Source organism: Streptomyces sp. NRRL S-87 (assembly GCF_000719335.1).
Lineage (GTDB): Bacteria > Actinomycetota > Actinomycetes > Streptomycetales > Streptomycetaceae > Streptomyces.
In genome coordinates, this window is record NZ_JOGB01000044.1 from 1 (window position 1) to 56388 (window position 56388).

At 74.5% G+C, this 56388-nt stretch carries 52 protein-coding genes and 1 tRNA gene; 29 read left to right on the plus strand and 24 right to left on the minus strand.

The window, feature by feature from the left end:
* Positions 1-129: 129 nt before the first annotated feature.
* From IF43_RS0125220 to lgt, 8 genes are all read left to right on the plus strand, one after another.
* On the plus strand, positions 130-360 hold the full coding sequence (locus IF43_RS0125220) for an HGxxPAAW family protein (RefSeq protein ID WP_030204790.1): 231 nt from the start codon (positions 130-132) through the stop codon (positions 358-360).
* A gap of 128 nt (positions 361-488) precedes the next feature.
* On the plus strand, positions 489-932 hold the full coding sequence (locus IF43_RS0125225) for a DUF2752 domain-containing protein (RefSeq protein ID WP_063753393.1): 444 nt from the start codon (positions 489-491) through the stop codon (positions 930-932).
* Between the two features lie 133 nt (positions 933-1065).
* Positions 1066-1875: an indole-3-glycerol phosphate synthase TrpC gene (gene trpC / locus IF43_RS0125230; protein WP_030204792.1), complete on the plus strand. Its 810-nt coding sequence runs from the start codon at positions 1066-1068 to the stop codon at positions 1873-1875.
* A 62-nt stretch (positions 1876-1937) separates the two neighbouring features.
* Positions 1938-2108 (plus strand): tryptophan biosynthesis modulator TrpM, encoded by a 171-nt coding sequence (gene trpM / locus IF43_RS36880; protein WP_037889997.1) that lies wholly within the window; start codon positions 1938-1940, stop codon positions 2106-2108.
* 373 nt (positions 2109-2481) lie between these two features.
* On the plus strand, positions 2482-3732 hold the full coding sequence (gene trpB, locus IF43_RS0125240; protein ID WP_030204793.1) for a tryptophan synthase subunit beta: 1251 nt from the start codon (positions 2482-2484) through the stop codon (positions 3730-3732).
* Positions 3729-4556: a tryptophan synthase subunit alpha gene (gene trpA, locus IF43_RS0125245; protein ID WP_030204794.1), complete on the plus strand. Its 828-nt coding sequence runs from the start codon at positions 3729-3731 to the stop codon at positions 4554-4556. Before trpB ends, trpA begins: the two co-directional genes overlap by 4 nt.
* A gap of 100 nt (positions 4557-4656) precedes the next feature.
* Positions 4657-5439 (plus strand): thioredoxin domain-containing protein, encoded by a 783-nt coding sequence (locus tag IF43_RS0125250; protein ID WP_030204795.1) that lies wholly within the window; start codon positions 4657-4659, stop codon positions 5437-5439.
* Positions 5440-5624: 185 nt separating this feature from the next.
* A complete protein-coding gene (lgt, locus tag IF43_RS36885) occupies positions 5625-6731 on the plus strand; it encodes a prolipoprotein diacylglyceryl transferase (RefSeq protein ID WP_051796094.1) in 1107 nt (368 codons plus the stop codon).
* Positions 6732-6817: 86 nt separating this feature from the next.
* Here the strand turns inward: lgt and IF43_RS0125260 are convergent, their stop codons facing one another.
* The gene (locus tag IF43_RS0125260; protein WP_030204800.1) at positions 6818-7072 is read right to left on the minus strand and encodes a hypothetical protein; all 255 of its coding nucleotides are present in this window, start codon (positions 7070-7072) and stop codon (positions 6818-6820) included.
* A 207-nt stretch (positions 7073-7279) separates the two neighbouring features.
* On the opposite strand from IF43_RS0125260, the gene IF43_RS0125265 reads away from it, so the two are divergent.
* The gene (locus tag IF43_RS0125265) at positions 7280-9253 is read left to right on the plus strand and encodes a hypothetical protein (protein ID WP_030204802.1); all 1974 of its coding nucleotides are present in this window, start codon (positions 7280-7282) and stop codon (positions 9251-9253) included.
* 42 nt (positions 9254-9295) lie between these two features.
* Here IF43_RS0125265 and IF43_RS0125270 read toward each other — a convergent pair whose 3' ends face one another.
* The 7 genes from IF43_RS0125270 to IF43_RS0125305 all read right to left on the minus strand — a co-directional run bounded on the left by IF43_RS0125270 (position 9296) and on the right by IF43_RS0125305 (position 17733).
* The gene (locus IF43_RS0125270) at positions 9296-10198 is read right to left on the minus strand and encodes a CoA ester lyase (RefSeq protein WP_199922781.1); all 903 of its coding nucleotides are present in this window, start codon (positions 10196-10198) and stop codon (positions 9296-9298) included.
* A gap of 83 nt (positions 10199-10281) precedes the next feature.
* Positions 10282-11496: a CaiB/BaiF CoA-transferase family protein gene (locus IF43_RS0125275; protein ID WP_030204812.1), complete on the minus strand. Its 1215-nt coding sequence runs from the start codon at positions 11494-11496 to the stop codon at positions 10282-10284.
* Positions 11493-12362 carry a ribokinase gene (locus tag IF43_RS0125280; protein WP_051796106.1) on the minus strand — a complete coding sequence of 290 codons (870 nt, stop codon included), beginning with the start codon at positions 12360-12362 and terminating at the stop codon, positions 11493-11495. The genes IF43_RS0125275 and IF43_RS0125280 overlap by 4 nt, the downstream gene beginning before the upstream one ends.
* Before the next feature lie 194 nt (positions 12363-12556).
* Positions 12557-14089 carry an ADP-ribosylglycohydrolase family protein gene (locus IF43_RS0125290; RefSeq protein ID WP_051796109.1) on the minus strand — a complete coding sequence of 511 codons (1533 nt, stop codon included), beginning with the start codon at positions 14087-14089 and terminating at the stop codon, positions 12557-12559.
* Positions 14090-14190: 101 nt separating this feature from the next.
* Positions 14191-15336, minus strand: coding sequence for an ADP-ribosylglycohydrolase family protein (locus IF43_RS0125295; RefSeq protein WP_030204820.1), 1146 nt, complete (start codon positions 15334-15336; stop codon positions 14191-14193).
* A gap of 7 nt (positions 15337-15343) precedes the next feature.
* The gene (locus tag IF43_RS36890; RefSeq protein WP_030204821.1) at positions 15344-16750 is read right to left on the minus strand and encodes an ADP-ribosylglycohydrolase family protein; all 1407 of its coding nucleotides are present in this window, start codon (positions 16748-16750) and stop codon (positions 15344-15346) included.
* A complete protein-coding gene (locus IF43_RS0125305) occupies positions 16747-17733 on the minus strand; it encodes an ADP-ribosylglycohydrolase family protein (RefSeq protein WP_030204822.1) in 987 nt (328 codons plus the stop codon). Before IF43_RS0125305 ends, IF43_RS36890 begins: the two co-directional genes overlap by 4 nt.
* A 472-nt stretch (positions 17734-18205) precedes the next feature.
* On the opposite strand from IF43_RS0125305, the gene IF43_RS0125310 reads away from it, so the two are divergent.
* The 3 genes from IF43_RS0125310 (at position 18206) to IF43_RS0125320 (ending at position 25344) form a co-directional block, all read left to right on the plus strand.
* Complete coding sequence (locus IF43_RS0125310; protein ID WP_030204824.1) at positions 18206-18937, plus strand: VIT1/CCC1 transporter family protein; 732 nt, start codon at positions 18206-18208, stop codon at positions 18935-18937.
* A 403-nt stretch (positions 18938-19340) separates the two neighbouring features.
* On the plus strand, positions 19341-23888 hold the full coding sequence (gltB, locus tag IF43_RS0125315) for a glutamate synthase large subunit (protein ID WP_030204826.1): 4548 nt from the start codon (positions 19341-19343) through the stop codon (positions 23886-23888).
* On the plus strand, positions 23881-25344 hold the full coding sequence (locus tag IF43_RS0125320; protein WP_030204832.1) for a glutamate synthase subunit beta: 1464 nt from the start codon (positions 23881-23883) through the stop codon (positions 25342-25344). Before gltB ends, IF43_RS0125320 begins: the two co-directional genes overlap by 8 nt.
* 223 nt (positions 25345-25567) lie before the next feature.
* Here IF43_RS0125320 and IF43_RS0125325 read toward each other — a convergent pair whose 3' ends face one another.
* On the minus strand, positions 25568-26341 hold the full coding sequence (locus tag IF43_RS0125325; RefSeq protein WP_030204834.1) for a GntR family transcriptional regulator: 774 nt from the start codon (positions 26339-26341) through the stop codon (positions 25568-25570).
* A gap of 6 nt (positions 26342-26347) precedes the next feature.
* A complete protein-coding gene (locus tag IF43_RS0125330) occupies positions 26348-26890 on the minus strand; it encodes a GntR family transcriptional regulator (RefSeq protein WP_030204836.1) in 543 nt (180 codons plus the stop codon).
* A gap of 39 nt (positions 26891-26929) precedes the next feature.
* Between IF43_RS0125330 and IF43_RS0125335 the strand changes: the two genes are divergently transcribed.
* On the plus strand, positions 26930-27421 hold the full coding sequence (locus IF43_RS0125335; RefSeq protein WP_324605125.1) for an ATP-binding protein: 492 nt from the start codon (positions 26930-26932) through the stop codon (positions 27419-27421).
* 70 nt (positions 27422-27491) lie between these two features.
* Here the strand turns inward: IF43_RS0125335 and IF43_RS0125340 are convergent, their stop codons facing one another.
* Positions 27492-28022 (minus strand): pyridoxamine 5'-phosphate oxidase family protein, encoded by a 531-nt coding sequence (locus tag IF43_RS0125340; RefSeq protein ID WP_030204841.1) that lies wholly within the window; start codon positions 28020-28022, stop codon positions 27492-27494.
* 171 nt (positions 28023-28193) lie between these two features.
* Entirely contained in the window at positions 28194-29138 is a 945-nt protein-coding gene (locus tag IF43_RS0125345; RefSeq protein ID WP_051796100.1) for a LysR family transcriptional regulator ArgP, read from the minus strand.
* Positions 29139-29207: 69 nt separating this feature from the next.
* On the opposite strand from IF43_RS0125345, the gene IF43_RS0125350 reads away from it, so the two are divergent.
* From IF43_RS0125350 to IF43_RS0125365, 4 genes are all read left to right on the plus strand, one after another.
* On the plus strand, positions 29208-29831 hold the full coding sequence (locus IF43_RS0125350; protein ID WP_030204843.1) for a LysE/ArgO family amino acid transporter: 624 nt from the start codon (positions 29208-29210) through the stop codon (positions 29829-29831).
* 197 nt (positions 29832-30028) lie between these two features.
* Entirely contained in the window at positions 30029-30676 is a 648-nt protein-coding gene (locus IF43_RS0125355) for a DUF6232 family protein (RefSeq protein ID WP_234332533.1), read from the plus strand.
* Entirely contained in the window at positions 30673-31011 is a 339-nt protein-coding gene (locus tag IF43_RS0125360) for a hypothetical protein (protein WP_030204846.1), read from the plus strand. The genes IF43_RS0125355 and IF43_RS0125360 overlap by 4 nt, the downstream gene beginning before the upstream one ends.
* Positions 31012-31111: 100 nt before the next feature.
* Positions 31112-31885, plus strand: a complete 774-nt coding sequence (locus tag IF43_RS0125365; protein ID WP_030204847.1) for a maleylpyruvate isomerase family mycothiol-dependent enzyme — start codon at positions 31112-31114, stop codon at positions 31883-31885.
* 24 nt (positions 31886-31909) lie between these two features.
* Here the strand turns inward: IF43_RS0125365 and IF43_RS0125370 are convergent, their stop codons facing one another.
* The 4 genes from IF43_RS0125370 to IF43_RS0125390 all read right to left on the minus strand — a co-directional run bounded on the left by IF43_RS0125370 (position 31910) and on the right by IF43_RS0125390 (position 34683).
* The gene (locus IF43_RS0125370) at positions 31910-32668 is read right to left on the minus strand and encodes a class I SAM-dependent methyltransferase (RefSeq protein WP_030204849.1); all 759 of its coding nucleotides are present in this window, start codon (positions 32666-32668) and stop codon (positions 31910-31912) included.
* A 106-nt stretch (positions 32669-32774) separates the two neighbouring features.
* Positions 32775-33794: a phosphotransferase family protein gene (locus IF43_RS0125375; protein WP_030204851.1), complete on the minus strand. Its 1020-nt coding sequence runs from the start codon at positions 33792-33794 to the stop codon at positions 32775-32777.
* A 28-nt stretch (positions 33795-33822) separates the two neighbouring features.
* Positions 33823-33897, minus strand: a tRNA-Leu gene (locus IF43_RS0125380).
* Between the two features lie 207 nt (positions 33898-34104).
* The gene (locus IF43_RS0125390; protein ID WP_078910441.1) at positions 34105-34683 is read right to left on the minus strand and encodes a DUF664 domain-containing protein; all 579 of its coding nucleotides are present in this window, start codon (positions 34681-34683) and stop codon (positions 34105-34107) included.
* 98 nt (positions 34684-34781) lie between these two features.
* Here IF43_RS0125390 and IF43_RS0125395 point away from each other — a divergent pair, with 98 nt between their 5' ends.
* Positions 34782-35747 (plus strand): YafY family protein, encoded by a 966-nt coding sequence (locus IF43_RS0125395; RefSeq protein ID WP_030204854.1) that lies wholly within the window; start codon positions 34782-34784, stop codon positions 35745-35747.
* Positions 35748-35861: 114 nt separating this feature from the next.
* Positions 35862-36272 (plus strand): DUF3224 domain-containing protein, encoded by a 411-nt coding sequence (locus IF43_RS0125400; RefSeq protein ID WP_030204855.1) that lies wholly within the window; start codon positions 35862-35864, stop codon positions 36270-36272.
* 347 nt (positions 36273-36619) lie between these two features.
* On the opposite strand, the gene IF43_RS0125405 is transcribed toward IF43_RS0125400, so the two are convergent.
* Together IF43_RS0125405 and IF43_RS0125410 are read right to left on the minus strand one after the other, a co-directional pair.
* Positions 36620-37576: an acyl-CoA dehydrogenase family protein gene (locus IF43_RS0125405; RefSeq protein WP_030204861.1), complete on the minus strand. Its 957-nt coding sequence runs from the start codon at positions 37574-37576 to the stop codon at positions 36620-36622.
* Positions 37576-38721, minus strand: a complete 1146-nt coding sequence (locus IF43_RS0125410) for an acyl-CoA dehydrogenase family protein (protein WP_030204862.1) — start codon at positions 38719-38721, stop codon at positions 37576-37578. Before IF43_RS0125410 ends, IF43_RS0125405 begins: the two co-directional genes overlap by 1 nt.
* A gap of 82 nt (positions 38722-38803) precedes the next feature.
* On the opposite strand from IF43_RS0125410, the gene IF43_RS0125415 reads away from it, so the two are divergent.
* From IF43_RS0125415 to IF43_RS0125435, 5 genes are all read left to right on the plus strand, one after another.
* The gene (locus tag IF43_RS0125415; protein ID WP_030204864.1) at positions 38804-39628 is read left to right on the plus strand and encodes an SDR family oxidoreductase; all 825 of its coding nucleotides are present in this window, start codon (positions 38804-38806) and stop codon (positions 39626-39628) included.
* Between the two features lie 21 nt (positions 39629-39649).
* On the plus strand, positions 39650-40258 hold the full coding sequence (locus tag IF43_RS0125420; protein ID WP_030204866.1) for a TetR/AcrR family transcriptional regulator: 609 nt from the start codon (positions 39650-39652) through the stop codon (positions 40256-40258).
* A 40-nt stretch (positions 40259-40298) separates the two neighbouring features.
* Positions 40299-41456, plus strand: coding sequence for an acetyl-CoA C-acetyltransferase (locus tag IF43_RS0125425; RefSeq protein WP_030204870.1), 1158 nt, complete (start codon positions 40299-40301; stop codon positions 41454-41456).
* Between the two features lie 183 nt (positions 41457-41639).
* Positions 41640-41843 carry a cold-shock protein gene (locus tag IF43_RS0125430; RefSeq protein WP_030204873.1) on the plus strand — a complete coding sequence of 68 codons (204 nt, stop codon included), beginning with the start codon at positions 41640-41642 and terminating at the stop codon, positions 41841-41843.
* A 137-nt stretch (positions 41844-41980) separates the two neighbouring features.
* A complete protein-coding gene (locus tag IF43_RS0125435) occupies positions 41981-43855 on the plus strand; it encodes a DEAD/DEAH box helicase (RefSeq protein ID WP_078910442.1) in 1875 nt (624 codons plus the stop codon).
* A 280-nt stretch (positions 43856-44135) separates the two neighbouring features.
* Here the strand turns inward: IF43_RS0125435 and IF43_RS0125440 are convergent, their stop codons facing one another.
* The 5 genes from IF43_RS0125440 to IF43_RS0125460 are packed head-to-tail and all read right to left on the minus strand — an operon-like array spanning position 44136 to position 48562.
* Complete coding sequence (locus tag IF43_RS0125440; protein ID WP_234332534.1) at positions 44136-45062, minus strand: tyrosine-protein phosphatase; 927 nt, start codon at positions 45060-45062, stop codon at positions 44136-44138.
* Positions 45063-45121: 59 nt separating this feature from the next.
* Entirely contained in the window at positions 45122-46177 is a 1056-nt protein-coding gene (locus IF43_RS0125445) for a nitronate monooxygenase family protein (protein WP_030204883.1), read from the minus strand.
* 11 nt (positions 46178-46188) lie between these two features.
* Positions 46189-46932, minus strand: a complete 744-nt coding sequence (locus IF43_RS0125450; protein ID WP_030204888.1) for a CoA-transferase subunit beta — start codon at positions 46930-46932, stop codon at positions 46189-46191.
* A complete protein-coding gene (locus tag IF43_RS0125455) occupies positions 46929-47807 on the minus strand; it encodes a CoA transferase subunit A (RefSeq protein WP_030204891.1) in 879 nt (292 codons plus the stop codon). The genes IF43_RS0125450 and IF43_RS0125455 overlap by 4 nt, the downstream gene beginning before the upstream one ends.
* A complete protein-coding gene (locus tag IF43_RS0125460; protein WP_030204898.1) occupies positions 47804-48562 on the minus strand; it encodes an enoyl-CoA hydratase family protein in 759 nt (252 codons plus the stop codon). The genes IF43_RS0125455 and IF43_RS0125460 overlap by 4 nt, the downstream gene beginning before the upstream one ends.
* A 56-nt stretch (positions 48563-48618) precedes the next feature.
* On the opposite strand from IF43_RS0125460, the gene IF43_RS0125465 reads away from it, so the two are divergent.
* Both IF43_RS0125465 and IF43_RS0125470 read left to right on the plus strand, forming a co-directional pair.
* On the plus strand, positions 48619-49440 hold the full coding sequence (locus tag IF43_RS0125465) for an SDR family oxidoreductase (protein ID WP_051796103.1): 822 nt from the start codon (positions 48619-48621) through the stop codon (positions 49438-49440).
* On the plus strand, positions 49430-50347 hold the full coding sequence (locus IF43_RS0125470) for an SDR family oxidoreductase (RefSeq protein WP_030204906.1): 918 nt from the start codon (positions 49430-49432) through the stop codon (positions 50345-50347). The genes IF43_RS0125465 and IF43_RS0125470 overlap by 11 nt, the downstream gene beginning before the upstream one ends.
* Before the next feature lie 300 nt (positions 50348-50647).
* On the opposite strand, the gene IF43_RS0125475 is transcribed toward IF43_RS0125470, so the two are convergent.
* Positions 50648-52081, minus strand: coding sequence for a family 2B encapsulin nanocompartment shell protein (locus tag IF43_RS0125475; protein ID WP_030204908.1), 1434 nt, complete (start codon positions 52079-52081; stop codon positions 50648-50650).
* A gap of 366 nt (positions 52082-52447) precedes the next feature.
* On the opposite strand from IF43_RS0125475, the gene IF43_RS0125480 reads away from it, so the two are divergent.
* The 3 genes from IF43_RS0125480 to pepN all read left to right on the plus strand — a co-directional run bounded on the left by IF43_RS0125480 (position 52448) and on the right by pepN (position 56305).
* The gene (locus IF43_RS0125480; protein WP_030204911.1) at positions 52448-53221 is read left to right on the plus strand and encodes a serine protease; all 774 of its coding nucleotides are present in this window, start codon (positions 52448-52450) and stop codon (positions 53219-53221) included.
* Between the two features lie 224 nt (positions 53222-53445).
* Positions 53446-53769: a chorismate mutase gene (locus tag IF43_RS0125485; protein ID WP_030204914.1), complete on the plus strand. Its 324-nt coding sequence runs from the start codon at positions 53446-53448 to the stop codon at positions 53767-53769.
* Positions 53770-53809: 40 nt separating this feature from the next.
* Complete coding sequence (gene pepN / locus IF43_RS0125490) at positions 53810-56305, plus strand: aminopeptidase N (protein WP_030204917.1); 2496 nt, start codon at positions 53810-53812, stop codon at positions 56303-56305.
* Positions 56306-56388 lie beyond the last annotated feature (83 nt).

A 56388-nucleotide genomic window follows, 5' to 3' on the forward strand; every position in this document is an offset into this window, starting at 1 on the left:
CCCCCCACCCACCCCCCAACCCACCGTCAACTGATCGCCACCCCGGCGCACCGCACCGGCCCGGCGTGCGTGACAATGACATCCGAGCGTTCGACTCAGCACGTTCGACAGAGCAACGAGGAGCAATTCATGGCGGGCAGCAGCCACGGACACACCCCGGCCGCCTGGACCGGTGTCACCATCGCCTTCATCGGTTTCTGCATCGCGTCGGTCTTCATGGTGATGGCCGAGCCGATCGGCTTCTGGGCCGGCATGGGCGTCGTCCTGCTCGGCGGTGTCGTCGGCATGGCCATGCGCGCCGCGGGCCTGGGCCAGAAGCCGAGCCCCGTCTCCGTCGCGCAGGCCCGCTCCGAGGCGTGACCGACCCGGTCGGCCGTACGCGCCCCGACGGCGTACTCCCGGAAGGCGCAGCCCCCGCGTGGGCTGCGCCTTCCGGCGTACCCGGGCACAATCACGGCGTGGACGACGCCTCACCGACCCCGCCGCCCGTGCCCGCGCCCGCGCCCGCGCCCGTGCCCGCGCGAGAGCCCGGCCCCCGCGCCCGGCGCGCCGCGGTGCCGCTGACGCTGCTCGCGGGGGCCGCGGCGGCCTTCGCGTACGTGGGTTCCGTCAACCCGAACCAGCCCGGCCACTACCCCGTCTGCCCGCTCTTCCGGCTGACCGGCGTGCTGTGCCCCGGGTGCGGCGGGCTGCGCAGCGCGTACGCGTTCGCCCACGGCGATCTGCCGACCGCCCTCGGGGCGAACGCGATGGCCGTGGTCGGCTACTTCTGCTTCGCGGCCTACACGGCGGTCTGGCTGTCCCGCACCCTCCGGGGGAAGCCGGCCCCGCGGATCGCCCTGAAACCGGTCCACTGGTGGGCCCTGGGGGCCCTGGCCCTGGTCTTCTCCGTCGTCCGGAACCTGCCCTTCGGTGCCGCGCTGGCGCCCTGAGGTGCGGATTCCGCATGTCCAGGTGGTGGGACCGCGCCTACGCCGTGCGAAGCTGCGGCCCATGGCGGGCTAGCATGGCAGTGCTGACCTTGAACAGCCCGACCAGCTTCGTACCCGGAAGGGGGCCGCTCGCGTGAGTGTGCTCGACGAGATCATCGAAGGGGTCCGCGAAGACCTTGCCGAACGGCAGGCCCGCGTGAGCCTCGACGAGCTCAAGGAGCGTGCCGCCAAGGCGCCCCGGGCCAAGGACGGCGTCGCGGCCCTGCGCGGCGACGGCGTGCGGGTCATCTGCGAGGTCAAGCGCTCCAGCCCCTCCAAGGGCGCGCTGGCCGCGATCGCCGACCCCGCGGGCCTGGCGGCCGACTACGAGGCCGGCGGCGCCGCCGTGATCTCCGTCCTGACGGAGCAGCGCCGCTTCGGCGGTTCGCTGGCCGACCTGGAGGCCGTCCGCGCCCGGGTCGACATCCCGATCCTGCGCAAGGACTTCATCGTCACCGCGTACCAGCTGTGGGAGGCCCGCGCGTACGGCGCCGACCTCGCGCTGCTGATCGTGGCGGCCCTGGAGCAGGAGGCCCTCGTCTCCCTCATCGAGCGGGCCGAGTCCATCGGCCTCACCCCGCTCGTCGAGGTGCACGACGAGGAGGAGGTGGAGCGCGCGGTGGCCGCCGGCGCCAAGATCATCGGCGTGAACGCCCGCAACCTCAAGACCCTCGAGGTCGACCGCGGCACCTTCGAGCGCGTCGTGCCCGAGATCCCGGCCCACGTCGTCAAGGTGGCCGAGTCCGGCATCCGCGGCCCGCACGACCTCATCGCGTACGCCAACCAGGGCGCCGACGCCGTGCTCGTCGGCGAGTCCCTGGTGACCGGCCGCGACCCCAAGTCCGCCGTGGCCGACCTCGTCGCGGCCGGTGCCCACCCGGCCCTGCGGCACGGCAGGAGCTGACCCCGACCGTGCACTCCGCCCGCCGCGCCGCCCGCCGCCCCACCCCGAGCCACCGCTCGGGGCTGGCCGGCGTGCTCGCGGCGGCCCCGGCGCGCGACCCGCACGCCCCGCTCGCCCGCGGCTGCAAGCCGCGCGGCTGCCGCGCCCCGGCCCGCCGGGTCCTCGGCCGCAGGGTCCGCTACATCCTCGGCTCGGAGCCGGGACAGGTCAACGGCATGCGATGGCGTCCCTGACGCTGCGCCGCGCGTAACAGCCGCCGCCGTCCCGCACCGCCGGGACGGGGCCGCCCGCCGTACCGCTCCGCCGGGACGGCGCGCCCCGCCGCACCCGCAGCGTCCCGCCGCCCCACGGGCCCCGGGCCCCGCCGAGCTCCCGCGCACCACCCGCGCGGCGTGCCCCGGCGCCGTACCGCCATGCGCGGTGCGCCGCCGACGGCGGGTACCGGGCCGCACCCGTGCGGCCGGTCGCGGACCCGCGCACCCGGACGGACGACGGCTCTCCCCGCGACCCGGCTGACGGCGCGTACCGTCGAGGTGCGCGGCGGCCGGGCGGAACGGCGCATACGGTGACATCACCCATTGCTTCCGAGAGGTACTGGTACTGGCCATGTCCAGCGAGTTCTTCATCCCCGACCACCAGGGGCAGGTCCCGAACTCCGAGGGTTACTTCGGAGACTTCGGCGGCAAGTTCATCCCCGAGGCGCTCGTCGCCGCCGTCGACGAGGTCGCCGTCGAGTACGAGAAGGCCAAGAACGACCCGGCCTTCGCCGCCGAGCTCAACGACCTGATGGTCAACTACACCGGCCGGCCGAGCGCCCTCACCGAGGTGCCCCGCTTCGCCGAGCACGCCGGCGGCGCCCGGATCTTCCTCAAGCGCGAGGACCTCAACCACACCGGCTCACACAAGATCAACAACGTGCTGGGCCAGGCGCTGCTCACCAAGCGCATGGGCAAGACCCGTGTCATCGCCGAGACCGGCGCCGGCCAGCACGGCGTCGCCACCGCCACCGCCTGCGCCCTGTTCGGCCTCGAGTGCGTCATCTACATGGGTGAGATCGACACCCAGCGGCAGGCCCTCAACGTGGCCCGCATGCGCATGCTCGGCGCCGAGGTCATCGCCGTGAAGTCCGGCTCGCGCACCCTGAAGGACGCCATCAACGAGGCGTTCCGCGACTGGGTGGCCAACGTCGACCGGACCCACTACCTCTTCGGTACGGTCGCCGGCCCGCACCCCTTCCCCGCCATGGTCCGCGACTTCCACCGGGTCATCGGCGTCGAGGCGCGCCGCCAGATCCTGGAGCGCGCCGGGCGGCTGCCGGACGCGGTCGCGGCCTGCGTCGGCGGCGGCTCCAACGCCATCGGCCTCTTCCACGCCTTCGTACCGGACGCCGACGTCCGCCTCGTCGGCTTCGAGCCGGCCGGCCACGGGGTGGAGAGCGGCGAGCACGCCGCCACCCTCACCGCCGGCGAGCCGGGCATCCTGCACGGCTCCCGCTCCTACGTCCTCCAGGACGAGGAGGGCCAGATCACCGAGCCGTACTCGATCTCGGCCGGCCTCGACTACCCGGGCATCGGCCCCGAGCACGCCTACCTCAAGGACATCGGGCGCGGCGAGTACCGGGCCGTCACCGACGACGCGGCCATGCAGGCGCTGCGCCTGCTGTCGCGCACGGAGGGCATCATCCCCGCCATCGAGAGCGCCCACGCCCTGGCCGGCGCCCTCGACCTGGGCAAGGAGCTGGGCAAGGACGGTCTGATCGTGGTCAACCTGTCCGGCCGCGGCGACAAGGACATGGACACCGCCGCCCGCTACTTCGGCCTGTACGACGACGCGGCCGCCGAGGAGGAGACCAAGTGAGCGCCAACGAGCAGACCGGACGCATCCAGCTGCTGAGCGACACGCTCGCCAAGGCCGCGTCTGAGGACCGGGCCGCCCTCATCGCCTACCTCCCGGCCGGTTTCCCGACCGTCGACGGCGGCATCGAGGCCGTCAAGGCCGTCATCGCCGGTGGTGCCGACGTCGTCGAGGTCGGTCTGCCGCACTCCGACCCGGTCCTCGACGGCCCGGTCATCCAGACCGCCGACGACATCGCCCTGCGCGGCGGCGTGAAGATCGCCGACGTGTTCCGGACGGTGCGCGAGGCCCACGCGGCCACCGGGGCCCCGGTCCTGGTCATGACGTACTGGAACCCCATCGACCGCTACGGCGTCGAGCGCTTCACCGCCGAGCTGGCGGCCGCCGGCGGGGCCGGCTGCATCCTGCCCGACCTGCCGGTCCAGGAGTCCGCGCTGTGGCGCGAGCACGCCGAGAAGCACGGTCTGGCCACCGTCTTCGTCGTGGCGCCGAGCAGCAAGGACGAGCGGCTCGCCACCATCACGCGGGCCGGTTCCGGCTTCGTGTACGCCGCCTCGCTGATGGGGGTCACCGGCACCCGCGAGTCCGTCGGCGAGCAGGCCCAGGACCTGGTCCGGCGCACCCGCGCCACCACCGAACTGCCGGTGTGCGTGGGTCTGGGCGTCTCCAACGCCGAGCAGGCCAAGGAGGTCGCCTCGTTCGCCGACGGGGTGATCGTGGGCTCGGCGTTCGTCAAGCGCATGCTCGACGCCCCGGACGAGGCCGCGGGCCTGGTGGCGGTGCGCGAGCTGGCGGCCGAGCTGGCGGTGGGAGTCCGCCGCGGCTAGGGAGCGGAGCTACTGACCCGTACGGCGGACTTTTAGCCCGTACGGGTGGAACTGGGACCGGGGAGGCACGCGAGTGCCTCCCCGGTTCGTTTCGCTGGACGTGAGCGAGAATTCGGAAGCGAAACGATCTGCCCGCGAGCGCCTCGCCCAGGAGCGCGAGCGGCAGAGGGCCAGGGACAAGCGCCGGCGGACCCTGATCGTGGCCTCGGCGGTGGTCGGCGTACTCGGGCTGGCCGCGGTCGTCGGGATCATCGCGGCGAACGCGGGCAAGGACGACGGCTCGTCCTCGGCCGGCCCCGTCGTCGCCCCCTCGGGCGCGGTCGGCAAGGACGCGCTCGCCATCCAGACCGGCAAGGACGGCGCCAGGTCCACGCTCGTGGTCTGGGAGGACTTCCGCTGCCCGGCCTGCAAGTCGTTCGAGACCAACTACCGCGACACGATCCACCAGCTGGAGGACAAGGGCCTCCTCAAGGCCGAGTACCACCTGGTGACGCTGATCGACGGCAACATGGGCGGCAGCGGCTCCCTGAACGCGGCCAACGCGGCCGCCTGCGCGCAGGACGCCGGCAAGTACCGCGCCTACCACGACGTGCTCTTCCAGAACCAGCCGCCCGAGACCCAGGACGCGTACGCGAGCACCGCGAAGCTGCTGGAGCTGGCGGGCCGGGTGCCCGGGCTCGACACGGACGAGTTCCGCCAGTGCGTGAAGGACGGCGAGCACAACAGCTGGGTGAAGAAGTCGTACGACGCCTTCCGGGCCGGCAACTTCCGCGGGACCCCGACCGTGCAGCTGAACGGCAAGGACCTCTTCGCCGACCAGGCCAACCCGGTCACGCCGCAGAAGCTGAAGGAGCTGGTGGAGGCGAAGGCCGCCCAGGGCTGAGCCGGCGGCTGCGGCCCCTCCCGCGGAGGTCGCTCCCTTCCCCCGGTCGCCCTCCGGTCGCCCGTACGTCCCCAAAGGGCCGCGTACGGGCGATGTGCGGCCGGGGCCGGCGCCCGCGCTTTTGCCGGGACGTTGCCGGGCGGCTTGCCCTGGCCACGGGGCGGCAGGGTACCGTCGGTCCTGCCATGGAACTTGCCTTCATCCCCAGCCCGTCGACCGGCGTGATCCACCTCGGACCGATCCCGCTGCGCGGCTACGCGTTCTGCATCATCATCGGCGTCTTCGTCGCCGTCTGGCTCGGCAACAAGCGCTGGATCGCGCGCGGCGGAAAGCCGGGCACGGTCGCCGACATCGCCGTCTGGGCCGTGCCCTTCGGCCTCGTCGGCGGGCGTCTGTACCACGTGATCACCGACTACCAGCTGTACTTCAGCGAGGGTGAGAACTGGGTCGACGCCTTCAAGATCTGGGAGGGCGGCCTCGGCATCTGGGGCGCGATCGCCCTCGGCGCCGTCGGCGCCTGGATCGGCTGCCGCCGCCGGGGCATCCCGCTGCCGGCCTGGGCCGACGCGCTCGCGCCCGGCATCGCGCTGGCCCAGGCGATCGGCCGCTGGGGCAACTGGTTCAACCAGGAGCTGTACGGCCGCGCCACCGACGTGCCGTGGGCGCTGGAGATCAGTGAGGGCCCGAACCGGGTCGCCGGCACCTACCACCCGACGTTCCTGTACGAGTCGCTGTGGTGCGTCGGTGTCGCCCTGCTCGTGATCTGGGCCGACCGGCGCTTCAAGCTGGGCCACGGCCGGGCCTTCGCCCTGTACGTGGCGGCGTACTGCGCGGGGCGCGTCTGGACCGAGTACCTGCGCGTCGACGAGGCGCACCACGTGCTGGGGCTGCGCCTGAACGTGTGGACCGCCATCGTGGTCTTCGTCCTGGCGGTCGTCTACTTCGTCGTCTCGGCGCGGCTGCGGCCGGGCCGCGAGGAGGTCGTCGAGCCGGACGTCCGTCCGGGCCGCGGCCCCTCGTCGGACGGCGAGGGCTCCGCCGAGCCGGCCGCCGACGCCCCCGACGCGAAGGCTGACAACGCCGACAACGCCGACAAGGACGGCGCCGACCGGGCGGACGCCGCAGCCGAGGCGGCGGACGCCAAGGACGCGGACGCAGACGCCGACGGGCCCAAGGCGGACACCACGGACGCCGACGCCGCGGCGGAGGACGAGCCGCAGGACTCCGCGGACGCGGACCGGGCACCGTCCGCCGAGGCGGAGGACGCCGCACCCGCGGCCAAGAAGCTCTGAGCCCACCCGGCTCCCCCCGCAGGCCCGCCCACCCGGCGGGCCTGCGGCGTTTCCGGATCCGGAGCGAAGCCCGCGAGCCGAGCCGGTCAGACCACCGGGTCCGGTACGAAGAGGCTCACCGCGTAGCCCGTGGGGTTGACAAGGCGGCCGCAGAGCATGTCGATCCGCAGGTCGTCGGGGGCCAGGTCCGGGTCCTCGGCGTACAGCCGCCGGACGACGGCGCGCAGCTCCGCGTCCGAGTTCCCCTCCCAGACCCGCTGCCAGCGCCCGGTGGGCCGGGCGGCCTCGGCCCTGGCGCGTTCCCGCTCCCGCTTGCGCTTGCGCTTCCCCTGTCCCGGCATCGGACCAGCATCCGGGACCCGGCCCGGCCGCCGCAACGCATTTCCCCCGGCCCGGCAGCCCCCTGTGCGTGGCCGGAAATCGATGTCGTAGCCTGCGGGCACGGTCGTGCACCCGCGCCCCGCCCGCCCGGGCGGCCGCGCCCCGGGTGGCGGGCCGTGTCGTGTCACCCGCCCGTCGGGCGGGTCTTCCAGGGGGGTATCCACATCGTGCGTACGCGCACCTCCACGGCCGCGCTCACCCTCGCGGCCGTCCTCGGCTCCGCCGTGCTCGCGGCCGGTCCGGCCGTCGCCGACAGCCGTGCCGACGTGCCCGTCAGCGGCTTCAGCGACACCGTCGTCGACGGCGTGCACCACCGGCTCTTCCTCGGCGACAAGAGCGGCGACGGCATCCTCGTCACCGACTACGCCGGCCGGACCGTCGGCACGGTCCCCGGGCTGCGGGGCGTCAGCGACCTCGCGCTGAGCGCCGACTCGGCCACGCTCTACGCGGCCGTCCGCTACGCCGACTCGGTCGTGGCCGTCGACACGGCCACGCTCGAGGTCACCGCCTCGTACCCGACCGGTGCGGGCACCGAGCCCTCCCAGGTCGCGGCCGGCGAGAACGGCCGCATCTGGTTCTCCTTCGGCGACCAGTGGAGCTCCGGGCTCGGCTCGATCGACCCGAGCGGTCCGGACGGGCCCGTGACCACGACGTACGACGACCAGCAGGCCGGGCACGACTTCGCCACCCCGCCGCTGCTGCGCACCGACCCCAAGGCGCCCGGCAAGCTCGTCGCCCTCGACCACGGCATCAGCTCCGGCCCGATCGTCGTCTACGACACCACGGGCGCCGCCCCCGTCGTCAGCGTCCAGGACGACAAGGGCGGCTTCTGGTACGACGCCGACTTCACCCCGGACGGCACCGGCATCGCCGTGGCCGGCTCGGCCAAGGGGATCGTCGAGTACCGGGTCTCCGACCTCGAGCAGGTCGCCTTCTACCCGCTGGCCGAGCAGCCGAGCAGCGTCGCCGTCGCGCCCGACGGCACCGTCGCCGCCGGCACCGGGGGCTTCTCGGACAACCCCGACCTCGCCGTGTTCACCCAGGGCGCCGGCAAGCCAGCCAGCCTGCGCAAGCTCTTCCCCCAGTACGGCCTGGCCCGGCGCGGCCTCGCCTGGGCGCCGGCCGGCAGCACCCTGTTCGCGGTGAACGACAACTGGACCGCCCCGACCACCGCGCTGCGGGTGCTCACCGACCCCCGCCAGTACGTCACCACGGCCACCCTCACCGGCCCGGCCACGGCGACGCGCGGTGCCGCCCTCACCCTGACGGGCAGGATCGGTGCGAGCCTGCCGCTGCCCGCCGGGACGCCGGTGTCGGTCACCCGCACCGACCTGGAGTCCCCGCAGGGCAAGGCGCTGGCCCCGGTGAAGGTGGACGCGAAGGGCGCCTTCACGGTCAAGGACACCCCGCCCGCCGGCGGCAAGGTGACGTACCAGGTCGGCTACGCCGGCGACGCCGCGTACGCCCCCGCCAAGGCCTCGTTCCCGGTGGCCGTGTCGCGGGCCGCGACCACGCTGACCCTCGGCAACAACAACAAGACCTTCGAGTACGGCGCGCAGGTCTGGTTCATCGCGCACCTGGGCACGACGTACAAGAACCGCACGGTCGAGCTGTGGGCCGACCCCTTCGGCCCCGACCGGCCGAACAAGCTGGTGCACCGGGCCCTGGTGGACGCCCGGGGCAACATCGGGGTCAAGCTGACGATGACCCGGGACACCACCGTGGTCGCGTCCTTCGCCGGTGACGCCCGCTACGCGCCGAAGAAGGTGACGGTGACCGGGCTGGCGAAGGTCAAGGTCGCCACCACGCTCAGCGGCCACTACAAGTGGGCGAACATCGGCGGCGTCCCGTACCGCTGGTTCCGCAAGACCACCTCGCCCGTCGCGACCAGCGCCATGACCTACTACCCGGGGCGCAAGGCGCGCTTCGAGCTGGAGGTCTACTCGGGCGGACGCTGGTACGCGTCGAACCCGGAGTTCTTCGCGCTGGCCGCCGACGGCAAGGTCGCCGTCCGGTTCGGCGCCCCCAACACGTCGGGCATCCGCGCCCGGGTCCGCACCGGGTACGTCAACGTCGCCTCGGGCGACTACGTGAACACCACGACGCTCTCGTCCTGGCAGTACATGTACTTCAGCAACTGACGCGAGCGGACGCGCAGGCGCAGGAGGGGGTGGGGCCCGTCGTCAGGCGGGCCCCACCCCCTCCTGCGTCGCGGCCGCAGGACCCGCAGGACCCGCAGGACCCGCAGGACCCGCAGGACCCGCAGGACCCTCCGGACCCTCCGGGGCCGTTCCCCGGGCGGCCAGGGCGAGGACGCGGCGGGCGCCCGCGACCACGGCCGGGTCGACGAACCGGCCGTCGGGCAGCGAGGTCGCGCCGCCGGCGGCGCCCACCGCGACCACCTCCTCGGCCGCCGCCACCTCGGCCGGCGTCGGCAGGTACGCCCGCTCGATCACCGGCAGCTGGCGCGGGTGGATCGCGGCCCGGCCGAGGAAGCCGAGCGCCCGGCCGCGGGCGCAGGAGGCCGCGAGGCCGTCGAGGTCGCGCAGGTCGGGGTGGACGGACTGGGCGGGCGGGGCCAGGCCCGCGGCCCGGGCCGCCACGACCACCCGCGAGCGCGGCCAGTCCAGGCCCGCGTCCGCCGTGACCCCGAGGTCGGCCCGCAGGTCCGCCTCGCCGAGCGCGAGCCCGCGCAGGGCGGGGTGGGCGCGGGCGATGGCGTACGCCCGCTCGATGCCGAGGGCCGATTCGAGCAGTGCGTACAGGGCCGTGCCGCCGGTGCGCTCGGCGACCCCGACGACCTCGGCCGGGTCGACCACCTTGGGCAGCCGCAGGCCGGACAGGCCCCGGGCGGCGCCGAGGGCGGCCAGGTCGGCGTCGAACCAGGGGGAGCCGAGCGGGTTCACCCGGACGTGCACGGGCACCGGAGGCCGTACGCCGAGCAGCTCGGCCGTGGCCTCGCGGGCGTACGGCTTGCGGTCGGGGGCCACCCCGTCCTCCAGGTCGACGATCACGACGTCCGCGCCCGACAGCAGGGCCTTGGCGACCACTTCGGGCCGGTCCCCGGGGGCGTACAGCCAGGTCAGCCAGGTGGGGTGGGCGGCGGCGCCGGCCGGCCGGGCCGGGGGCGGCGGGGCCGGGCGGGCGGCGCGCGGCGCCGGGTCGACGGTCACAGGGAGCCCGCCTCGCGCAGGGCGGCGATCTCGGGGGCGGACAGGCCCAGTTCGGCCAGCACGGCGTCGGTGTCGGCGCCGTGCGGGCGGCCGGCCCAGCGGATGCCGCCGGGGGTCTCGGAGAGCCGGAAGAGGACGTTCTGCATGCGGATCGGGCCGAGTTCGGGGTCCTGGACCTCGGTGACCGTGTCCAGGGCGGCGAACTGCGGGTCGGCCATCACGTCGCGCACGTCGTACACCGGGGCCACCGCCGCCTGGGCCTCCTCGAAGGCGGTGACCACCTCGTCGGACTTGTGGCGGGCGATCCAGCCGCCGACCGCCTCGTCGAGCTCGTCGGCGTGCTGCGCGCGGCCGGTGCCGGTCGCGAACCAGGGCTCGGCGATCAGGTCCGGGCGGCCGACCAGGTGCATCACCCGCTCCGCGACGGACTGGGCCGAGGTCGACACCGCGAGCCAGCGGCCGTCGGCGGTGCGGTAGGTGTTGCGCGGCGCGTTGTTGGTCGAGCGGTTACCGGTCCGCGGCTGGACGTAGCCGAGCTGGTCGTACCAGAGCGGGTGCGGGCCGAGCACGGTCAGGATCGGCTCGATGATGGCGAGGTCGACCACCTGGCCGCGGCCGGTGCGGGTGCGCGCGGCGAGTGCCGTCATGACGGCGTACGCGGTGGTCAGCGCGGCGATCGAGTCGGCGAGGCCGAACGGCGGGAGGGTCGGGGGCCCGGCCGGCTCGCCGGTGATGGCGGCGAACCCGCTCATGGCCTCGGCGAGGGTGCCGAAGCCGGGGCGGCGGGCGTACGGGCCGAACTGCCCGAAGCCGGTGACGCGGGCCAGCACCAGGCCGGGGTTGACGCCGCTCAGCTCGTCCCAGCCCAGCCCCCACTTCTCCAGGGTGCCGGGGCGGAAGTTCTCGACCACGACGTCGGCGCCGGCCGCGAGGCGCAGCAGCACGTCGCGGCCGCCGGGGGTGGAGAGGTCGAGCGTGACGGTGCGCTTGTTGCGGCCCAGCAGCTTCCACCACAGGCCGACGCCGTCCTTGGCGGGGCCGTGGCCGCGGGAGGGGTCGGGGCGGTGCGGGTGCTCGACCTTGACGACCTCGGCGCCGAAGTCCCCCAGCAGCGTGGCCGCGAGCGGTCCGGCGAAGAGCGTGGCGAGGTCGAGGACGCGCAGACCGGCCAGCGGGGCGGCGGGGGCGGCGGTGCCGGGGGTGCCCGTCACGGCCGGTGCTCCGCGGCCAGGGCGGCGATCTCGTCCCGCAGCGGCATCGAGGCGGAGGCGCCGGGACGCTGCACCGAGAGCGCGGCCGCCGCGCAGGCCCAGCCCAGGGCCTCCGGCACGGGCCTGCCCTCGCCCAGCGCCACCGCCAGCGCGCCGACGAACGTGTCGCCCGCCGCCGTCGTGTCCACCGCCCGCACCCGCGGCGCCGGCACCGCGAGCGGTTCGGCCCCCCGCGCGCCGTACAGGCAGCCCGCCGCGCCCAGCGTGATGACCGCCTCCGGGACCTCGTGCAGCAGCGCGGCCAGCGCCTGCCGCGGGTCGGTCAGGCCGGTCAGGGCGGCCGCCTCGTGCTCGTTCGGCACCAGGAGGTCGGTGGCGGCGAGGAGTTCCGCCGGCAGGGGCTGTGCGGGTGCGGGCGTCAGGACGGTCCGTACGCCGTGCGCCCGGGCCGCGCAGGCCCCCGCGAGCACCCCGGCCATGGGCAGTTCGAGCTGGAGCAGCAGGGTGCCGGCGGCGGCGATGCGCTCCTCGTCGCCGGGTTCGAGGCGGGTGACCGTGCCGTTGGCGCCGGGGATGACGACGATCGCGTTGCCGCCCTCGTCGTCGACGGTGATGTGCGCGGTGCCGCTGGCCCCCTCCACGGTGCGCAGGCCGGCCGTGTCGATGCCGGCCTCGGTGAGGGTGGCGCGCAGCCGCACGCCGAACCCGTCGGCCCCGACGGCCCCGATCATCGTCACGGCACCTCCCGAACGGGCCGCGGCCACCGCCTGGTTGGCCCCCTTGCCGCCGGGGACGGTGCGGAACTCCCGCCCGGTGACGGTCTCGCCGAGCCGAGGGGCCTTGGGGACGTAGGCGACCAGGTCCATGTTCGTGCTGCCGAGGACGGCCACGGCGGGGCGGCCCGGGGTTCCGGGCGCGGGGCGGGGAGCCGCTGGCCGCGCCGGGTCGTGGGTCGAGGACGGGATCGCGGACGGAACCGCGGAGGGGTTCGCGGACGGGTTCGCGGGCGGGCTGTCGGGCGGGATCCGGGACGGGGTCCCGGACGGGTCGTCGGGCGGGTTCACGGGCGGGTTGCCTCCTGTGCGGTGAGGGCGGCCACGGTGTCGAAGCCGGTGCCGTCGAAGCCGGGGATGCTGGTGGCGAGGCGGTTCTTCAAGGGTGCGGTCCAGCGGGCGGGGAGGTGCTCCGGGCGGCCCGCCAGCAGTCCGGCGAGGGAGCCGGCGGTGGCGCCGTTGGAGTCGGTGTCCCAACCGCCCGACACCGCACGGCAGACGGACGCGGAGAAGTCGCCGCCGGCGTGGGTGAGGGCGGCGGCGATCAGGGCGGTGTTGGGGACGGCGTGCACCCAGTGGTAGTGCCCGTACCGCCGGTGCAGGGCGTCGGCCACCGCGTCGAAGCCGCCGGGGCCGGGATCGGCCGCGGCGGCCGTCGCGATCCCGAACCGGACCGCCCCGGCCAGCCGCGAGCCGGGCGGTACGTGCGCCAGCCCGGTGCGCAGCGCGGTGTGCACGTCGGCGGTGCCGGAGGCCGCGGCGGCGAGGGCGGCGGCGGTGAACACGGCCGCGTAGACGCCGTTCGCGGTGTGGGTGAGGACCGCGTCCCGGTACGCCTGCGCGGCCGCGCGCGCCGGGTCGCCGGGGTTGGTCCAGCCGTGCACGTCGGCCCGGATCAGGGCGCCGATCCACTCACGGAAGGGGTTGCGGTGGGTGGCGGTGGCGGGCGGCTCCAGGCCGAGGAGCAGGTTGCGGTACGCCACCCGCTCGGCGGTGAACGTCCGCCCGGCCGGCAGCTCGTCCAGCCAGACGCGGGCGACGTCGGCGGTCCGGAAGTCCTTGCCGTGGCGCCGGAGGAGCAGGAGGTTCAGGAGGGGGTAGTTGAGGTCGTCGTCCTCGGGCATGCCGTCGATGTTCTCGGCGAGGGAGGTGGCGGCGGAGCGGCGGTTCCAGGGGTGGGCGGCCAGGAGGGCCGGGGGGACGCCGCGGGCGGTGAACCAGGTGCGGAGCGGCCAGTTGCCGGCCGCGCTCGCCAGGGCCCGGATGGCGGTGAGCGGGAGCTTCTCCACGGGCTTGCCGAGGAGGCAGCCGGCCGCCCTGCCGAGCCAGGCCGCGTGGAGGCGGGCCTCCAGGGGGCCGGTCGGCGGGGCGGGACGGGGGTCGCCGTCGTCCGCCGGGTGTGGACCGTCGCCCTGCGGGGCCGTTCCCCTTCCTGCCCTTCCACCGTCTTCCGGGGCTCCGCCCCGGACCGCGTCGCCCTCGAACGCCGGGCGGGCCTGGCCGGTGTGGTGGGGACGGGCTCGGTCGGTGCGCCGGGGGCGGTGCTCAGGGAGCCACGTGGTGGGTTCGCGGGGTGCCAGGGGGGAGGGCCGGGTGGCCAGTTCGTCCAGGAGGCGCTCGGCGAGGGGGCGCAGGTCGGGGCTGGCCGGGGGAGCGGGGGAGGCGCCGGCCCGGGTGGGGGCCGGATGGCCGCCCGCGGCGAGCCAGGCGCGTTCGACGTCCGCGGCGTCCCGGCCGTCCTCCGCCGCCTGCCGCAGCTCGTGCCCGATCAGGTCCTCCGGCTGCACCCACGTGACCCGCAGCGGTTCCGGGCTCGGCACCGGCCCGGCGGCCGACGTGCTCGCGCCCCCGCGTGCGCGGGGGCCCGTCGCTGCCGGCCCCGGGCCGCTGGTGGCCGCGGGGTCCGAGGCGGGGGCGAGCGTCACGGGGTGGCCGCCAGGGCGGTGAAGGCGGCCTCGTGGGCGCGGCGGCGGGCCCGGTCGAGGGCGAAGACCTCGCGGGCGACGGCGGCGAGGGCCTCGGCGGGCGCGTGCAGGTCCAGCCGGCTGGCCTCCGCGACGGTCTTCGCCCAGGCCGCCGGCACGGCGGCGGCGCCGCCCAGCGCGCCCGCGACCGCCCCCGCCATCGTGGCGATCGAGTCGCAGTCCCGGCCGTAGTTGACCGCGCCGAGGACGGACGCCTCGTACCGCCCGCCGCCCACGACCAGCATGCCCAGGGCCACCGGAAGCTCCTCGATCGCGTGCAGCCGCGACGGCCGCCGCGCGTCCATCGAGGGCCGCCGGTAGTCCGGGCCGACCGAGTCGTACGGTGCCACCGCGGCCCGCAGCGGCCCGAGCGCCGACTCGAAGTCCCGGTGCCCGGAGGCCACTTCGACGACGGCCTCGATCGCGTCCCGGGTGCCGTCCTTGGCCAGCGCCAGGGCGGCGGACACCACCGTGTCCACCGTCGCGCCCGGCGTGAACGCCGCCGCGACCGCCGCCGCGAACACCCCGGCCGCCTCCCGTCCGTACGAGGACTGGTGCGCGCCCGCGACGTCCAGGGCCTCGGCGTACGCGGCCCTCGGATTGCCCGCGTTGACCACGCCGACCGGCGCCATGTACATCGCCGCGCCGCAGTTGACGATGTTGCCCGAGCCGGCCTCGCGGGGGTCGACGTGCCCGTAGTGCAGCCGCGCCACGATCCACTTCTCGGCCAGGAACACGCGGTGGAGCGGGAGGGCCTCGGCCTCCAGCTCCGGGATCCAGCGGGGCGTGCCCATGAGGTCGGGCACGAGGTGGTCGGCGACGGCGTACGCGTCCAGGTGGTCGCGCACCTTCTCGTAGACGCGGACCAGCGCGTGGCACATCAGGGTGTCGTCGGTGACGTGGCCGTCGCCCTTGTGGTACGGGGCGATCGGGCGCGCCGTGCGCCAGTCCTCGTACCAGGGGCCGACCACACCGGTGACGCGGCCGCCGTGGCGTTCGAGGATCTGATCGGGCGTCCAGCCCTCCACGGGCCCGCCGAGCGCGTCGCCGACCGCCGCTCCGACGAGGCAGCCGGCGGCCCGGTCTTCCAGAGTGAGCGTCATGTCCGAATCATCCCTTGGGTGAGGTCAGTTCCGTACGACTGAGCAGTCCGGCGAGTTCCACGAGGTCGGTGCCCGCGAGCCGGGGCAGCGCGCAGCCGGAGAGGGTCCGGCAGGCCGTGCGCCAGGGGGCGGGCAGGCCCGCGCCGCCGCCCAGCGCGCCGGTGAGCGCGCCGGCGAGCGCCGGGGCGGAGTCGGCGACGCGGGAGAGGCAGGCGGCGGCGGGTACGGCCTCGGCGACGCGCCCGCGCGCGGCGGTGGCGAGGGCGAGGGCGACGGGGACGGTCTCGGCGGCGGCGATGCCGTAGCTGTAGACGTGGTCGACGATCTCGTGCTCCAGCGTGGGGACGAGGCCGAAGGCACCGCCCTCGGCCGCGTGGGACCGGGCGAGGGCCACCGCGGCCCGGGCGTTGCGGCCGATCTCGGTGCCCTCGGGCAGCTGGGCGAGCGCGGCGTCCACCGCGGCCCCGACGCCGGCTGCGGCCGTCGCGGCCCGGCCGTCGGGCTGCCGGCCGAGGGCCGTCGCCACGGCCGCGGCCATCGCGCGGGCGCCGTGCACCCCGTCGCCGTCCTGCGTGTACCGGGCGTCGAACTCCGCGAGGTCCGCGGCGGCCCGGGGGTCCCCGGGGTGCACCACGGCCAGGACGGCGGCGCGTACGCAGGCGGCGTCGTCGAAGTAGTGCGGGTTGTCGTGGCCGGTCGCGGGCGGCCGCAGCCCGGCGGCCAGGTTCCCGAGCCCGGCCCGTACGGAGATCCGGGCGCGCAGCGGCAGGACGGCGGACTCGACCTCGGGGGCGCGTTCGGCGGCGGCGGCGACCTCGCTGGCCAGGGCGTTCCAGGCGAGGTCGATGGCGGCCCGCATCCGGCGCGACCGGCTGAGGTCGCTGAGCAGCACCCCGGCGGCCGTGAGCACCGACTCGGCGGCGAAGGCGGCCCATTCGGCGTCGTCGGACGGGCCGAGGCGGAGCGGCTCCGGGGGCTGGTTGAGGGCGATCGGGACGGGGAGGGTGGTGGTGGCGTTCTGCTCGGCGAAGGTGTCGAGTTCGCGGGTGAGGCGGCGGGTCCACTCGGGCATGCGGCTGGCCCGGTGGCGGGCCGCCGGCCAGCCGGCGGCGTCCCCGGCGGCGAGCCCGAGCAGCAGCCCCTCGATCCGGTCGCGACGCCAGGCCGCCTCCTCCGGGCCGCGCACGTCGCCCTGCGGGGCCTGCGGGGCCTGCGGGACGTGCGCGGGGTGCGCGGCCTGCCGGACCGTTGGCGCGGGGGGCCGGACGGCCCCGGGCGCGGTGGCGGTGGCGGTGGCGGCGGGGCGCACGGCCGCGTCGGGCGGGCCCGGGGCCGTCGCCGACGGGGGCAGGGGCGGGGTCGGGGTCGCCGCGGGGTCGCCGGGTCGGCCGCCGGCGGGGTCGAAGGGACTCATGACGCGGCCTCGCATTCGGGGGTGAGGAGGTCCGCGATGTCCAGGACGTGGTAGCCGCGCATGGAGGGCAGGCAGCTCCCGCGGACCGGCCCGATGGCCGAGGACCACGCGGCGGGGATGGCGGCGGCGCCGGACAGCGCGCCGGACAGGGCGCCCGCGACGGCGGCGGTGGTGTCCGCGTCGCGACCCATGTTGACCGCCGTCAGGACGGAGCCGGCGAAGTCGCCGGCGGCCGCCGCAAAGGCACCGAAGGCCAGCCCCACGGCCTCGGGGGCCAGGTCGGTCCACGGGTACCCGCCGATGACCACCGCCGAGCGCACCGCCCGTTCGCCGCGCGGGGCGGCGGTGACGGCCCGGCGCAGCGAGCGGGCCGTCCAGGAGTCGGAGGGGATGACCGACAGGGCGGCCGAGACGACCGAGGCGGGGGAGCCGCCGGCCATGGCGGCCGCGACGCCCGCCGCCACCGCCTGACCGCCGTAGATGCCCTCGCCGTCGTGGCTGACCGAGCCGTCGACGGCGACCAGCCGGGCCGCTTCGGCGGGCCGCCCCGCCGCGAACACCCCGAACGGGGCGGCCCGCATGGCCAGCCCGTCGGACCACGCGTGCCGGTGCTGCGCCGAGATGGGAGCGGCCAGTCCCCGCCGCAGGTTCTCCAGGGTGCCCCGCTCCGAGAAGCCGGCCCCGCGGAAGGGGCCCTCGTCGAGGTCGGCGATCCAGTGGTGCCAGGCGCGTTCGACGTGGGAGACGGTCAGCGCGGAGCCGTGCCGGGCGAGGAGGAGGCCGGAGAAGATGGCGTACTCCGTGTCGTCCGTGCCCGCCGGGTCGTCGGAGACGAAGCCCTCGATCCGGCCCCAACGCGCCCTGATCTCCGAGGGCTTCATGTTCTCCGCGGGCGCCCCCAGCGCGTCGCCCACCGCCAGGCCCATCAGAGCGCCTCTGGCCCGTTCCAGGAGGACCTGCGGATTGCATGCGATCTGCTCCATGACGCGCCTCTCCACTGGTGGGACCCGCGCTCGGATCCCTTGGGGGATTTGTGCCATGCCGGGGGGCGCGCGGTGGCGCGCGAAACACCCGCGTCACCCGGTCGCCGAGGCGTTGCCCGATGGCGGGCAGCGCGTCGCGCGCGCCGTCTCGCGCGGACGTGTCCGCGGGGTGCGCGCGCCGTCTCCGGCGGCCCGTGCCCGACCCCGTCCGAGCGGCAAAAGCGCAGGTAAGTACGGCCTACCTTGCTGGCGGGCGGCTCGAATCGTGCGTAGTTTCGAGGTGTTCAGGGGGAGCGGGGCACCACGTGTGCTCCGCCGTACGAACGCGCCCGCGCGCCATCGCGTCCGGCGCGGTGGCACCCGACGGCGCCGCCGCCGGCACCGCCGACGCACGAGCCCGACGTACGGACCCGACGCCCGCCGCGCACCCACCACGGCCGGCACGCACGACGAGGGGATAGGGGAACCGAGCATGTCCATCATCGACATCGAAGCGCCGCTGCACACCGCCCACCGCGACAACCACACCCACCGTGACGTCAACGGCGGCTGGTTGCGCCCCGCGGTGTTCGGCGCCATGGACGGGCTGGTCTCCAACATCGCCCTGATGACGGGCGTGGCGGGCGGCGCGGTCGCCCCGTCCGCCGTCGTCATCACCGGACTTGCGGGCCTGGCCGCCGGCGCGTTCTCCATGGCCGCCGGCGAGTACACCTCCGTCGCCTCGCAGCGCGAGCTGGTGCTCGCCGAACTCGACGTCGAGCGGCGGCAGTTGCGCAAGCACCCGGTCGACGAGATGGAGGAGCTCGCCGAGCTGTACGTCTCCCGGGGCGTCGAGCCCGCGCTCGCCCGCGAGGTCGCGATGCAGCTCAGCCGCGATCCCGAGCAGGCCCTGGAGATCCACGCCCGCGAGGAGCTGGGCATCGACCCGGCCGACCTGCCGTCGCCGCTGGTCGCCGCCGTGTCGTCGTTCGGCTCGTTCGCGCTCGGCGCCCTGGTCCCCGTCCTGCCGTACCTGCTGGGCGCCACCGCGCTGTGGCCCGCCGTGCTGGTGGCGCTGCTGGGGCTGTTCCTGTGCGGGGCCGTGGTGTCGAGGGTGACCGCCCGCACGTGGTGGTTCAGCGGTCTGCGCCAGCTCGTGCTGGGCGGGGCGGCGGCCGGTGTGACGTACGTCCTGGGCAGCCTGATCGGCGGGGCCGTAGGGTAGCCCTCGCGCGCGGTGAGACGCTATGCATCGCGCCACATGAGTATTCTGCGATAGTTCCGTTTCCCGGCCGTTTCGAATGCGTGTCGGCCGGGCATGACAGTCAGGCTCCCCCGGCGCATCCTGGGGGAAGCCCCCGTGGGCAATGAAGCCCACTCCTCCGTCGGGACCTCCGACCCGTGCTCCGCACCTGCGAAGGTCCTCCTTTTCTGCCTCGTGCAGTCCGCATGCTGGAATGCAGTATCCGGTTCCCGGGATTGCAGCCATCATGTAACCTGCACGCAATTTCGCAGAGGGCCAACGTCGTCCCTCGGCACATGCACATGCCACGACGACGACGGGAGAGCCGATGCGTTCCGCATCCACGCACTCCGCGACCGGCCCCAGCAGCACCGCCTGGTCGCCCATGGACGGTCGCCCCGCCCAGCAGGGCCTCTACGACCCGCGCAACGAGAAGGACGCCTGTGGCGTCGGTTTCGTGGCGAACCTCACCGGCGAGGTCAGCCACACCCTCGTTGAGCAGGCGCTGACCGTACTGCGGAACCTCGAGCACCGCGGCGCCACCGGCTCCGAGCCGGACTCCGGCGACGGCGCGGGCATCCTGTCCCAGGTTCCCGACGCGTTCCTGCGCGAGGTCGCGGGCTTCGAGCTGCCCGAGGCCGGCGCGTACGCCGTCGGCATCGCCTTCCTCCCCGCCGTCACCGACGGCGACGGCTCCGCACAGGCCGCCGCCGTCGAGACGATCGAGGCCATCGCCGCCGAGGAGGGCCTGACGGTCCTGGGCTGGCGCGACGTCCCGGTCACCCCGGACCTGCTCGGCAACGGCGCCCGCGCCACCATGCCGGCCTTCCGGCAGCTGTTCGTCAGCAACGGCACGAGCGGCCTGGAGCTGGACCGCACGGCGTTCGTACTGCGCAAGCGCGCCGAGCGCGAGGCGGCCACCTACTTCCCGTCGCTGTCGGCCCGCACCATCGTCTACAAGGGCATGCTGACCACCGGCCAGCTGGAGCCCTTCTTCCCGGACCTCTCCGACCGCCGCTTCGCCTCGGCGATCGCCCTGGTCCACTCGCGGTTCTCCACCAACACCTTCCCGAGCTGGCCGCTCGCCCACCCGTACCGCTTCGTCGCCCACAACGGCGAGATCAACACGGTCAAGGGCAACCGCAACTGGATGCGCGCCCGCGAGTCCCAGCTGGCCTCGGACCTCTTCGGCGAGAACCTGGAGCGGATCTTCCCGATCTGCACCCCGGACGCCTCCGACTCCGCCTCCTTCGACGAGGTGCTGGAGCTGCTCCACCTCGGCGGCCGCTCACTGCCCCACGCGGTGCTGATGATGATCCCCGAGGCGTGGGAGAACCACACCTCCATGGACCCGGCCCGCAAGGCCTTCTACCAGTTCCACTCCACGATGATGGAGCCCTGGGACGGCCCGGCCTGCGTCACCTTCACCGACGGCACCCAGGTCGGCGCGGTCCTCGACCGCAACGGTCTGCGCCCCGGCCGCTACTGGGTCACCGACGACGACTTCGTCGTGCTCTCCTCCGAGGTCGGCGTCCTCGACATCGACCCCGCCAAGGTCGTCCGCAAGGGCCGCCTGCAGCCCGGCAAGATGTTCCTCGTCGACACCGCCGCCCAGCGGATCATCGAGGACGACGAGATCAAGGACGCGCTCGCGGCCGAGGCCCCGTACGCCGAGTGGCTCGAGGCCGGCGAGATCGAGCTCGAGGACCTCCCCGAGCGCGAGCACATCGTCCACACCCACGCCTCGGTCACCCGCCGCCAGCAGACCTTCGGCTACACCGAGGAGGAGCTCCGCGTCCTCCTGGCCCCGATGGCCCGCACCGGCGCCGAGCCGATCGGCTCCATGGGCACGGACTCCCCGATCGCGGCCCTCTCCGAGCGCCCGCGCCTGCTGTTCGACTACTTCACCCAGCTGTTCGCGCAGGTCACCAACCCGCCGCTGGACGCCATCCGCGAGGAGCTCGTCACCTCGCTGCGCTCGCACATCGGCCCGCAGTCCAACCTGCTGGACCCGACCGCCGCGACCTGCCGCAACGTCCTGCTGCCGTTCCCGGTGATCGACAACGACGAGCTGGCCAAGCTCATCCACATCAACGCCGACGGCGACCTGCCGGGCCTCAAGGCCGTCACGCTCTCCGGCCTCTACCGCGTCAGCGGCGCCGGCGAGTCCCTGGCCGCCCGCCTGGAGGCCATCTGCGCCGAGGCCGACGCGGCCATCGAGGGCGGCGCCCGCCTGCTCGTCCTCTCCGACCGGCACTCCGACGCCGAGCACGCGCCGATCCCGTCGCTGCTGCTCACCTCCGCCGTCCACCACCACCTCATCCGCACCAAGCAGCGCACCCAGGTGGGCCTGCTCGTCGAGGCCGGCGACGTCCGCGAGGTCCACCACGTCGCGCTCCTCATCGGCTACGGCGCCGCCGCCGTCAACCCGTACCTGGCCATGGAGTCGGTCGAGGACCTGCTGCGGGCCGGCACCTTCATCGAGGGCATCGAGCCCGAGAAGGCCATCAAGAACCTGATCTACGCCCTCGGCAAGGGCGTCCTGAAGGTCATGTCCAAGATGGGCATCTCGACCGTCGCCTCCTACCGCGGCGCGCAGGTCTTCGAGGCCGTCGGCCTGGACGAGGCCTTCGTCGAGAAGTACTTCAACGGCACCGCCACCAAGATCGGCGGCGCCGACCTGGAGGTCGTCGCCACGGAGGTGGCCGCCCGGCACGCCAAGGCCTACCCGGCCTCCGGCATCGCCCCGGCGCACCGCGCGCTGGAGATCGGCGGCGAGTACCAGTGGCGCCGCGAGGGCGAGCCGCACCTGTTCGACCCGGAGACGGTCTTCCGCCTCCAGCACGCCACCCGCAACCGCCGGTACGACATCTTCAAGAAGTACACGGACCGGGTGAACGAGCAGTCCGAGCGCCTGATGACGCTCCGCGGCCTGTTCAGCTTCAGGTCCGACCGCCCGGCGATCTCCGTCGACGAGGTCGAGCCGGTCTCCGAGATCGTCAAGCGCTTCTCCACCGGCGCCATGTCGTACGGCTCCATCTCCCAGGAGGCGCACGAGACCCTCGCCATCGCCATGAACCAGCTGGGCGGCAAGTCCAACACGGGTGAGGGCGGCGAGGACCCGGAGCGCCTGTACGACCCGGCCCGCCGGTCCGCCATCAAGCAGGTCGCCTCCGGCCGCTTCGGCGTCACCAGCGAGTACCTGGTCAACGCGGACGACATCCAGATCAAGATGGCCCAGGGCGCCAAGCCCGGCGAGGGCGGCCAGCTGCCCGGCCACAAGGTCTACCCGTGGGTGGCCAAGACCCGGCACTCGACCCCGGGCGTCGGCCTGATCTCCCCGCCGCCGCACCACGACATCTACTCCATCGAGGACCTGGCGCAGCTGATCCACGACCTCAAGAACGCCAACCCGGCCGCGCGCATCCACGTGAAGCTCGTCTCCGAGGTCGGCGTCGGCACGGTCGCCGCGGGCGTCTCCAAGGCACACGCGGACGTGGTCCTCATCTCCGGCCACGACGGCGGTACGGGCGCCTCGCCGCTCACCTCGCTCAAGCACGCGGGCGGTCCCTGGGAGCTCGGCCTGGCCGAGACCCAGCAGACCCTGCTGCTCAACGGCCTGCGCGACCGGATCGTCGTCCAGACCGACGGCCAGCTCAAGACCGGCCGCGACGTCGTCATCGCCGCCCTGCTGGGTGCCGAGGAGTTCGGCTTCGCGACGGCCCCGCTGGTGGTCTCCGGCTGCGTGATGATGCGCGTCTGCCACCTGGACACCTGCCCGGTCGGCATCGCCACCCAGAACCCGGTGCTGCGCGACCGGTTCTCCGGCAAGCCCGAGTTCGTCGTGAACTTCTTCGAGTTCATCGCCGAGGAGGTCCGCGAGCTGCTGGCCGAGCTGGGCTTCCGTACGCTCGAGGAGGCCGTCGGCCACGCCGAGCTGCTGGACACCACCGAGGCCGTCAGCCACTGGAAGGCGCAGGGCCTGGACCTGGAGCCGCTCTTCCACGTGCCCGAGCTGCCCGAGGGCGCGGTCCGCCACGCCCTGGTCGAGCAGGACCACGGCCTGGCGAAGGCCCTGGACAACGACCTGATCAAGCTGGCGGCCGACGCGCTGAACGCGGAGTCCGCCGAGGCGGCCCAGCCGGTCCGCGCCCAGGTCGCCATCCGCAACATCAACCGGACCGTCGGCACCATGCTCGGCCACGAGGTGACCAAGCGGTTCGGCGGTGCGGGCCTGCCCGCCGACACCATCGACCTGACCTTCACGGGCTCGGCCGGCCAGTCCTTCGGCGCCTTCGTGCCCAAGGGCGTCACCCTCCGCCTGGAGGGCGACGCGAACGACTACGTCGGCAAGGGCCTGTCCGGCGGCCGCATCGTGGTCCGCCCGGACCGTGCCGCCGAGCACCTCGCCGAGTACAGCACCATCGCCGGCAACACGATCGGCTACGGCGCCACCGGCGGCGAGATGTTCCTGCGCGGCCGCACCGGCGAGCGCTTCTGCGTCCGCAACTCCGGTGCCCTGGTGGTCTCCGAGGGCGTGGGCGACCACGGCTGCGAGTACATGACCGGCGGCCGCGCGGTGGTCCTCGGCGAGACGGGCCGCAACTTCGCGGCCGGCATGTCCGGCGGTGTCGCGTACGTGATCGACCTCGACCGCGACAACGTCAACGTCGGCAACCTGGAGGCCGTCGAGGCCCTGGGCGACGACGACAAGCAGTGGCTGCACGACGTGGTGCGCCGCCACCACGAGGAGACCGGCTCCACGGTCGCCGCGAAGCTCCTCGACGAGTGGTCCGTCGCCGTGGACCGCTTCAGCAAGATCATCCCGACCACGTACAAGGCTGTGCTCGCCGCCAAGGACGCCGCTGAGCGGGCCGGACTCTCCGAGTCCGAGACCACCGAGAAGATGATGGAGGCGGCGACCCATGGCTGACCCGAAGGGCTTCCTCACCACCACCCGCCAGACCGCCTGCTCCCGCCCCGTCGAGGAGCGGCTGAAGGACTGGAACGAGGTCTACGTCCCCGGCTCCCTGCTGCCGATCATCAGCAAGCAGGCCGGCCGCTGCATGGACTGCGGCATCCCGTTCTGCCACAACGGCTGCCCGCTCGGGAACCTGATCCCCGAGTGGAACGACTACGCCTACCGCGAGGACTGGGGCGCCGCGTCCGAGCGGCTGCACGCCACCAACAACTTCCCGGAGTTCACCGGCCGCCTGTGCCCGGCTCCGTGCGAATCGGCGTGCGTGCTCGGCATCAACCAGCCGGCCGTCACCATCAAGAACGTCGAGGTCTCGATCATCGACAAGGCGTGGGACAACGGGGACGTCACCCCGCAGGCCCCCGAGCGCCTGTCGGGCAAGACCGTCGCCGTCATCGGCTCGGGCCCGGCCGGCCTGGCCGCGGCCCAGCAGCTGACCCGGGCCGGCCACACCGTGGTCGTGTACGAGCGCGCCGACCGCATCGGCGGCCTGCTGCGCTACGGCATCCCCGAGTTCAAGATGGAGAAGCGGCACATCAACCGCCGCATCGAGCAGATGCGCGCGGAGGGCACCAAGTTCCGCACCGGCGTCGAGGTCGGCCGCGACATCACCGCCACGGACCTGCGCAAGCGGTTCGACGGCGTGGTCATCGCCGCCGGCGCCACGGTCTCCCGCGACCTGCCGGTGCCGGGCCGCGAGCTCAACGGCATCCACTTCGCGATGGAGTACCTGCCGCTGGCCAACAAGGTGCAGGAGGGCGACTTCGTGGCGCCCCCCATCACCGCCGAGGGCAAGCACGTGGTCGTCATCGGCGGCGGCGACACCGGCGCGGACTGCGTCGGCACCGCCCACCGCCAGGGCGCGGCCTCGGTCACGCAGCTGGAGATCATGCCCCGCCCCAACGAGGAGCGGAACGCGGCCTCCCAGCCCTGGCCGACCTTCCCGATGCTGTACAAGGTCACCTCGGCCCACGAGGAGGGCGGCGAGCGGATCTACTCCGTCTCCACCACCCACTTCGAGGGCGACGAGGACGGCAACGTCCAGTGGCTGCACCTCGTCGAGGTGGACTTCGTGGACGGCAAGCTGGTCCAGCGCGAGGGCACCGAGCGGAAGATCCCGGCGCAGCTGGTCACCCTGGCCATGGGCTTCACCGGCACCGACCAGGCCAACGGCCTCGTCGAGCAGTTCGGCCTGGCACTGGACGAGCGGGGCAACATCGCCCGCGACGCCTCGTACGCCACCAACGTCGACGGCGTCTTCGTCGCCGGCGACGCGGGCCGCGGCCAGTCCCTGATCGTGTGGGCCATCGCCGAGGGCCGCTCCGCGGCCCGCGGCGTGGACCGCTTCCTGACCGGCACGAGCACCCTGCCCTACCCGGTCAAGCCCACGGACCGCGCCCTGGCGGTCTGATTCCTCCACGCCGGACCCGCACCGCTCGGCCGCGGTCGGCCTCCCGGGCTTCGCCCGGCCAGGCCGGCCCGGCGCGCGGGAGCGCTGCTCCACCGCGAGGACCTGCAGTACCCGCCCCTCCCGGGGGCGACCCCTCATACGGTCCGTACAACGACGTACGGCACTCGACACGGCGCCCGCCCGTCCCCGACCGGACCCGCGGGCGCCGTGGCGTGTCCGGGGATCACTCCGGCGTGAACTCGTACTGGAGCTCGTAGAGGTGGCCGGCCTTGACCATGACGGTCACTTCGACGGGCCGGTCCGCCGCGTCGTACACCGTACGGAGCGTGCGGAGTACGGGCAGGTCACCGGAGAGCCGCAGGGCTGCGTACTGCTCCTGGGTCGCGATCCGTGCCGAGACCCGGTCCACGCTCAGGCGGGGCGGGTGGCCCAGCTCGGTGAGGAGCGTCGGCGTACCGCCTTTGATCTTGCGCACCTCTGCCAGCTGCGTGCCCTCGGCCACGTCCATGGGGTAGTAGGAGCTCACCAGTTCGGCCGGCTCGCCGTCGATGGTGATCAGCTGCCGCCGCAGTATCGCGCTGCTCCCCTCCGCGATCACCAGCGCTGCCGCGATGTCGCCCGAGACCTGGGTCCGTCCGACCGAGAGTAGTTCGCTCTGCGCGCTGCGACCCTGTTCGGCGACCTTCAGGAGCCAGGGGAACTGGGCGCCGGTCGCCGCCGAGGTGAGGGAGTCCGCCGGTCTGACGGTGCGCTGCCGGTTCTCCCGGACGGTCACCGCGGCGCCGGCGCGGCCGATGACGAGGCCCTCCTCCTTCAGCAGGAGCAGTGCCTTCTGGATCGTCGCGTTGGAGGCGTCGAACCGAGCCTTCAGTTGCGCCGTGGAGGGCAGTTTGGCGCCTGGGGGCAGCTCGCCGCTCATGATCTCTTCACGGAGATCGGCGGCGATGCGGGCGTGCAGAGATCTGGCGTCGGGTACGCCGCTGTCACCGGTTGCCACGGCGCCTCATCCGATCCTGATCTCGTAGCGCAGCTGCTGGCGGTCTGCGGGCATGAGCATCACGTCCGCCTGGAGCGGACGGTCGTCCGCACCGTAGGTCACGCGTGCGATACGGAGCACCGGCTCGTTCGGACCGATCGCGAGCTGACCGCGCTCTTCGTGGCTCGGCATCCGCGCGGTGACCTGCTCCGCAGCGCGTACGCCGACATGGCCGAGCGATGCGAGCAGAGTGACCGCACCGCCCGCGATCTTCGCCGTTCCCGCCAACGGCGTTCCTGCCGCGATGTCGTACGGGTAGTACGTGTCGGTCAACTCGCACGGCTCGCCGTCGAGGTGGATCAGCCGACGCCGGACCACGACCGCTTCGCCTTCGGTAAGCGCCAGCAACGAAGCGACCTCGGCCGGCGCCGGCACCTCCCCGGCGTGAACGATGCGTTGGCCACCGCGGCGCCCTTGCGCGGCGGCCTCGTCGGTCCAGGCGTCGGCCTGACCGGCCTGGCGGGGTGTCAGGTACGGCATCGACGTACTGACCCATCGGTTGTCGCCCATCGGCCCCTCCCGCATCGTTCGCTGTCGAGTCTCCACGTTATGCGACGGCTCGACGCCGGGCAGGGACCAGGTCCACCTTGCCGCTTTTCGCGAAAAGCGCTACGGTCTGTAAGGCATTCGGAACTCAGGGTGGAGGGGTGGTGGGGTGGCGTGTCGGTGGTCCGGCAACAACGCTTCCCGCGGGCTCGCGCATCCGTCCGCGCGGCGCGTCAGTTCGTCGGAGACACGCTCGCGTGCTGGGGGTTGGGCGAGCGGTGGGACGACATGAGGCTGTGCGCTTCGGAACTCGCCGCGAACGCGGTCCTGCACGGTGCTCCGCCCGGACGCGATTTCAGTGTCAGGCTGGTGCGTGAGCCCGGCCGGGTGCTCATCGAGGTGCGCGACAGTGGGCCCGGCCTGCCGGTGTTCCGGTGCGCGTCCCCCGCGTCGACGACCGGGCGCGGGTTGTGGCTGGTCAGGACCGTGGCGGATGAGTGCGGAGTCTCGGACGAGGCGGTGGGGAAGACGGTCTGGGTGGCCTTCGTGGCGTAGGGGGCATCGCCTGGTGGTACCCGGACGAGGGCGCGCCGGCGCGGTTGCTGCGCCGGCTGCGCCGGGTCGCTCACGCCCCGGAGGACTCCGGGGCCTCGCGGGCGGGTTCCTCGTCGTTGCCGCGGCGGAGGGTGCGGGTGGGGGTGCCGGGGCGCCAGGTCGTGACGACCAGTTCGTCGGCGTCCTGGTCGACGGTGATGCGGACGACCTCGGTGAGTTCCGTACGGAAGACGTGGCCGGGGTGCACCTCGCCGGACTCCTCGGCCTCCTCCGCGTACCGGTGCAGCTCGGGCGGTTCGGTGACCTCGACCGCCCGCCCGGAGATCCGTACGTCCCCCTCGGGCATCGTGTCGTCCGGCCCCGGGTTGGAGTGCAGCGCGAAGCGCGGGTCGCGGCGCAGGTCCTGCGCCTTCAGCGAGCCCGGCATCATGCCCAGCCACAGCTCCCCGCCCCGGATCTCCACGTTCAGGCCGGTCAGCCGGGGTGAGCCGTCCTTGCGGAGGGTGGCCAGCACGTGGTGCGGGTACGCGGCGAAGCGGGCCCGTACCGCCTCGGAGAACTCCGGTTCGGCCTTTTCGAAGTCTGCCCAGTTGTCGGTCATGGAGCCATGAAAGCGCGTGCCGCAGCGAAGCGGGGTCAGTTGCGTGCGATCCCGGCGCGCCGGGCCGCCGCCGGCCCGCCCCGGCCACTTCGCCCGGGCCGCTCGGGCTGCCGGGGCGGGCCACGCGGACGCCCTGGCGTACCTGAGGGCGAGGCCCGGTGACCGAGGCGTTCAGGGCCGAGTACCCGGAATCCCGGCCCCCCGGGGCCGGCTGCCGGACGGGGGCAGCAGTGCCTCGGCGGCGGCCGCCGTGACGGCCGCGGCGACGGCGGCCAGGGCGGGCGAGTCCAGCTTCCACTGCTGCCAGTACAGGGGTACGTCCATGGGCCGGCCGGGCGCCAGCTCCACCAGCAGGCCGGACCGCAGCAGTGGCACGGCCTGCGGTTCGGGAACCAGTCCCCAGCCGAGCCCGGCCGCCACCGCGTCCCGGAAGCCGTCCGAGGTGGGCACCAGGTGGCGGACCGGCCCGGCCTGCGAACGGCCCCGGGTGAGGGACCGTACGAACGCGTCCTGGAGCTCGTCGCGCCGGTCGAAGACCACGAGGGGGGCCTCCCGCAGGTCCGCGGCCAGGGTCCCGGTCAGATGCCGGGCGGCGAACTCCGGTGCGGCCGCGGCCAGGTAGCGGGCCGCCCCCAGCGGCCGTACGGTGCAGCCGGCCACCGGGTCGGGCGAGGAGGTGACGGCCGCCATCACCCGGCCCTCGCGCAGCAGGGCGGTGGTGTGGGACTCGTCCTCCCGGTGCAGCTCGAAGCAGACCGGCGGGTCCTGAGACACCCGGGTCAGCGCCGGCAGGAACCAGGTGGCGAGCGAGTCGGCGTTCACCGCGATCGGCACCCGGGCCGGCCCCCGTTCGTCCGCCAGCCCGAGCTCGTCGCGGGCGTCCCGCTCCAGCCGGGCCAGCTGCCGCGCGAACCGCACCACCACCTCGCCCGACTCGGTGGGCCGTACCGGCTTGCCGCGCATCAGCAGCACCCGCCCGGTGCGCTGCTCCAGCGCCTTGACGCGCTGGCTGACGGCGGAAGGGGTCACGTGCAGCACGGCGGCCGCGGCGTCGAAGGTGCCCTCGTCGACCACCGCGAGCAGGGTCTGGACCTGGTCCAGCGGAAGCTCGTCCATAAGTAGGGCTAAGGGTACTTAAGAATCTTTAGCTGTACTCATTCCCGCACGGTCCTTACGGTCGACCTCATGACCAGCAGCATCCTCGCCGCCGCCCTCGCCGGTTTCGGCACCGGACTCTCCCTGATCGTGGCCATCGGGGCGCAGAACGCCTTCGTCCTGCGCCAGGGCGCCCGCCGGCACGCCGTCCTCGCCGTGGTCGCCATCTGCGCCGTCTCCGACGCGGTGCTGATCGCCCTCGGCGTGGCCGGGGTCGGCGCGGTGGTCACCGCCTGGCCGGCCGCGCTGACCGCGGTGGGCCTGGCGGGCGGCGCGTTCCTGCTCTGCTACGGCGTCCTGGCGGCCCGGCGGGTGCTGCGTCCGGACCCGGAGGCCGCGCTCACGGCCGGCGGGCCGGAGGCCGGGTCCGCCCGGCGGGCCGTCCTGACCTGCCTTGCGATGACCTGGCTCAACCCGCACGTCTACCTCGACACCGTCCTGCTGCTGGGCTCGCTCGCCTCCGACCGCGGCGACCTGCGCTGGGCCTTCGGCGCGGGCGCCGCGCTGGCCAGCCTGGGCTGGTTCTTCACCCTCGGCTTCGGCGCCCGCCTGCTGAGCGGAGTCCTGTCCCGCCCCAAGGCCTGGCGGGTCCTGGACGGGCTGGTCGCGGCGACGATGCTCACGATGGGCGGAATGCTCGTGGCGGGTGCCTGAGTCGTCCCCTTCGGGGAGCCGAGGCACCCCGACGCACCCCGAGGCCCCATGAGGCACCCCGAGGCCCCCTGAGGTCAGGGGCGACTTCCGGCCAGAGCGGCGGACTGGCCGTATCTCGGCTGCCCGGCGCGCCTCCGGGGGCGCTTAATGGTCCCCGGCGGCGTCCGGCCGCCGGTGACGAGACGTCGGGGGGACGTATGGACCTCACGGGAAACGCCGCACCGCCGCCCGAGCCCCCGCCCCCGCCCCGGACGCCCCCGCCCCCCGTCCCCCGGGTCCCTCCGACCCCGCACGTCCCCTCGGAACGGCAGCCGGCGCAGGCGTTCCGGGGCGGGGACGCGCTGGTCCTCCGGGTCAGCCGCCGGATGCTGTGGGTGGGCTCGGCCGCGTTCCCCCTGCACAACATCACGTGGGTGGACGCGTTCAAGCTCAAGCCGGACCGGAGGGCGGCGTTCGCGCGCTTCCTGGGGGTGCTCGCCGTCACCTTCGTGATCTACGCCGCGCTCACCTACGCGCAGGACGGCTCCTCGGGCGTGGGGCGGGCCGACGACGGCACGCTCGCCGTCGTCTTCGTGGTCCCGCTGGTGGTCTTCGTCGTCACGGTGGTGTTCGGGCGGTCGAGGAGGGTGCTTGCCGTCGAGACGGCCGGCGGCTCCATGGTGGTCGTGACCCTTCCGAGCATGGAGGAGCTGCGGCGCATCGCCGGCCGCATCGTGGACGCGATCGACAACCCCGCAGCGGAGTTCACCGCGGTCGTGCAGCAGTTCCACAGCAACAGCACCAACCACTACGGCCCCGTCGTCAACATGAACGGCGGGCGGGGGAACACGGGGTTCAAGCTGTGAGCGACGCGTCCCACTACTACGGCCCCGTGGTCAACATGCACGGCGGCCGCGAGAACATCGGCATCAACTACGGCACGGCGGGCGGCGGTGGGGACGCCGAGCTCCGCGCCGTCGTCGAGGAACTGACCCGCCTCCTCGGCGAACTGCGCCGGCACCTCACGCCGGAGCAGGACCGCACGGTCGAGGAGGCCCTGCCCGAACTCGTCCCGGACCTCGCAGCGTTGCGGCAGCGCGGTCTGGTCCTGGCCTCCGTCGCCCAGATCGCCGCCGCCGTCGGCGAGGTCGGCCGGCCCGTCGCGGACGCCGTGGGCCGGCTGCTCGGGCTGCTCGCCTAGCTCCAGGAGGACTTCGGCGCCGCCGCTCCCCCCGGCCGTCCACGCCTTCGTCCGACAAATTCGCTACGTGGCCGCCGGAGCACCGTGATACACAGCCGAGGTGCCCAACATATTGGATTTTCCCGAGGTCCTGCGGCTGATCGAGGACCGCTCGGCCGCGTTCCGGGCCGCGCTCGCGGCCGCCCCCGACCTTGACGTCCAGGTCCCGACCTGCCCGGACTGGACGCTGCGCGAACTGGCGCAGCACCTCGGCGACGGCCGCCGCCGCCAGGCCGCGATCGTCGCGGCGGGCCCGGGCGCCGAGCCCCCGGCGAAGACGGACCCGAAGGGCGCCCCGACCGCGCCCCGCGACCGCGAAGCCCTGGACGCCTGGCTCGCCGAGTCGACCGAGCTCATGCTCGACGCGATGCGCGAGGCCGGCCCGGACCGCGGCTGCTGGACCTGGTGGGGCCGCTCGCAGGCCCCGGAGACCAGCGGAGCCCTGGCCCGTCACCAGATCCAGGAGATCGCCGTCCACACCTACGACGTCCAGCTCACCCAGGGGGCCGCGCAGCCGCTGCCGACGGACGTCGCGGTCGAGGGCGTCGACGAGTTCCTGACGACCGTCTCGGCGACGACCGTCCCCTGGCCGTTCAAGCCGGCGACCATCGACCTGCACGCGACCGAGGGCCGCTCCTGGCGCCTGACCCTCGACGCCGACGGCGTCCGCTGCGACGACCTCGCCGCCGACGCGGAGCCGGGCGACATGGCGATGCGAGGCGCAGCGAGCGAACTGGTCCTCTACTTCTACGCGCGCATCCCGCTCGATGCCCTGGAGACCACCGGAGACACCGAGCCGATGGAGCAGCTCGCGGAGTGGGACCCGAACGCGTAAGAGCCCGGCCGAGGCACCAGCTGGCTAGGGGGCGTCCGCGGGGCGGACCGCGACGGAGACGGTCGTGACGTACGGCTCGTCCAGGCCGCCGTCCGGGAAGTGCCGCAGCAGGTGCGCGCGCTCCGCCGCCAGGAACCCCGCCCCGCGGGCCTCGCCGAGCACGATGAACGCCGAGTGCGTGGCCAGCTTCGCCAGGTGGAAGTCGATCGGCACCCGGCGCGACCAGCGCAGCTCCCGGGTGCGCCAGGAGAGCCCGGCCGGCAGCGTGCGGTCGGAGATGTAGCAGCCGTCGCCGAACCGCGCCACGATCCGGGCCTGCTGCTCGGCCACCCACGGCACGGCCGGGTCCGGGTCGTTCCACCACAGTGCGAGGACGCCGCCGGGCCGCAGCACCCGCAGCGCCGAGGGCACGGCGCGCGCCGGGTCGGTCCAGTGCCAGGACTGGGCGTACGCGACCAGGTCCAGCGAGCCGTCCGCCAGCGGCAGCCGGTTGCCGTCGCCGCGCACCAGCGGGACGTCCGGCAGCTCGCGGCGGAACTGCTCCGCCATCCCGGCCCCCGGCTCCACGCCGGTCACCCGCGCACCGCGGTCGCGCAGCGCCCGGGCGGCCAGCCCGGTGCCGGTGCCCACGTCGGCCACCCGGGCCCCTGCCAGCCGCAGCCCGCCGAACTCCTCCACGGCGTCGAAGACGCCCGCCGGGTACTCCGGCCGGTACGCGGCGTACGCGCGCGCGGCCCGACCGAAGGCCAGGGCCCGTTCGGCGGCGGGGATGTCGTAGGTCATGGTCCGACTATCGCGCGGGACGCCGCCCGGGAACAGGGCGCGTCGCGGCGGCGGGGGGCCAGGCGGGGGGTCAGGGGCTCCTGGCGTACCGGGGACGCGGGGCGCGTCACCCGGCCGGCCGGTGCGCCGGAACGGGGCGCGTCGTCCTCGGCCACCGCGCCACCACCGCCGCCCGCAGCGCCGTGCAGTACCCGCCGAGGGCCCGCAGGTCCGGTGCCCCGCCGGCCAGGTCGGCCACCACCCCCAGCCGGTGCGCCAGCCGCTGGCGGGCGCCGGCCGTGCCCCAGGTCCAGTCGCGGGCCGGCAGCCGCTCCAGGTGCTCGCCCCCGCCGGTCCGCCGGGCCCGCGGCACCAGCGCGTCCCCGCGGATCAGCCACCCGGCGCAGGCGTCCGTGAGGTCGCCCTCCACGGGCGCGATGCGCCGGTACGCCGCCTCGGCGCGCGCGACCAGGGCGGGCGCGGGGGCGGTCACGCACCAGCAGGTGGGGAAGCCGATGCGGAGGTAGGCCAGTTCGGTCGCGCCGCTGCCGACGGCGGCCTGCTCGAAGTCCACGAAGCGGACGCCGCCGGGGGTGTTCAGGTCGTTGCCCGGGCACGGATCGCCGTGCAGCAGGGCGCTGCCGGGGGCCTCGGCGAGGCGCTCCACCAGGGCCGCGAGCTCCGCCCGCACGTCCGCGCCCGCCGGTACGCCCAGCCGGCCGCCGAGCGCGGCGAAGGCCTCGGCGTCCTGCGGGCCGGGCCCCCGCAGGCGGGGGAGCAGCGCCGGGTCGACGGGGCTGGCGTGCAGGCGGGCGAGGGACTCGGCGTACCCGACGATCCAGTCGGGGGCGGGACTCCGGTGCTCCAGGTGCTCCAGGACGAGGACCCGCCGCTCGGGGTCGGTGGCGAGCAGCTCCGGGACGACACCGGACGCGGCGGCCGCGCGCAGGGCGGCGCCCTCGCGCCGGTAGCGGCCCTCGGGGTCGTCGTCCCCCACGGCCTGCTTGACGACGGCGGGCCGGCCGCCGTGCGCCACGAGCTCCACGCGCCAGACGCGGGAGCGGGGGCTGCTGGCCAGCTTGCGGGCGCCGCGCACCGGGCCGAGCCGGTCGCGCAGGGCGTCTCCGTACGGCAGTGCCGGGCGCATGCGGCGGCCTTCCACGGATGGGTTCGGGGGCGGGGCGGCCGGATTCGAACCGGCGTCCTCCGAGATGCTGTCGCGGCGCACTACCTCTGTGCTACGACCCCGCCTTGACCGGGAGCCTATGCGGTGTCCCGCGGTGCGCCAAACCCTTTTCCGACGGCGGCGGTTCAGCCCTCGGGCCGGCGGCCGGCGGGCGTCCGCGGCTGCCCGACCGCCGGCGCCCGTCCGCGGCCGTCCGTCCGCGGCCGCCCGACCGCCGGCGCCCGTCCGCGGCCGCCCGACCGCCGGCGCCCGCGCGCCGCCGCGGCCGCCGTCACCGCGGCGGATCCTCGCCCACGAGGCCGTCGACGGCCTCGCGCAGCAGGTCGGCGTGGCCGACGTGCCGGGCGTACTCGTCGTGCAGGTCCACCACGATCCGCCGCAGGTTCACCGGCGTGCCGTCCGCCCAGGCCGTGTACGCGGCCGGCCGGTCGAGGCCTCCGTCGGCCAGGGCCCTCACCATCGCGGCCCGGGAGCGCCCGGCCGCCCCGCGCCACAGCCCGTAGAGCTCCTCGGGGGTCTCGTCGGCCGCGCTGCGCCACACCCACTGCGGGTCCGAGACCGCCTCGGGCACGTCCAGCGGCGGCCCGGGCGCCTCGCCCGTGAAGTCGACGGCGTACCGCTCCTCGACGAGCGCCATGTGCTTGAGGAGACCGCCCAGGGTCAACGCCGAGGGCGGGTGCGGCCGGTTCAGCGCGGCCGCGTCCAGGCCGCCGCACTTCCAGGCGAACTGGGCACGGGACCGGTCGAGCGCGAACAGGAGCATCTCGACCTCGCCGGCCGTCGACGACGGCTCGGCCGGGGGCATGGGGAAGAGGGAGGGGACGGGGACGGGGACGGTGTCGTCGGTCATGGGCGCCACGCTAGGCTCCGTTCCGGACGTTCCACGTCCGGAACACGTCGGGAGCCGGGGGACCGGCCATAGCCGGACACGCCGGGAGGGGGCGCCGCATGGACCGCGACACGAGCCCCACCGCACGGGCGCTGATGACGCTCGAACTCCTCCAGTCCGTCCCGGGCATCACCGCCGACCGGCTCGCCGGGAAGTTGGGCGTCTCGGAGCGGGCGGCCCGGCGGTACGTCGGCATCCTGCGGGAGGCCGGCATCCCGGTCGAGTCGTTCCGCGGGCCGTACGGCGGCTACCGCCTGGGCCGCGGGCTGCGGCTGCCGCCGCTGACCTTCAGCGCGACCGAGGCGCTCTGCCTGGTCATGGCGGTCCTCGACGGCCACCACGACGCGAACGACACCACCGGCCCCGTGGGCAGTGCGCTCGGCAAGATCGTGCGCGCGCTGCCGGAGCGGGTCGCCGCGCAGGCCGACGCCGTCCGCCGGACCGCCGCCCCGGCGCCCGACCGCGCCGCCGCCCGGCCCGACCCCGGCACGACGACCGAGCTGGTGGGCGCGTGCTCGGACCGCCGCCGGGTGCGCCTGGCCTACCGCTCCGGGGCCGGCCGCGAGCGGGACGTACGGGTCGACCCGTGGGCGGTCGTCGTACGGCACGGCCGCTGGTACCTGCTGTGCTGGTCGCACACCTCGGAAGGGCGCCGGGCCTACCGGGTCGACCGGATCGGGGCCGTCGAGGTGCTCGACGAGGACTTCGAGCCGCCGGCCGGACTCGACCCCGTCGCCGTGCTCGAAGAGCACCTCGCGGCCGGCTGGGAGTACGCCGCCGAGGTCGTGGTCGAGGCCCCGCTCGACGCGGTGGCCCCGTACGTGCCGCGGACCCTGGGCCGCCTGGAGCCGGTGGACGGCGCGACCTGCCGGCTGGTCGGCACCACGAGCAACCCCCGCTGGTACGCCGAGCAACTCGCCGCCCTGCCGGTGCCGTTCCGCATCCTGGACGGCGAGGAGGTGCGGCGCGCAGCGCACGTGCTCGGCCGTCGCCTGCTCGCCGCGGCCGGCGACGCACCCGTGTAGCCCTGCCCCGGCGCCTCGTTGGACCCCGCCGCGCCCGGCACCCGCACGGGACTGTCCGCGGCACGGAACCGCAGGTCAGGGCAATTGTCAGTGGCCCCGGCTACGTTGGGGCGCATGAGAGCTGAGGGAACCTTCGAGGTGGCGAGCTTCGTGCCCACCGACACCGCACCGGAACCCGCGATCGAGACGGCCGTGCCCGTGGGCGTCTCCCGTCTGGAGAAGCACTACCAGGGGGAGATCACCGGCCGCTCGGCCACGCTGTTCACGGCCGCCTACGACCAGGCAACCGGTACCGGCACGTACGTCGCCATGGAGTCCTTCGAGGGCGAAGTGGCCGGCCGCAAGGGGGCGTTCAACTACGCCCACTGCGCCACCACCCGCGACGGCGGCAGCCGCGAGGCGGAATTCTTCGTCATCGTGCCCGGCAGCGGTACGGGCGAGCTCGCCGGCATCACCGGGACGGGCGGCCTGGCCGTCGACGACGATGGCACCCACCGGGTGTGGTTCGAGTACGGGCTGGGCTGACGGTCCGGTCCCGGGCCGGGGCGACCGCTCCGGCCACCCGGCACCGGTCCGCGGTGCGGGACGCCCGGCGGGCGCGGGGGGCTCGCCGGACGTCCCGTCCCGCGGACCGCTGCGGCCCGCCGTCGCGGACCGCGCGTCGGCGAGGCGCCGCCCGGCGCGCGGGCCCCGGCCCGGACCACCGGTCCGGGGGCGGGTGCGGTACGGGGCAGGCCCCCGCCACGGGGGTGCGGGGGCCTGCCCGGTGCCCGGGGCCGCCGCGTGGGGTGTGGGGGGAGGCGCCTGAGGCGGTGGGGCAGACAGGCCCGGAGACGGGCCCGGAGACGGGCCCGGAGACGGGCCCGGACCGCTCAGGCCAGCAGTCGTGCCCGGCAGTCGGCCGGGGCGCCCCACGCCGTACGCAGCGGGCGGGCCTTGCGCAGCCACAGCGCGAGGTCGAGCTCCTCGGTGTAGCCGATCGCGCCGTGCAGCTGGAGCGCGGTGCGCGCGGCCCGGTACGCCGCCTCGCCCGCCGCCAGCTTCGCGGCCGCCACGTCCCGCTCCGCCAGCGTCACCGCCGCACCGAACACCAGCGGCCGGGCGAACTCCAGCGCCACCAGCGTGTCCGCGAGCCGGTGCTTGACCGCCTGGAAGGAACCGACCGGCGCCCCGAACTGGGTGCGCTGCCCGACGTACTCCACCGTGCGCGCGAGCAGCGCCTCGCCCACCCCGAGCGCCTGCGCGGCGGTCAGCAGGGCCGGCCAGCGCCACCACGACGCGGGCACCGCGCCGAGCCGTTCGCCGCCCCCCGTGACCGGGGCCGCCAACCGCCGCGCCGGGTCGGCCGAGGCCCGTACGACCCCGTGCCCGACCGCCGCCACCAGCTCACCGGTCTCCGACACCGCCAGCACCGCGTCCGCCGCGTCCGCGTCCAGCGCGTACGGCGAACCGGGCCCGGCCAGCGCCAGCACCGTCCCGCCCGCCGCCACGCCCGGCAGCCAGCGCTTCCCCGCCCCCGCCGCGGGCCCGTGCTCCCCGAGCAGCACCGCGGCCGACGCCGTCTCCACCAGGGGCCCCGGCGCCCCGGCGCGGCCCAGTTCCACGAACGCCGTCGCCAGCTCCACCGGCAGGACGCCCACCCCGTCGTGGGCCTCGGGCACGGCGAGGGCGAAGACCCCCAGCTCCCCGAGCCCGGCCCACAGCGCCCGCCCCGGCGCGTGGTCCCCGGCCGCCCAGGCCCGGGCCGCCGCCGGCACGTCGGCGGCGGCCAGCAGTGCGCGCAGCGAGCGCGCGAAGTCGCCCTGCTCCGCGGTCGGCAGGAATCGCATCAGCGGCGGCCCTTCGGAAGGCCGAGCAGCCGCTCGGCGATGATGTCGCGCTGGATCTCGTTGGTGCCCGCGTAGATCGGACCGGCGAGCGAGAAGACGTACCCCTCGGCCCACTCCGAGTCCGCCAGCTCGCCGTCCGCGCCCAGCAGGTCCCACGCCGTCTCGTGCAGGGCGATGTCCAGCTCCGACCAGAACACCTTGTTCAGGCTCGACTCCGCCCCGACCCCGGACCCCGCCGCGAACCGCGAGGCCGCCGCCCACGTGTACAGCTGGTACGCCCGCGCCCCTGCGACCGCGTCGGCCACCCGGTCCCGCAGGGCCGGGTCCGCCGGGTCGCCGACCGACCGCCACAGCCGCACCAGCCGGTCCGCGGCCGCCAGGAACCGGCCCGGTGAACGCAGCATCAGCCCCCGCTCGTTCCCCGTGGTCGACATCGCGATCCGCCAGCCCTGGCCGGGCTCCCCGACCACGTCCGCGTCGGGGACGAAGACCCGGTCGAGGAACAGCTCCGCGAAGGCCGGCTTGCCGTCCAGCCGCCCGATGGGCCGCACGCTCACCCCGGGCGCGCGCAGGTCGAACATCAGGTACGTCAGGCCCTGGTGGGGCCGGGGCGCCGCCGGGTCGGTCCGGAAGATGCCGAAGGCCCGGTCAGCGAAGGCGGCCCGCGAGGACCAGGTCTTCTGCCCCGACAGGAGCCAGCCGCCGTCGGTGCGTTCGGCCCGGGAGGTCAGGGCCGCCAGGTCCGAGCCCGCCTCCGGCTCGGACCAGGCCTGCGCCCAGACCACCTCGCCGCGCGCCATGGCCGGCAGGACCCGGGCCCGCTGCTCGGGCGTGCCGTGGTCGAAGAGGGTCGGGGCGAGCAGGTTGACGCCGTTCTGCGCGACCCGGCCGGGTGCCCCGGCGGCGTAGTACTCCTCCTCGAAGACCAGCCAGTGGAAGACGTCCACGCCCCGCCCGCCGAACTCCTCCGGCCAGGACACCACCGACCAGCGGTCCGCGGCCAGTTCGGCCTCCCACTCGCGGTGGGCGGCGAAGCCCTCCGCCGTCTCCAGCGAGGGCAGCGGCCGTGCGGGCACGTGCGCGGCCAGCCAGGCGCGGGCCTCGGCCCGGAAGGCCTCCTCCGAGGGTGTGTGCGCGAGGTCCATCTGCGGCTCCCCTCCCCGGCCGCTCCGGCGGCCGTGCTCCGCGCGCTTCCCTAACAAGCGTTTGGCAGGTTAACGTACGGCCATGAGCAGCGTCGAGAGCGGCGGCGGCGCCACCCACGCCGCGTACGTACCCGGGCACGGCCTCCTCGCCGGCCGTACCGCCGTCATCACCGCCGCCGCCGGAGCCGGCATCGGCGGCGCCACCGCCCGCCGCTTCCTCGAGGAGGGCGCGAGCGTGGTCGTCAGCGACGCCCACCCCCGCCGCCTCAAGGAGACCGAGGCCGTCCTCGCCGCCGAGTTCGGCCCCGGCAAGGTGACCGGCCTCGCCTGCGACGTCACCGAGGAGGCCCAGGTCCAGGCCCTGTTCTCGTACGCCGAGGAACGCCACGGCCGCCTCGACCTCGTCGTCAACAACGCCGGCCTGGGCGGCACCGCACCCCTGGCCGACATGACCGACGAGCAGTGGACGAAGGTCCTCGACGTCACGCTGAACGGCACCTTCCGCTGCACCCGCGCCGCCCTGCGCGCCTTCCGGGCCGCCCGCGCGGCCGGTGACCCCCGCGGCGGAGTGATCGTCAACAACGCCTCCGTCATCGGCTGGCGCGCCCAGGCCGGCCAGGCCCACTACGCCGCCGCCAAGGCCGGGGTCATGGCCCTCACCCGCTGTGCGGCCCTGGAGGCCGCCGAGTTCGGGGTGCGGATCAACGCCGTCGCCCCCAGCCTCGCCATGCACCCGCACCTGGTGAAGGTCACCACCCCCGAACTGCTGGCCGAGCTCACCGCCCGCGAGGCCTACGGCCGCCACGCCGAGCCGTGGGAGGTCGCCAACGTCATCGTGTTCCTGGCCAGCGGCTACAGCTCGTACATGACCGGCGAGACGGTCTCGGTGAGCAGCCGGCACCCTTAGCCGAGGGACGAGAATGGCCCTGTGCCCACGAAGAAGACCCACGTGACCCCCTCGCCCGAGCGCCGGCGCGAACTCCTCGGCACCGCCGCCGAGGTGTTCGCCGCGCACGGCTACAACGCCACCACCGTCCGCAAGATCGCCGACGAGGCGGGGATGCTCGCCGGCAGCCTCTACTACCACTTCGATTCCAAGGAATCGATGCTCGACGAGATCCTCTCCACCTTCCTGGGCGAGCTCTGGGAGGGCTACGACGCCGTCCTCGCCTCCGGCCTCGGCCCCCGCGAGACCATCGAGGCCCTCGTCACCGAGTCCTTCCGCGAGATCGACCGGCACCGAGCCGCCGTCGCCATCTACCAGAAGGAGTCCCGCCACCTCGCCGACCAGCCCCGCTTCCAGTACCTGAGCGACTCCCAGGTCAAGTTCGAGGAGGCCTGGCTCGGCACGCTGGAGCGGGGCGTCGCCAGCGGCGCGTTCCGCCCCGACCTCGACATCCGGCTCGCCTACCGGTTCGTCCGCGACACCGTGTGGGTGGCCGCGTCCTGGTACCGGCCGGGCGGCCGGCACAGCCCCGAGGAGATCGCCCGCCAGTACCTGTCGATGGTGCTGGACGGGATCGCCGTCCGTACGTAGCCCCGGCGCGCCCGCGCGCCCGTCCCGAAGGAGCCCCGCCATGCCCGAGGCCTACATCGTCGACGCGCTCCGCACCCCGGTGGGCCGCCGCAAGGGAGGGCTGGCCGCGGTCCACCCGGCCGACCTGGGCGCCCACGTCCTCAAGGCCCTCGTCGCACGCACGGGCATCGACCCGGCAGCCGTCGAGGACGTGGTCTTCGGCTGCCTCGACACCGTCGGCCCGCAGGCCGGGGACATCGCGCGCACCGCCTGGCTGGCCGCGGGGCTGCCCGAGGAGGTGCCGGGCGTCACGATCGACCGCCAGTGCGGCTCCTCCCAGCAGGCCGTCCACTTCGCCGCCCAGGGTGTGCTGTCCGGCACCCAGGACCTCGTCGTCGCGGGCGGCACCCAGAACATGTCCATGATCCCCATAGCCTTCGCCTCCCGGCAGGCCGCCGAGCCGCTCGGCCTGACCCAGGGCCCCTACCTCGGCAGCGAGGGCTGGCGGGCCCGCTACGGGGACGCGCCCGTCAACCAGTTCCACGGCGCCCAGCTCATCGCCGAGAAATGGGGCATCTCCCGCCGCGCCATGGAGGAGTTCGCCCTGCGCTCCCACCAGCGCGCGGTCCAGGCCATCGACGAGGGCCGCTTCGACCGCGAGCTGGTCCCGTACGGGGACGTCACCACCGACGAGGGCCCGCGCCGGGACACCACCCTGGAACGGATGGCGGCCCTGCACCCCGTCCTGGAAGGCGGCACCATCACCGCCGCCTGCTCCTCCCAGGTCTCCGACGGGGCCGCGGCCATGCTGATCGCCTCCGAGCGGGCGGTGGCCGAGCACGGCCTGACACCGCGCGCCCGCATCCACCACCTCTCGGTGCGCGGTGAGGACCCCGTCCGGATGCTCTCGGCCCCCATACCCGCGACCGCGTACGCGCTGAAGAAGACCGGCATGACCCTCGACGACATCGACCTGGTCGAGATCAACGAGGCCTTCGCCCCCGTCGTGCTGGCCTGGCTCAAGGAGACCGGCGCCGACCCGGCGAAGGTCAACGTCAACGGCGGCGCCATCGCGCTGGGGCACCCGCTGGGCGCCACCGGCGTGAAGCTCATGACCACCCTCCTGCACGAGCTCGAGCGCACCGGCGGCCGGTACGGCCTGCAGACCATGTGCGAGGGCGGCGGCCAGGCGAACGTCACCGTCATCGAGCGGCTGTAACCACCCGGTCGGGGCGGCGGGATCCGGCCGTCCCGACCCCCTCGCCCGGGGATGTGCTAACGTCGAGGTGTTGCAGTTGTGGTACCCATGAACTTTATGTGCGCCTGACGGGAATGATCCGCAGGCGCTTTTATTGTTTCCGGCATCTCCGGATGGGCGCCCTCTACCTATCAGGAGAAAATTATGGCCACCGGCATCGTGAAGTGGTTCAACTCGGAAAAGGGCTTCGGCTTCATCGCGCAGGACGGCGGCGGCCCCGACGTCTTCGCCCACTACTCGAACATCGCCACCCAGGGCTTCCGTGAGCTCCAGGAGGGCCAGGCCGTGACCTTCGACGTCACCCAGGGCCAGAAGGGCCCGCAGGCGGAGAACATCCTCCCCGCCTGATTCCAGGCCGACGCGTACCGACGTGTCCTGACGCGTTCCCACGCGCCCGCACGCATCGTCGCGACAACCGGGGCCCGCACCGTCAGGTGCGGGCCCCGGCTCGTGCTGTCACACCAGGTCCAGGAGGGCGCTTCCGCATGACCAGCTCCAGTTCCGCCAGTTCCGCACCCACCACCGACTCCCGGTCCGGCCGCCGCTCCGGCGGGGCGGGCGGCTCCGCCCGCGGCCGCGGCGCCGCGCCGAAGGGCGCCGCCAGGGCCGCGGCCCAGGGCACCGCCCAGGGCGCCAAGGGCAACGCCAGGAGCGGTGCCAAGAACGGCGCGAAGAAGGGTGCGAAGAAGAACGGCGGCGGCGCCGGCAACCCCGCCCGCCCGCAGGACTTCGCCCTGCCCGAGACGCTGACCCCGGCGCTCCCGCCGGTCGCCGCCTTCGAGGACCTGGACCTGCCCGAGGCCCTGCTGAAGACCCTGGCCGACCAGGGCGTCACCGCACCCTTCCCGATCCAGGCCGCGACCCTGCCGAACTCCCTTGCCGGCCGCGACCTGCTCGGCCGCGGCCGCACCGGCTCCGGCAAGACCCTGGCGTTCGGACTCGCGACCCTCGTCCGCACCGCCGGCCGCCGCGCCGAGTCCAAGGCCCCGCTCGCGCTGGTCCTCGTACCGACCCGGGAGCTCGCACAGCAGGTCACGGACGCGCTCACCCCGTACGCGACGGCCCTGCGGCTGCGCATCGCCACGGTCGTGGGCGGCATGTCGATCAACCGGCAGGCCAACGCCCTCGCCCGCGGCGCCGAAGTGCTGGTGGCCACCCCGGGCCGGCTGAAGGACCTGATCGACCGGGGCGACTGCACGCTGGCGCGGGTCTCGATCACCGTGCTCGACGAGGCCGACCAGATGACCGACATGGGCTTCCTGCCGCAGGTCACCGCGCTGCTCAGGCAGGTCGAGCCGGACGGCCAGCGGATGCTGTTCTCCGCGACCCTGGACAAGAACGTGGACCGGCTCGTCCGGGACTTCCTCGTCGATCCGGTCACGCACTCGGTCGACCCCTCGGCCGGCGCGGTCACCACCATGGAGCACCACCTCCTGCACGTCCTCGACGAGACGGACAAGAAGGCGGTCACCACGCGCATCGCCGCCCGCGACGGCCGCGTGATCATGTTCCTGGACACGAAGCGGTCCGTGGACCGGACGGTCAAGCGGCTGCTCGCCAGCGGCGTCCGGGCCTCCGGGCTGCACGGCGGGCGTTCGCAGCCGCAGCGCAACCGCACGCTGGACTGGTTCCGGACCGGCGAGATCACGGCCCTCATCGCCACGAACGTGGCGGCGCGCGGCATCCACATCGACGACCTCGACCTGGTCGTGAACGTCGACCCGCCCGTGGACCACAAGGACTACCTGCACCGCGGCGGCCGCACCGCCCGCGCCGGGGAGTCGGGGCGGGTGGTCACGCTCGTCCTGCCCGAGCAGCGGCGGGAGATGTCCCGGCTGATGGCGGACGCGGGCATCACGCCCGCCGAGGCGCGGGTGAAGTCGTCGGACGCGGAGCTGGCGGAGCTCACGGGGGCGCGTGAGCCCTCGGGCGTGCCGGTCACCATCGAGGTCCCGGCGCCGGCCCAGGCGCCGGCGAAGGCCGCCTCCGGTGGCGGTGGCCAGCGTCGGTCCCGGCGGGGGCGCGGGGGCGACGGCTCCGGCTCCGGCCGCGGCCGCGCGGCCGCGGCCGACTCCGCCGCCGCGGCCCAGGGCTCCGGGCGCGGTGCCGCCCCGGCCCAGGGGGCGGGTCGGGGTGCCGGTCGCGGTGGCGCGCAGGCGTCGGGTGCCGGGCAGGGTTCCGGGCGGGTCGCCGGTTCCGGCCGGGCCGCCGGTTCCGGCCGGGCCGCTGCGAAGGCCTCCGGCTCCGACGGTGGCCGCGGCGCGGCGCAGGCTTCCGGCGGGCGTGCCGGGGGCGGGTCCTCGCGGGGCCGGTCCGGCGCGTCGCGCCGTCGCTCCGGCACGGGGCGCGCCGGCGCCTGACCGGCGCCCGGCGCCGGTGCCTGTCCCGGCGCCGGTGCGTGACCGCGCACGTGCCCTGCGGGGCCGGTCCCCTACCCGCCCTTCCACCGTTCCCCGGGACTCCGCCTCGGACCCCCGGCCCGGCGCTCCGCGTCGGGTGCGCTCAATCGCCGCGCGGGCTGGAACCGCCCCGCCCCGGGTGACTCCGGCCCCGCCGGCGTTCGAGGCGCGGGTCCGGGGCGGAGTCCCGGTTTCGGGAAGGGGCGGGGCGGGGGAGGGGCCACCCCGCAACTCCCGCCGGCTAGCGGACCAGTTTCGACTGGAGGCGGGTCAGCGTCGGCACGTCCAGGCCGAGGCCCCGGGTCAGGTAGCCGTAGAAGCTGCCGTAGTCCGCCTCCATCCGCGACGTGGCCGCGTCCAGGTAGTCCTGGCGGACCTCCTGGAGCGGGATCAGCAGGTCGGGGTTCTGCATCCGCCCCGACTGCCTGAGCCCGTCCCGGACCCGGGCGTCGTACGCCGCCCGGAAGGTGTTGGACGCCAGGTAGTCCCGCTCGGCCGAGGACACCGGCACCCCCAGCGCCCGCAGCAGCACGTAGCTCAGCCAGCCGGTGCGGTCCTTGCCCGACGTGCAGTGGTACAGCAGCGGACCCTGCGCGCCGTCGGCGACGTCCCGCAGCGTCGCCGCGAACTGCGCCCGGTCGGCGGGGTCGGTCACGAAGGTGCGGTAGACGTCCCGCATGAAGGCCTCCGCCCTGCCCCCGCCGAGCATCTGCTCCTGCTTGACGGGGTCCCCGCTGCCGATGGCCGTCAGCAGCATGCCGTACAGGCCGAGGTCGCTGACCGGCCGCGAGGTCGTCGCGAGCCCGGCCGGCAACCGGTCGGCGCCGTCGTACTGGACCTCCAGCGGGATGCGGAAGTCCACCGCCTTGGTCAGCCGCAGCCCGGCGAGGGTGTCCACGTCGGCCGGGGTCAGCTTGCCGAGGGCGTCGGCCCGGTACACCAGGCCCGTGCGCACCTGGCCTCCGGTGTAGGTCCAGTAGCCGCCCAGGTCGCGGACGTTGACCGCGCCCTGGAGCGGTATCTGCCGGATGGTCTCCGCCACCGCGTGCACCCCGTGGGGGTGGCGGGCGGCGGCCGGGGCCGGTGCGGCGGTGGCCGCCGCCGGCAGGGCCCCCGCGGCGAGCGCGGAGACCAGGGCTCCGGCCGCCAGCAGCCGTGCCCGTCGCACGCTCCGGGCCCTTCGGTTCTCCATCGATCCACGCGCGCCGCGCGTACGGCTGGTGCCGTTCATACCTGTGCACTCCTTGGGAGCCGGTCCAGTACCTGGTGTGCCTCGGCCATGACCCGGGCGACGAGTTCCGCACACGACGGAAGGTCCTCGATCACGCCCGCTACCTGGCCCGATGCCATGACCCCGAGGTCCGTACGGCCCTCGACCATGGACGCCTTGAGGAGCATGGGGGTGTTCGCGGCGAGCAGGACCTGGCTCCAGGACAGGTCCTTGCCGTGTTTCATGGCCAGCCCGTCGCGCAGCATCCGCGACCAGCTCAGGCCCGAGAGCTCCTTGAAGCCGGCCGCGTGCCGCACCGCGCGGGCCAGCCGCCGGATCCGGCCGGCCCGCTCCAGCGAGTCCACCAGCGGGGTGCGCAGCATCCGGTGCGGCAGCCCGTCCACGGCCGTGGTGACCGTGACGTCCTTGACGGAGGCCGCCAGGTAGCGGGCCTTGACCGGGTCGGGGACGGTGGAGTCGGAGGTCAGCAGGAACCGGGTGCCCATCGCCACCCCGGCCGCCCCGTACGCCAGGGCCGCGACCAGCCCGCGCCCGTCGTGGAAGCCGCCGGCGGCCACGACGGGGATGTCCACGGCGTCCACCACCTGCGGCAGCAGCACCGTGGTCGCCACGTCGCCGGTGTGCCCGCCGCCCTCCCCGCCCTGCACGATCACCGCGTCCGCGCCCCAGGCGGCCACCTTCTCGGCGTGCCGGCGGGCCCCGACGGAGGGGACCACGACCACGCCCGCGTCCTTCAGCCGCAGGATCAGCTCGCGGGAGGGCGCCAGCGCGAACGACGCCACCCGCACGCCCTCGGAGATCAGCAGCTCCACCCGCTCGGCGGCGTCCCCGGCGTCCGCCCGCAGGTTCACCCCGAACGGTTCCGCGGTCCGCGACCTCACCTCCCGCACCGCCGAGCGCAGCTGGTCGAGGGTCATGGTCGCCGAGGCGAGGATGCCCAGCGCGCCCGCGTTCGCGGCCGCCGAGACCAGCCGCGGGCCGGCCACCCACCCCATGCCGGTCTGCACGATCGGGTGGCGCACCCCCACGAGCTCGGTCAGGGCGGTCCCGATCACGGGGGCGGTCACGCCGGCACCTCCCGGTCCCGCGCCCCGGCCGGGTCGAGCTCCTCGCGGATCAGCCGCAGTTCGGCCGCGGTCGGCTCCCGCGTGTACGGCACGTCCGCCGGCACGGTGAGCACGAACCCGGTCGCGGCCCGCACCTCCTCGACCGTCACGCCCGGGTGCAGGGAGGCGAGCCGCATCGACCGGTCCGGGGTCGCGAAGTCGAAGACGCCGAGGTTCGACACCACCCGGGGGATGCGGTGGAACCGGCTCGCCGACGGCCCGGCCGCCGCCGCCCGGTCGTACCCCACGCCCGAGACCATGTCCACGCGCTCGACGAAGACCCGGGTCGAATGCCGGGGGATCCAGTAACTGACCGGGTTGTTGAGGGTGTTGACCGGCGCCCCGCGCACCCCCAGCAACTGCCGGGACGGCCGGGCCCAGTCCCCGATGCAGGAGATGTTCTGGTTGCCGTGGCGGTCGATCTGGGAGGCGCCCATCATCACGTGCCGGCGCCCGCCGGTCACCGTCGTCAGGTGCTTGCGGTAGGGCAGCCAGCCCTCGGCCGTGCCGTCGTCACGGACCAGCGTGGCCTCGCCGTCGGTCAGCAGCAGGTCGGGGGAGAAGGTGCGGCGGGCCAGCCGCGCGCCGATCGAGGGGACCAGGCCCATCGGGCTGGCCAGTACCTCGCCGTCGTCCCGCCAGGCCTCGGCGCAGGCGATCACGCAGTACTCGGCCCGGGTGGTGCTCGTCGAGGTGCTCATCGCCGTCCCTCCGTGGCCCGCCCCGCCGTCCGTTCCGCGCGCCAGTCGGCGACGGCCCGCTGGTAGTCGTACTCGCTGCGGCCGGCCAGGAAGCGGGCCGCGAACTCCTCCCACGGCGTGCTCGCGTACAGCTTCTGGAAGGCCTCGTCGCGCCCGTAGTCGGGCACGCAGGACGTGAAGTGCGCCCCGTTCGGGGTCTCCACGACCCCGGTGACGCAGTGCCGGCCGACCAGCAGCATCTGCGGCGGTGCGTCCTTGGTGAGCGCCGCGGTCTCCACCAGCTGCTCGCAGGAGAGGTACGCCCGGTCGGCGGCCTCGCAGAACAGGTCGTCGAAGTACGGGTCCGGGCCCAGGTACTGTCCGTTCCCGAGCCGGTCGGCCCGGTTGAGGTGGACCAGCGCCGCGTCCATCCGCAGCGCGGGTACGGCGACCAGCTCCTCGCCGTCCTCGTACGGCGACACCACCGTCCGCAGCCCGGGGTTGACCTCCATCACCCCCGAGCCCAGGCCCGCCCGCACCGGCATGAACGGCAGCCGGTTCGCGGCCGCGTGCAGGCCCCACATGAACATCGCCTCGTCGAGTTCCGTCAGCTCGAAGGCCCCCCGCTCGCGGGCCGCCCGGAAGTGCGGCTCCAACGGGACCGAGTCGAGCGTGGCGAAGGGTGCGACGAGCCGCCGGATCCGGCCCGCGGCCGCCAGCAGGCCCACGTCCGGGCCGCCGTACGAGACCACGGTCAGGTCGGTGACGTCGGAGCGCAGCAGCGCCCGGACCAGCGCCATGGGCTTGCGCCGCGACCCCCAGCCGCCGATCCCGAGGGTCATCCCGCTGTGCAGCCGCCCGACGACCTCGTCGGGGGTCATGGTCTTGTCGGTCACGACGACGCCTCCGTCCGCTCGCTGCCGAAGGTGCTGCGCACCCGGTCGGCCACCCCGCTGAGGTCGGCCTCGAAGGTGAAGCCCTGCTCGAAGCGGTAGCTGCGGCGCACGTCCACCGGGTCGATGCCGTTGATCGCGGCCTTGGCCAGTCGGATGAGCGTGCCGTCCTTGGCCGCGATCTCGGCGGCCAGCTCCAGGGCGGCGGCCGCCAGCTCCGCGCCCGGCACGACCTTCCACACCGAGCCGTGGGCGTGCAGCTCGGCGGCGGTGGCGGTGCGCGAGGTGTAGTACAGGGCGCGCATCAGGTGCTGGGGGACCAGCCGGGCCAGGTGCGTGGCGGCGCCGAGGGCGCCGCGGTCCAGTTCCGGGAGGCCGAAGACGGCGTCCTCGGCGGCCACGATCGCGTCCGCGTTGCCCACCAGGCCGATGCCGCCGCCGAGGCAGAAGCCCTGTACGGCGGCCACCACCGGCACCTCGCACTCGTAGACCGCGGCGAAGGCCTCGGCGCAGCCGCGGTTGGCCCCGAGCAGCGCCCCGTGCCCGGCGTCGCGCTGCATCTCCTTGATGTCGACCCCGGCGTTGAAGCCGCGGCCGGCCGCGGCCAGGACGACGCACCGGGTCTCGGGGTCGCGGCCGGCCGCGCGCAGGGCGTCGGCGAGTTCGTACCAGCCCCGTACGGGCAGCGCGTTGACGGGTGGGAAGTCGACGGTGACGACGGCGACGCCCTTGTCCGGGCGGGAGGTGGAGACACCCATGAGAGGATCAGCTACCTTTCCACCAAACATTTGTTAGGTGTGGAAGGTAGCAGCCCATGGAGCTGGACGGGAGGGTCGCGGTCGTCACCGGCGGAACCCGCGGCGTCGGAGCGGGCATCGCCAGGGCGTTCCTCGACGCGGGCGCACAGGTCGTCCTGTGCGCCCGCAGACCACCGGAGCACCCCATCGAAACCCCGGCCGGAAAGGCCGGGTTCATCCCCCTCGACCTGCGCGACGGCGCCGCCGTCGAGGCCTTCTTCGACTCCGTCGCCACCCGGTACGGCCGCCTGGACTGCCTGGTCAACAACGCCGGCGGCACCCCCTACCGCCCGCTCGCCGAAGGCGGCCCGGCCCGCCACGCGCGCGTCCTCGAACTCAACCTGCTCGCCCCGCTGACCGCCTCCCTGGCGGCCCACCCGCACCTGCGCGCCGCCCGCGGCTCCCTCGTGATGGTCGGCAGCGTCAGCGGCACCCGACCCTCCCCGGGCACCGCCGCCTACGGCGCCGCCAAGGCGGGCCTGGAGAACCTGGCCCGCTCGATGGCCGTCGAATGGGCGCCCGAAGTACGGGTGAACACGCTCGTGCTGGGCATGGTCCGCACCGAGCTCACCCGTCTGCACTACGGCGACGAGCGGGGTGTCGCCGCCGTCGGCGGCACCGTGCCGCTCGGCCGCCTCGCCGAACCGCGCGAGGTGGGGGAGGCCGCCGTCTTCCTCGCCTCCGACCGGGCCGCCTACATCAGCGGTGCCAGCCTCCTCCTCCACGGCGGCGGGGAGCGCCCCGCGTTCCTGGCCGCCGCCACCGCCAACCGGCCGGGCGCCGACGAGCCCGGTGCCGGCAAGGCCACCGTCGACAAGGAGAACCGAGATGAGCAGTAAGGGGATCTGCGAGGGCCGGGTCGTGGTCGTCACCGGCGCCGGCCGCGGCCTGGGCCGGGCGCACGCCCTCGCCTTCGCCGCCGAGGGCGCGTCCGTGGTCGTCAACGACCTGGGCGTCGGCCTCGACGGCCGGCCGGGGCCCGACAGCCCGGCGGTCCAGGTCGTCGACGAGATCGAGGCGGCCGGCGGCCGCGCCCTCGCCCACGGCGGCGACATCGCCACCGCCGAGGGCGCCGCCTCCCTGGTCCGGGCCGCGGTGACCGCGTACGGACGCCTGGACACCCTCGTCAACAACGCCGGCTTCCTGCGCGACAAGATGCTGGTCAACCTCGACGAGCACGACTGGGACGCGGTCATGCGCGTCCACCTCAAGGGCCACTTCCTGCCCCTGAAGTACGCCGCCGCCCACTGGCGCGCCGAGGCCAAGGCCGGCCGCACGCCGGTGGCCCGCGTGGTCAACACCAGCTCCGGCGCGGGCCTGCTCGGCTCCGTGGGCCAGGCCAACTACAGCGCCGCCAAGGCCGGCATCGTCGGCCTGACCCTGGTCGCCGCCGCCGAGCTGGAGCGGTACGGCGTCCAGGTCAACGCCCTCGCCCCGGCCGCCCGTACCCGCATGACGGAGCGGACCTTCGCCGAGACGATGGCCGCGCCGGCCGCGGGCGGCTTCGACGCGATGGCCCCCGAGAACGTCTCCCCGCTGGTGGTGTGGCTGGGCTCGGCGGCCTGCGCCGGGGTCACCGGCCGGATCTTCGAGGCCGAGGCCGGGCGCATCACCGTCATGGAGGGCTGGCGGCCCGGCCCCACCGCCGACAAGGGCGCCCGCTGGACCCCCGCCGAGGCGGGGGAGGCGGCGCAGAAGCTGCTGGCCGAGGGCGAGACGCCGCGGCCGGTCTACGGGGCGGGCTGAACACCCGCCGGCACCGCGGGACCCGGGCCCGCGACCCCTCCGGGGCCGGTGCGGCGCCCGGTTTCCGGACACGGAACGGGCCCGGCCTCCTGGCGGGGAGGTCGGGCCCGAACACCGACTCACGCGACACCGGGTTACTACCCACCCGGTGCACGATTCGAACCGTCGAGTAGGTGTCTTTCCGTCAAATTCCCTAACGGACGCGGTCCGCCACCCCGCGCTCCGCCGCCGGCGCGAAGGGCGGACTCCACAAGCAAGGCGTGACAGCAAGGCAAAAAGAGGGGGCGGTCCCCCGCGTGCTCAGGCGCGCGGGCGGACCTCGACGTTCTCCAGGACCCCGACGGCGTCGGGCACGAGGATGGCGGCGGAGTAGTACGCGGTGACCAGGTACGAGATGATCGCCCGCTCGTCGATGCCCATGAACCGCACGTTCAGGCCCGGCTCCACCTCGTCCGGCAGTCCCGTCTGGTACAGGCCGATGAGGCCCTCGTTGTCCTCGCCCGTGCGCACCGCGATGATCGAGGAGCAGTGCGCCTCCGAGATCGGGATCTTGCCGCAGGGCAGGATCGGGACGCCCCGCCAGGCAGGGATGTGGTGGCCGTCCACGTCCACGTGGCCGAGGGTCAGACCGCGCTTGTTGCACTCCTTGCCGAAGGCGGCGATGGCCTTGGGGTGGGCGAACAGGTACTGCGTGCCGCGCCGCATCGAGATCAGGTCGTCCAGGTCGTCGGGGGTGGGCGGGCCCGAGTGGGTCTGGATGCGCTGGTCGTAGTCGGCGTTGTTGAGGAGCCCGAACTCGGCGTTGTTGACCAGCTCGTGCTCCTGGAGCTCGCGCAGCTCCTGGATCGTCAGCCGCAGCTGCTGCTCGGTCTGGTTCATCGGCTGGTTGTAGAGGTCGGCGACGCGGGTGTGGACCTTGAGCACCGTCTGGGCCACGCTCAGCTCGTACTCGCGCGGCGTGAGCTCGTAGTCCGCGAACGCACCGGGCAGCAGGGCCTCGCCGACGTGGCCGGCGCTCAGCTCGATGGCCTTCTCGCCCGCCTTGTTGGTCTTGTGGCCGTTCTGGCTGCTGGTGTCGCGCGTCCGGGAGACGTGCGCGCGCAGCCCCTCGTACTGCTCCGCGACCGCCTGGTACGCCGTCTCGGGCAGCGTCAGCAGGGTCACGGCGGTGGCGGCCCGGGCGGTGAAGTCCCAGGTGGTGCCGTTCGAGCCGGCCAGGGCGTGGCCGCCGAAGGTGTCGCCGTCGCCCAAGCGGCCCAGGACGGCCTCCTCCCCGTACGGGCCCGGGCCGACCTTCTCGATCTTGCCGTGCGCGACGAGGTAGACGTGGTCGGCCGGGCGGCCCGCCTCCACGATGACCTGGCCGGGCTCGAACTCCTGCTGGACGAACCGCTCCGCCAGCGCGCCGAGCGCGGTCGGGTCGTCGAAGCCGCGCAGCAGCGGGAGCTCGGCGAGCTCGGCCGGGATCACCTGGACCCGGGAGCCGCTCTTGACGAAGGTCACCCGGCCGTCGCCGACCACGTACGACAGGCGGCGGTTGACCCGGTAGGCGCCGCCGGGGGTGTGCACCCAGGGCAGCTTGCGCAGCAGCCAGCGCGAACTGATGCCCTGCATCTGGGGTTCGGACTTGGTCGTGGTGGCCAGGTTGCGGGCGGCCGCGGTACTGAGGCTGAGTTGGATCCGGTGGGCTTCCGCGCCTGCGGCTGCGGCGGCGGCCGCGGTGTCGACGGACATGCGTTACTCCTTGTGGCGGTCAGTCACCTTGCGTATCCAGAAGTAGCGCACCCGTGCCGATGGGATTCGCAGGTACGCGGACGTGTGGCAGTGCGGGCCCGTTCCCGCGCGCCGTCGCGCGCCGTGCGCGCCCCAGCCTCCGTGCGGCAGCCCCAGCCTCCGCGCGGTGCCGCCCCGACGCGGCCCCGCCGATGTCGCCCTGCAGCGGTGGCCGAAACGCCCTCTTGCCGCACCGCGGTCCGAGTTGTGACATGGACGCGTCAGTCTGTCGGTCCTCCCCGGGACCGACCACGCACAGCCCAACCCCCCACGAAAGGCAGTGTGTTGAAGACTCCACGCATCCCCGCCGCGCACCCCCGCGCCTCGCTGGCCCGCCGCCTGCTCCAGCGCACCCTCGCCGCGGGCGCCGTCGCCCTGGCCGCCCTCAGCCTCCAGCCCGCCGGCGCCGCCCAGGCCGCACCCCAGCCCGTCGTCGGCGGTGTCCGCGCCGCACAGGGCGAATTCCCCTGGATGGTCCGCCTCTCCATGGGCTGCGGCGGCGCCCTCTACACCCAGCAGATCGTCCTCACCGCCGCCCACTGCGTCAGCCGCACCGGGGCCAACACCTCCATCACCGCCACCGCCGGCGTCGTCGACCTCAACAGCCCCAGCGCCATCAAGGTCCGCTCCACCTACGTCCTCCAGGCCCCCGGCTACGACGGCAACGGCAAGGACTGGGCCCTCATCAAACTCGCCCGCCCCATCAACCTCCCGACCCTCAAGATCGCCGACACCACCGCCTACAACAACGGCACCTTCACCGTCGCCGGCTGGGGCGCCACCCGAGAAGGCGGCGCGCAGCAGCGCTACCTCCTCAAGGCCGACGTCCCCTTCGTCTCCGACGCCGCCTGCGCCGGCGCCTACGGCAGCTCCCTGATCCAGGGCGAGGAGATCTGCGCCGGCCGCCTCGACACCGGCGGCGTCGACACCTGCCAGGGCGACTCCGGCGGCCCCATGTTCCGCCGCGACAACGCCGGCGCCTGGATCCAGGTCGGCATCACCAGCTGGGGCGAGGGCTGCGCCCGCGCCGGCTACCCCGGCGTCTACACCGAGGTGTCCACCTTCGCCACCGCGATCCGGTCCGCCGCGGCCGGCCTGTAACCGGCCCCGCACCCGTCCCACCCACGCCCCGGGCCCGGCCCCCACGCACCCGGGCCCCCGTCCGTCCGGCCACCGCGCACACCGGCCGGACGGACGCGGCGCGGTTGCGATCGCCGACGCCACCGCCGTACGGGTCCGCATCCGGCCACCCACCCCCCCCCGCACCGTCTCACTGTGCGGCCGAGCAGTGATCATCCGCCGCCACCCACGTAAGCTCACCCACCATGAGCACCAGCGACAAGGCCACCCCCATCGACGAGGACGTCCGCGCCGACCTGGCCCGGCTGCGCGACAGCATCGACAACATCGACGCAGCCGTCGTCCACATGCTCGCCGAACGGTTCAAGTGCACCCAGCAGGTCGGCTTCCTCAAGGCCAAGCACCACCTGCCCCCCGCCGACCCGGCCCGCGAGGCCAGCCAGATCGCCCGCCTGCGCGAGCTCGCCGAGAACGCCAAGCTCGACCCCGCGTTCGCGGAGAAACTCCTCAACTTCATCATCGCCGAGGTCATCCGCCACCACGAGACGATCGCTGCGGGCGAAGAGTAGACCCCTAGGTCGGACGGGGCCCGTCGGGCAGCATGGGCCCATGTCCGCACTGACGCGCAACGAAGCGCAGACCCGAGCCGCCCTCCTCGACGTCCAGCACTACGCCATCGCCCTCGACCTCACCAGGGGCGACGACACCTTCGACTCCACCACCACCATCCGGTTCACCGCCAAAGCAGCCGGTGACACCTTCGTGGAGCTGAAACCGGACGAACTGCGCTCGGTCACCCTCGACGGCCACCCGCTCGATCCGGCCACCCTCGACGACAACCGGCTCCCCCTCACCGGCCTGACCGCCGGCAGCCACGAACTGCGCGTCGAGACCGCCATGCGCTACTCGCGCACCGGCGAGGGCATGCACCGCTTCACCGACCCCGCGGACGGCGAGACCTACCTCTACACCCAGCTCTTCCTCGACGACGTCCAGCGCGTCTACGCCGCCTTCGACCAGCCCGACCTCAAGGCCGTCTTCGACCTGGAGATCACCGCCCCCGCCGACTGGACCGTCCTCGCCAACGGCGTCACCGAACGCACCGGCCACCGCGCCGACGGCGCCGCCGTCTGGACCGCCGCCCCCACCCCCCTCATCTCCACCTACCTCGTCGCCGTCGCAGCCGGCCCCTGGCACAGCATCCGCACCGAACACGCCGGCCTGCCCTTCGGCATCCACTGCCGCCGCTCCCTGGCCGCCCACATGGACGCCGACGCCGACGAACTCCTCGACATCACCCGCGCCTGCTACGACCGCTACCACGAGAAGTTCTCCGAGCCCTACCCGTTCGACTCCTACGACCAGGCCTTCGTCCCCGAGTTCAACGCCGGCGCCATGGAGAACCCCGGCCTCGTCACCTTCCGCGACGAATTCATCTACCGCTCCGCCGTCACCGACACCGAACGCCAGACCCGCGCCATGGTCATCGCCCACGAAATGGCCCACATGTGGTTCGGCGACCTCGTCACCCTCCGCTGGTGGGACGACATCTGGCTCAACGAGTCCTTCGCCGAGTTCATGGGCTACCAGACCCTCACCGAAGCCACCCGCTTCACCGACACCTGGACCGACTTCGGCGTCCAGCGCAAGGCCTGGGGCTACGACGCCGACCAGCGCCCCACCACCCACCCCGTCGCCCCCGACCCCGAGGCCGTCCCCGACACCGCCTCCGCCCTCCTCAACTTCGACGGCATCTCCTACGCCAAGGGCGCCTCCGCCCTGCGCCAGCTCGTCGCCTGGCTCGGCGAGAAGGACTTCCTGGCCGGCATCAACCTCCACTTCAGCCGCCACAAGTTCGCCAACGCCTCCCTCGCCGACTTCGTCGACTCCCTCGCCGCCTCCACCGACCGCGACGTCCACGCCTGGGCCGACACCTGGCTGCGCACCACCGGCGTCGACACCCTCGCCCCCGACGTCCGTACCAGCCCCGGCGGCTGGACCCTCACCGTCGACCGCACCGGCAGCCGGCCCCACCACGTCCTCGCCGGCCTCTACGACCGCACCCCCGACGGCCGCCTCGACCTGCGCGAACGCCTCCCCCTCGACCTCCCCACCGACGAGGTCGTCTCCGCCGCCGGCCCCCGCCCCGCCCTGCTCCTGCTCAACGACGGCGACCTCAGCTACGCCAAGGTCCGGTTCGACGACGCCTCCGAAGAGGCCGCCCTGCGGAGCCTGTCGACCGTCCCCGACGCACTCACCCGCGCCGTCATCTGGAACGCCCTGCGCGACATGGTCCGCGACGGCGAACTCGAACCCGCCGCCTACCTGGAGACCGCCCACGCGCACCTGCCCGAGGAGACCGACCTCGCCATCGTGCAGGCCGTCCTCGGCTTCGCCCGCCACCAGATCGCCGACCGCTACCTGCCGCCCGCGGACCGACCCGGCGCACTCGCCCTCGTCACCTCCGTCGCCCGCGCCCTCATCCGCCGCACCGAGGGCGGCGAGGACCCCGGCCTGCGCCTGATCGCCGTACGGTCCTACATCGACGCCGCCACCCAGCCCGACACCGTCGCCGCCTGGCTCGCCGACGGCACGGTGCCCGGCGGGCCCGAGCTCGACCCCGAACTGCGCTGGCGCATCCTCACCCGGCTCGCCGTCCTCGGCGCCGTCGGCGAACCCGAGATCGCCACCGAACTCGCCGCCGACCCGACCGCCACCGGCCAGGAAGGCGCCGCCCGCTGCCGGGCCGCCCTCCCCACCCCCGAGGCCAAGGCCGCCGCCTGGCAGTCCATGTTCGGCGACGACACCCTCTCCAACTACCTCTTCACCGCCACCGCCCAGGGCTTCTGGCAGCCCGAGCAGGCCGACCTCACCCAGGAGTACACCGCCCGCTACCACCCCGACGCCATCGCCCTCTCCGCCCGCCGCGGCCCCGCCATGGCCCTGGCCGCCGGCCGCGACGCGTTCCCCTTCCACACGGTCGACGCCGACTTCCTCGCCGCCGGCCACGCCGCCCTCGACTCCGACGAGGTCACCCCCGCCCTCCGCCGCAAGCTCGCCGACCAGCTCGACGACCTCACCCGCGCCCTCCGGGTCCGCTCCTGACCCCTCCGGCCCCCGGGCCGCCGACGCCGGCGGGGCTGGCCGACCAGCCCTGCCGGCACCGCGCAGCGACGGGCCCGCCGACG

What these genes read in the sequence shown, in the direction of transcription:
- IF43_RS0125220 (WP_030204790.1), top strand. Translation starts at nt 130, where the DNA reads ATGGCGGGCAGCAGCCACGGACACACCCCGGCCGCCTGGACCGGTGTC.
- trpB (WP_030204793.1), top strand. Translation starts at nt 2,482, where the DNA reads ATGTCCAGCGAGTTCTTCATCCCCGACCACCAGGGGCAGGTCCCGAAC.
- lgt (WP_051796094.1), top strand. Translation starts at nt 5,625, where the DNA reads ATGGAACTTGCCTTCATCCCCAGCCCGTCGACCGGCGTGATCCACCTC.
- IF43_RS0125260 (WP_030204800.1), bottom strand. Translation starts at nt 7,072, where the DNA reads ATGCCGGGACAGGGGAAGCGCAAGCGCAAGCGGGAGCGGGAACGCGCC.
- IF43_RS0125280 (WP_051796106.1), bottom strand. Translation starts at nt 12,362, where the DNA reads ATGGACCTGGTCGCCTACGTCCCCAAGGCCCCTCGGCTCGGCGAGACC.
- IF43_RS0125295 (WP_030204820.1), bottom strand. Translation starts at nt 15,336, where the DNA reads ATGACGCTCACTCTGGAAGACCGGGCCGCCGGCTGCCTCGTCGGAGCG.
- IF43_RS36890 (WP_030204821.1), bottom strand. Translation starts at nt 16,750, where the DNA reads ATGAGTCCCTTCGACCCCGCCGGCGGCCGACCCGGCGACCCCGCGGCG.
- IF43_RS0125305 (WP_030204822.1), bottom strand. Translation starts at nt 17,733, where the DNA reads ATGGAGCAGATCGCATGCAATCCGCAGGTCCTCCTGGAACGGGCCAGA.
- IF43_RS0125310 (WP_030204824.1), top strand. Translation starts at nt 18,206, where the DNA reads ATGTCCATCATCGACATCGAAGCGCCGCTGCACACCGCCCACCGCGAC.
- gltB (WP_030204826.1), top strand. Translation starts at nt 19,341, where the DNA reads ATGGACGGTCGCCCCGCCCAGCAGGGCCTCTACGACCCGCGCAACGAG.
- IF43_RS0125320 (WP_030204832.1), top strand. Translation starts at nt 23,881, where the DNA reads ATGGCTGACCCGAAGGGCTTCCTCACCACCACCCGCCAGACCGCCTGC.
- IF43_RS0125330 (WP_030204836.1), bottom strand. Translation starts at nt 26,890, where the DNA reads ATGGGCGACAACCGATGGGTCAGTACGTCGATGCCGTACCTGACACCC.
- IF43_RS0125335 (WP_324605125.1), top strand. Translation starts at nt 26,930, where the DNA reads ATGCGACGGCTCGACGCCGGGCAGGGACCAGGTCCACCTTGCCGCTTT.
- IF43_RS0125340 (WP_030204841.1), bottom strand. Translation starts at nt 28,022, where the DNA reads ATGACCGACAACTGGGCAGACTTCGAAAAGGCCGAACCGGAGTTCTCC.
- IF43_RS0125345 (WP_051796100.1), bottom strand. Translation starts at nt 29,138, where the DNA reads ATGGACGAGCTTCCGCTGGACCAGGTCCAGACCCTGCTCGCGGTGGTC.
- IF43_RS0125350 (WP_030204843.1), top strand. Translation starts at nt 29,208, where the DNA reads ATGACCAGCAGCATCCTCGCCGCCGCCCTCGCCGGTTTCGGCACCGGA.
- IF43_RS0125355 (WP_234332533.1), top strand. Translation starts at nt 30,029, where the DNA reads ATGGACCTCACGGGAAACGCCGCACCGCCGCCCGAGCCCCCGCCCCCG.
- IF43_RS0125370 (WP_030204849.1), bottom strand. Translation starts at nt 32,668, where the DNA reads ATGACCTACGACATCCCCGCCGCCGAACGGGCCCTGGCCTTCGGTCGG.
- IF43_RS0125375 (WP_030204851.1), bottom strand. Translation starts at nt 33,794, where the DNA reads ATGCGCCCGGCACTGCCGTACGGAGACGCCCTGCGCGACCGGCTCGGC.
- IF43_RS0125390 (WP_078910441.1), bottom strand. Translation starts at nt 34,683, where the DNA reads ATGACCGACGACACCGTCCCCGTCCCCGTCCCCTCCCTCTTCCCCATG.
- IF43_RS0125395 (WP_030204854.1), top strand. Translation starts at nt 34,782, where the DNA reads ATGGACCGCGACACGAGCCCCACCGCACGGGCGCTGATGACGCTCGAA.
- IF43_RS0125400 (WP_030204855.1), top strand. Translation starts at nt 35,862, where the DNA reads ATGAGAGCTGAGGGAACCTTCGAGGTGGCGAGCTTCGTGCCCACCGAC.
- IF43_RS0125405 (WP_030204861.1), bottom strand. Translation starts at nt 37,576, where the DNA reads ATGCGATTCCTGCCGACCGCGGAGCAGGGCGACTTCGCGCGCTCGCTG.
- IF43_RS0125410 (WP_030204862.1), bottom strand. Translation starts at nt 38,721, where the DNA reads ATGGACCTCGCGCACACACCCTCGGAGGAGGCCTTCCGGGCCGAGGCC.
- IF43_RS0125415 (WP_030204864.1), top strand. Translation starts at nt 38,804, where the DNA reads ATGAGCAGCGTCGAGAGCGGCGGCGGCGCCACCCACGCCGCGTACGTA.
- IF43_RS0125425 (WP_030204870.1), top strand. Translation starts at nt 40,299, where the DNA reads ATGCCCGAGGCCTACATCGTCGACGCGCTCCGCACCCCGGTGGGCCGC.
- IF43_RS0125430 (WP_030204873.1), top strand. Translation starts at nt 41,640, where the DNA reads ATGGCCACCGGCATCGTGAAGTGGTTCAACTCGGAAAAGGGCTTCGGC.
- IF43_RS0125435 (WP_078910442.1), top strand. Translation starts at nt 41,981, where the DNA reads ATGACCAGCTCCAGTTCCGCCAGTTCCGCACCCACCACCGACTCCCGG.
- IF43_RS0125450 (WP_030204888.1), bottom strand. Translation starts at nt 46,932, where the DNA reads ATGAGCACCTCGACGAGCACCACCCGGGCCGAGTACTGCGTGATCGCC.
- IF43_RS0125460 (WP_030204898.1), bottom strand. Translation starts at nt 48,562, where the DNA reads ATGGGTGTCTCCACCTCCCGCCCGGACAAGGGCGTCGCCGTCGTCACC.
- IF43_RS0125465 (WP_051796103.1), top strand. Translation starts at nt 48,619, where the DNA reads ATGGAGCTGGACGGGAGGGTCGCGGTCGTCACCGGCGGAACCCGCGGC.
- IF43_RS0125470 (WP_030204906.1), top strand. Translation starts at nt 49,430, where the DNA reads ATGAGCAGTAAGGGGATCTGCGAGGGCCGGGTCGTGGTCGTCACCGGC.
- IF43_RS0125475 (WP_030204908.1), bottom strand. Translation starts at nt 52,081, where the DNA reads ATGTCCGTCGACACCGCGGCCGCCGCCGCAGCCGCAGGCGCGGAAGCC.
- IF43_RS0125485 (WP_030204914.1), top strand. Translation starts at nt 53,446, where the DNA reads ATGAGCACCAGCGACAAGGCCACCCCCATCGACGAGGACGTCCGCGCC.
- pepN (WP_030204917.1), top strand. Translation starts at nt 53,810, where the DNA reads ATGTCCGCACTGACGCGCAACGAAGCGCAGACCCGAGCCGCCCTCCTC.